General features: G+C 43.7%; 46 protein-coding genes, 1 other RNA gene and 3 pseudogenes (1 of these 50 only partly in view). 43 read left to right on the top strand and 7 right to left on the bottom strand.

Features of this window, described 5'->3' with window-relative positions:
• A protein-coding gene (locus EAI95_RS06780) for a small multi-drug export protein (RefSeq protein WP_023027359.1) crosses the window boundary here: on the bottom strand, positions 1 to 86 show its beginning. It extends 385 nt beyond the left edge of the window; only the first 86 of its 471 coding nucleotides appear in the window; it begins with the start codon at positions 84 to 86; its stop codon lies off the left edge, out of view.
• Between the two features lie 352 nt (positions 87 to 438).
• Between EAI95_RS06780 and EAI95_RS06775 the strand changes: the two genes are divergently transcribed.
• From EAI95_RS06775 to EAI95_RS06710, 14 genes are all read left to right on the top strand, one after another.
• Positions 439 to 7,311: an Ig-like domain-containing protein gene (locus tag EAI95_RS06775; RefSeq protein ID WP_129822559.1), complete on the top strand. Its 6,873-nt coding sequence runs from the start codon at positions 439 to 441 to the stop codon at positions 7,309 to 7,311.
• 106 nt (positions 7,312 to 7,417) lie between these two features.
• A complete protein-coding gene (locus tag EAI95_RS06770) occupies positions 7,418 to 11,107 on the top strand; it encodes an alpha-L-fucosidase (protein ID WP_129822558.1) in 3,690 nt (1,229 codons plus the stop codon).
• Positions 11,108 to 11,336: 229 nt separating this feature from the next.
• Positions 11,337 to 11,795, top strand: coding sequence for a CtsR family transcriptional regulator (locus tag EAI95_RS06765; RefSeq protein ID WP_129822557.1), 459 nt, complete (start codon positions 11,337 to 11,339; stop codon positions 11,793 to 11,795).
• Between the two features lie 7 nt (positions 11,796 to 11,802).
• Positions 11,803 to 14,232, top strand: coding sequence for an ATP-dependent Clp protease ATP-binding subunit (locus tag EAI95_RS06760; RefSeq protein WP_129822556.1), 2,430 nt, complete (start codon positions 11,803 to 11,805; stop codon positions 14,230 to 14,232).
• Between the two features lie 11 nt (positions 14,233 to 14,243).
• Positions 14,244 to 14,732: an ECF transporter S component gene (locus EAI95_RS06755; protein WP_023027354.1), complete on the top strand. Its 489-nt coding sequence runs from the start codon at positions 14,244 to 14,246 to the stop codon at positions 14,730 to 14,732.
• Positions 14,713 to 15,117: a DUF4430 domain-containing protein gene (locus EAI95_RS06750; protein WP_129822555.1), complete on the top strand. Its 405-nt coding sequence runs from the start codon at positions 14,713 to 14,715 to the stop codon at positions 15,115 to 15,117. Before EAI95_RS06755 ends, EAI95_RS06750 begins: the two co-directional genes overlap by 20 nt.
• A gap of 161 nt (positions 15,118 to 15,278) precedes the next feature.
• Entirely contained in the window at positions 15,279 to 16,013 is a 735-nt protein-coding gene (locus EAI95_RS06745; RefSeq protein WP_129822554.1) for a hypothetical protein, read from the top strand.
• Between the two features lie 202 nt (positions 16,014 to 16,215).
• Positions 16,216 to 17,274 (top strand): AAA family ATPase, encoded by a 1,059-nt coding sequence (locus EAI95_RS06740; protein WP_048690743.1) that lies wholly within the window; start codon positions 16,216 to 16,218, stop codon positions 17,272 to 17,274.
• 12 nt (positions 17,275 to 17,286) lie between these two features.
• A complete protein-coding gene (pnuC, locus tag EAI95_RS06735; protein WP_129822553.1) occupies positions 17,287 to 18,069 on the top strand; it encodes a nicotinamide riboside transporter PnuC in 783 nt (260 codons plus the stop codon).
• Positions 18,070 to 18,846: an NUDIX domain-containing protein gene (locus EAI95_RS06730; RefSeq protein ID WP_129822552.1), complete on the top strand. Its 777-nt coding sequence runs from the start codon at positions 18,070 to 18,072 to the stop codon at positions 18,844 to 18,846.
• A 159-nt stretch (positions 18,847 to 19,005) separates the two neighbouring features.
• Positions 19,006 to 19,200: a helix-turn-helix transcriptional regulator gene (locus EAI95_RS06725; protein WP_129822551.1), complete on the top strand. Its 195-nt coding sequence runs from the start codon at positions 19,006 to 19,008 to the stop codon at positions 19,198 to 19,200.
• 17 nt (positions 19,201 to 19,217) lie between these two features.
• Positions 19,218 to 19,760, top strand: a complete 543-nt coding sequence (locus tag EAI95_RS06720) for a DUF3278 domain-containing protein (RefSeq protein ID WP_129822550.1) — start codon at positions 19,218 to 19,220, stop codon at positions 19,758 to 19,760.
• Positions 19,761 to 19,770: 10 nt separating this feature from the next.
• Positions 19,771 to 20,097: a hypothetical protein gene (locus tag EAI95_RS06715; protein ID WP_129822549.1), complete on the top strand. Its 327-nt coding sequence runs from the start codon at positions 19,771 to 19,773 to the stop codon at positions 20,095 to 20,097.
• Between the two features lie 26 nt (positions 20,098 to 20,123).
• A complete protein-coding gene (locus EAI95_RS06710) occupies positions 20,124 to 20,663 on the top strand; it encodes a DUF3278 domain-containing protein (protein ID WP_129822548.1) in 540 nt (179 codons plus the stop codon).
• 73 nt (positions 20,664 to 20,736) lie between these two features.
• Here the strand turns inward: EAI95_RS06710 and EAI95_RS06705 are convergent.
• The 3 genes and pseudogenes from EAI95_RS06705 to hslO all read right to left on the bottom strand — a co-directional run.
• Positions 20,737 to 20,873 (bottom strand): annotated as a pseudogene (locus EAI95_RS06705) (C4-dicarboxylate ABC transporter); the annotation flags it as partial.
• A 141-nt stretch (positions 20,874 to 21,014) separates the two neighbouring features.
• Positions 21,015 to 21,992 carry a tRNA dihydrouridine synthase DusB gene (gene dusB / locus EAI95_RS06695; RefSeq protein ID WP_049471951.1) on the bottom strand — a complete coding sequence of 326 codons (978 nt, stop codon included), beginning with the start codon at positions 21,990 to 21,992 and terminating at the stop codon, positions 21,015 to 21,017.
• Positions 21,979 to 22,851, bottom strand: coding sequence for an Hsp33 family molecular chaperone HslO (gene hslO, locus EAI95_RS06690; RefSeq protein ID WP_277752546.1), 873 nt, complete (start codon positions 22,849 to 22,851; stop codon positions 21,979 to 21,981). The genes dusB and hslO overlap by 14 nt, the downstream gene beginning before the upstream one ends.
• Positions 22,852 to 22,962: 111 nt before the next feature.
• Between hslO and EAI95_RS06685 the strand changes: the two are divergent.
• Positions 22,963 to 23,148: pseudogene (locus EAI95_RS06685) on the top strand (ADP-ribosylglycohydrolase family protein); the annotation flags it as partial.
• A 195-nt stretch (positions 23,149 to 23,343) separates the two neighbouring features.
• Here EAI95_RS06685 and gshAB read toward each other — a convergent pair.
• Complete coding sequence (gshAB, locus tag EAI95_RS06680; protein ID WP_129822545.1) at positions 23,344 to 25,599, bottom strand: bifunctional glutamate--cysteine ligase GshA/glutathione synthetase GshB; 2,256 nt, start codon at positions 25,597 to 25,599, stop codon at positions 23,344 to 23,346.
• A gap of 296 nt (positions 25,600 to 25,895) precedes the next feature.
• Here gshAB and EAI95_RS06675 point away from each other — a divergent pair, with 296 nt between their 5' ends.
• The 22 genes and pseudogenes from EAI95_RS06675 to EAI95_RS06570 all read left to right on the top strand — a co-directional run bounded on the left by EAI95_RS06675 (position 25,896) and on the right by EAI95_RS06570 (position 47,049).
• The gene (locus EAI95_RS06675) at positions 25,896 to 27,188 is read left to right on the top strand and encodes an adenylosuccinate synthase (protein WP_129822544.1); all 1,293 of its coding nucleotides are present in this window, start codon (positions 25,896 to 25,898) and stop codon (positions 27,186 to 27,188) included.
• Between the two features lie 221 nt (positions 27,189 to 27,409).
• Complete coding sequence (tadA, locus tag EAI95_RS06670; protein WP_129822543.1) at positions 27,410 to 27,922, top strand: tRNA adenosine(34) deaminase TadA; 513 nt, start codon at positions 27,410 to 27,412, stop codon at positions 27,920 to 27,922.
• A 39-nt stretch (positions 27,923 to 27,961) separates the two neighbouring features.
• Positions 27,962 to 28,056: signal recognition particle sRNA small type (gene ffs, locus EAI95_RS06665), an RNA gene on the top strand.
• Between the two features lie 320 nt (positions 28,057 to 28,376).
• The gene (locus tag EAI95_RS06660) at positions 28,377 to 29,726 is read left to right on the top strand and encodes a glucose-6-phosphate isomerase (RefSeq protein WP_008808173.1); all 1,350 of its coding nucleotides are present in this window, start codon (positions 28,377 to 28,379) and stop codon (positions 29,724 to 29,726) included.
• Positions 29,727 to 29,912: 186 nt separating this feature from the next.
• Positions 29,913 to 30,713 (top strand): SDR family oxidoreductase, encoded by an 801-nt coding sequence (locus tag EAI95_RS06655; RefSeq protein ID WP_001000837.1) that lies wholly within the window; start codon positions 29,913 to 29,915, stop codon positions 30,711 to 30,713.
• A 62-nt stretch (positions 30,714 to 30,775) separates the two neighbouring features.
• Complete coding sequence (locus tag EAI95_RS06650; RefSeq protein ID WP_080639548.1) at positions 30,776 to 32,602, top strand: PRD domain-containing protein; 1,827 nt, start codon at positions 30,776 to 30,778, stop codon at positions 32,600 to 32,602.
• Positions 32,602 to 33,099, top strand: coding sequence for a transcriptional regulator GutM (locus tag EAI95_RS06645; RefSeq protein WP_033585448.1), 498 nt, complete (start codon positions 32,602 to 32,604; stop codon positions 33,097 to 33,099). Before EAI95_RS06650 ends, EAI95_RS06645 begins: the two co-directional genes overlap by 1 nt.
• A complete protein-coding gene (locus tag EAI95_RS06640; RefSeq protein ID WP_001015684.1) occupies positions 33,096 to 33,641 on the top strand; it encodes a PTS glucitol/sorbitol transporter subunit IIC in 546 nt (181 codons plus the stop codon). The genes EAI95_RS06645 and EAI95_RS06640 overlap by 4 nt, the downstream gene beginning before the upstream one ends.
• A gap of 13 nt (positions 33,642 to 33,654) precedes the next feature.
• Positions 33,655 to 34,635 carry a PTS glucitol/sorbitol transporter subunit IIB gene (locus tag EAI95_RS06635; RefSeq protein ID WP_038804194.1) on the top strand — a complete coding sequence of 327 codons (981 nt, stop codon included), beginning with the start codon at positions 33,655 to 33,657 and terminating at the stop codon, positions 34,633 to 34,635.
• A 98-nt stretch (positions 34,636 to 34,733) separates the two neighbouring features.
• A complete protein-coding gene (locus EAI95_RS06630) occupies positions 34,734 to 35,105 on the top strand; it encodes a PTS glucitol/sorbitol transporter subunit IIA (protein ID WP_008808177.1) in 372 nt (123 codons plus the stop codon).
• Positions 35,106 to 35,301: 196 nt separating this feature from the next.
• A pseudogene (gene pgi / locus EAI95_RS06625) lies at positions 35,302 to 35,778 on the top strand (glucose-6-phosphate isomerase); the annotation flags it as partial.
• Positions 35,779 to 35,960: 182 nt separating this feature from the next.
• Entirely contained in the window at positions 35,961 to 37,103 is a 1,143-nt protein-coding gene (locus EAI95_RS06620; RefSeq protein WP_129822542.1) for a hypothetical protein, read from the top strand.
• Between the two features lie 21 nt (positions 37,104 to 37,124).
• Complete coding sequence (locus EAI95_RS06615; protein WP_129269856.1) at positions 37,125 to 37,919, top strand: hypothetical protein; 795 nt, start codon at positions 37,125 to 37,127, stop codon at positions 37,917 to 37,919.
• A 299-nt stretch (positions 37,920 to 38,218) separates the two neighbouring features.
• Positions 38,219 to 38,860 carry a hypothetical protein gene (locus EAI95_RS06610; RefSeq protein WP_233436512.1) on the top strand — a complete coding sequence of 214 codons (642 nt, stop codon included), beginning with the start codon at positions 38,219 to 38,221 and terminating at the stop codon, positions 38,858 to 38,860.
• A gap of 10 nt (positions 38,861 to 38,870) precedes the next feature.
• Positions 38,871 to 39,617 (top strand): hypothetical protein, encoded by a 747-nt coding sequence (locus tag EAI95_RS06605; RefSeq protein ID WP_129822541.1) that lies wholly within the window; start codon positions 38,871 to 38,873, stop codon positions 39,615 to 39,617.
• Between the two features lie 260 nt (positions 39,618 to 39,877).
• Positions 39,878 to 40,546: a hypothetical protein gene (locus tag EAI95_RS06600; RefSeq protein ID WP_129822540.1), complete on the top strand. Its 669-nt coding sequence runs from the start codon at positions 39,878 to 39,880 to the stop codon at positions 40,544 to 40,546.
• A gap of 69 nt (positions 40,547 to 40,615) precedes the next feature.
• On the top strand, positions 40,616 to 41,530 hold the full coding sequence (locus EAI95_RS06595) for a hypothetical protein (RefSeq protein ID WP_129822539.1): 915 nt from the start codon (positions 40,616 to 40,618) through the stop codon (positions 41,528 to 41,530).
• A 209-nt stretch (positions 41,531 to 41,739) separates the two neighbouring features.
• Positions 41,740 to 42,438: a 2,3,4,5-tetrahydropyridine-2,6-dicarboxylate N-acetyltransferase gene (dapD, locus tag EAI95_RS06590; RefSeq protein ID WP_006595464.1), complete on the top strand. Its 699-nt coding sequence runs from the start codon at positions 41,740 to 41,742 to the stop codon at positions 42,436 to 42,438.
• 63 nt (positions 42,439 to 42,501) lie between these two features.
• On the top strand, positions 42,502 to 43,635 hold the full coding sequence (locus tag EAI95_RS06585; RefSeq protein WP_129822538.1) for an N-acetyldiaminopimelate deacetylase: 1,134 nt from the start codon (positions 42,502 to 42,504) through the stop codon (positions 43,633 to 43,635).
• Positions 43,636 to 43,647: 12 nt separating this feature from the next.
• The gene (locus EAI95_RS06580; protein ID WP_129822537.1) at positions 43,648 to 44,187 is read left to right on the top strand and encodes a 5-formyltetrahydrofolate cyclo-ligase; all 540 of its coding nucleotides are present in this window, start codon (positions 43,648 to 43,650) and stop codon (positions 44,185 to 44,187) included.
• Positions 44,171 to 44,857, top strand: coding sequence for a rhomboid family intramembrane serine protease (locus tag EAI95_RS06575; RefSeq protein WP_129822536.1), 687 nt, complete (start codon positions 44,171 to 44,173; stop codon positions 44,855 to 44,857). The genes EAI95_RS06580 and EAI95_RS06575 overlap by 17 nt, the downstream gene beginning before the upstream one ends.
• Positions 44,858 to 45,084: 227 nt before the next feature.
• Positions 45,085 to 47,049 (top strand): C69 family dipeptidase, encoded by a 1,965-nt coding sequence (locus EAI95_RS06570; protein WP_123159616.1) that lies wholly within the window; start codon positions 45,085 to 45,087, stop codon positions 47,047 to 47,049.
• A gap of 225 nt (positions 47,050 to 47,274) precedes the next feature.
• On the opposite strand, the gene galU is transcribed toward EAI95_RS06570, so the two are convergent.
• Together galU and EAI95_RS06560 are read right to left on the bottom strand one after the other, a co-directional pair.
• On the bottom strand, positions 47,275 to 48,183 hold the full coding sequence (gene galU, locus EAI95_RS06565) for a UTP--glucose-1-phosphate uridylyltransferase GalU (RefSeq protein ID WP_123159615.1): 909 nt from the start codon (positions 48,181 to 48,183) through the stop codon (positions 47,275 to 47,277).
• Between the two features lie 61 nt (positions 48,184 to 48,244).
• Entirely contained in the window at positions 48,245 to 49,261 is a 1,017-nt protein-coding gene (locus EAI95_RS06560; RefSeq protein ID WP_117744778.1) for an NAD(P)H-dependent glycerol-3-phosphate dehydrogenase, read from the bottom strand.
• 274 nt (positions 49,262 to 49,535) lie between these two features.
• Between EAI95_RS06560 and EAI95_RS06555 the strand changes: the two genes are divergently transcribed.
• The 6 genes from EAI95_RS06555 (at position 49,536) to EAI95_RS06530 (ending at position 57,656) form a co-directional block, all read left to right on the top strand.
• Positions 49,536 to 53,456 carry an FctA domain-containing protein gene (locus EAI95_RS06555; protein WP_173018612.1) on the top strand — a complete coding sequence of 1,307 codons (3,921 nt, stop codon included), beginning with the start codon at positions 49,536 to 49,538 and terminating at the stop codon, positions 53,454 to 53,456.
• 156 nt (positions 53,457 to 53,612) lie between these two features.
• Positions 53,613 to 54,302 carry a gamma-glutamyl-gamma-aminobutyrate hydrolase family protein gene (locus EAI95_RS06550; protein ID WP_048716619.1) on the top strand — a complete coding sequence of 230 codons (690 nt, stop codon included), beginning with the start codon at positions 53,613 to 53,615 and terminating at the stop codon, positions 54,300 to 54,302.
• A 237-nt stretch (positions 54,303 to 54,539) separates the two neighbouring features.
• Positions 54,540 to 54,986: a dUTP diphosphatase gene (locus EAI95_RS06545; RefSeq protein ID WP_042361437.1), complete on the top strand. Its 447-nt coding sequence runs from the start codon at positions 54,540 to 54,542 to the stop codon at positions 54,984 to 54,986.
• Position 54,987: 1 nt separating this feature from the next.
• A complete protein-coding gene (locus tag EAI95_RS06540; RefSeq protein WP_238662896.1) occupies positions 54,988 to 55,503 on the top strand; it encodes a histidine phosphatase family protein in 516 nt (171 codons plus the stop codon).
• A 13-nt stretch (positions 55,504 to 55,516) separates the two neighbouring features.
• Complete coding sequence (gene radA / locus EAI95_RS06535; RefSeq protein WP_129822533.1) at positions 55,517 to 56,878, top strand: DNA repair protein RadA; 1,362 nt, start codon at positions 55,517 to 55,519, stop codon at positions 56,876 to 56,878.
• Positions 56,879 to 56,960: 82 nt separating this feature from the next.
• Entirely contained in the window at positions 56,961 to 57,656 is a 696-nt protein-coding gene (locus EAI95_RS06530) for a TIGR00266 family protein (RefSeq protein WP_023027329.1), read from the top strand.
• The last annotated feature ends 15 nt before the right edge of the window (positions 57,657 to 57,671 follow it).

The raw sequence follows: 57,671 nt of genomic DNA, 5'->3' as shown, positions 1-57,671 counted from the left end.
ATTCCGGTAGAGATAGCGTAGGGAACAGCTCCACGAAGCTCCACCAGAGGAATCATGGAGATCAAAAAAGTAATAATGTAGTTCATGTGGTATCCTTTCAATTCATCCTTTTCATTCTACCTTATCTCCGCTGGAATGACAACTATTTCAAACAGGAGAAATAGAGGGGGATCGTTAATACTGAATGATGGATGTCATCCCTATCTTCTTGATCCATTTCTCGTATCTGAAAGAGCTTTAGTATCCCTACATTCCTATTTTATGCTTATAAGAATCTGTTCGACAAAGTATAGTTCTTTTAGTACAAACTATATATTCTTTGCATGTTCTCTTGTTAAAGGCTCAACTTTTGGTATAGTTAAAATGTAGAGTTTCTTTATTTGCAAAAGCATTTTAGAAAGCGCTTACAATTGTAAAAATCCCAAGAGGAGGTTAAATATGGGAAAGTCTTTTTTTGAAAAGCGCAGTGTATTTAGTATTCGAAAGCTTGCGGTTGGAGCTTGCTCTGTATTAATCGGTGTATCTTTTTTTGGAGCTCCGTCTGTTTTAGCTGAAGAAGAAGGAAGAGCTGTAACGGAAGAGGAGACGACAGCCACAACAGAAAGGTCAGAGCAACCGAATGGAGAGGTTGGGACAAGTGATAAAGTTTCAACAACCATAGAGGCTCCTGCTGTGATTACTCCTGAAAGAAATGAGAGAGAAATAGAACAGCCACAGGTAGAACCTCAAACAAGTGAACGTTCTGTTGGGGCTACTGAAGAGGCTACGAAGGACCAAAAACAAGTAGCGGAGGACATGGTGCAAGATCGCGAACGAGACTTTAACAAGGACTGGTATTTCAAATTAAATGCAGCTCCTGGTGCAGAAGGTCGCCAGGTGGATGTTAAAAACTGGAAAAAATTAGATTTGCCTCACGATTGGTCGATCTTCTTTGACTTCGACCACAACTCTCCGGCTCAAAATGAAGGCGGACAATTAAACGGTGGGGATGCTTGGTATCGCAAGACCTTCCGTTTGGACGACAAGGACCTCGATAAGAAGGTGCGCTTGGAATTTGGTGGAGTTTACATGGATTCCAAAGTCTATGTAAACGGGCAATTGGTTGGTCATTATCCAAATGGTTACAATGCCTTTTCTTATGATATTACCCCTTATTTAAATGCGGATGGAAGCGAAAACACCATCGCAGTTCATGTGGTCAACCAACAACCAAGTAGTCGTTGGTATTCAGGAAGTGGGATCTATCGGGATGTCAAACTCAGTGTGACAGACAAGGTTCATGTGGCCAAGTATGGGACCACCATCACTAGTCCAAAATTAGAAGAACAAAAGAATGGGGCAGTCGATACTCTAGTGAAGAGTCGTATTGTCAACCAAGATGATCAAGCCCATAGTATTTATGCGGAATACGAAATCGTTGATCAAAATGGTCAAGTGGTCAGTGAAAAGGTGCGTAGTGAAGTGCAATCCGTTTTGGCTGGTCAAGAGCTCAACCTGTCTCATACCCTTCATGTTGAAAAACCGACCCTCTGGGATGTCAAAACCAATAACCCAGCCCTCTATACTCTCTATACTAGGGTCTATCGCGATTCGCAGTTGGTCGATGTGCAAAAGGAACGTTTTGGCTACCGTTATCTGAACTGGACGCCAGAAGGTGGCTTCTTCCTCAATGGAGTGGCTACGAAATTCCACGGTGTTTCCCTTCACCATGACCACGGGGCACTTGGAGCCGAGGAAAATTACAAGGCTGAATATCGCCGTCTCAAACAGATGAAGGACATGGGAGTCAATGCTATCCGGACGACCCACAACCCTGCGAGTGAACAAACTCTGCAAATTGCAGCGGAATTGGGCTTGATGGTCCAAGAAGAAGCTTTTGATACCTGGTATGGTGGCAAGAAACAATACGATTACGGCCGTTTCTTCGAAAAGGATGCGACCCATCCAGAAGCTCGTAAAGGGGATAAGTGGTCTGACTATGACCTTCGGACCATGGTAGAGCGGGGCAAGAACAATCCTTCTATTGTGATGTGGTCCATCGGTAACGAAGTCGGTGAAGCAGATGGATCTGATAAGTCTGTCGCAACTGTTCGTCGTCTCGTCAAGACCATCAAGGAAGTGGATGCAACCCGCTATGTCACCATGGGGGCTGATAAATTCCGCTTTGGCGATGGTTCAGGAGGCCATGAAAAGATAGCAGCAGAGCTCGATGCGGTTGGATTTAACTATTCAGAGGCCAACTATGAAAGCCTACGAGCTAAACATCCGAATTGGCTCATTTACGGTTCTGAAACTTCTTCTGCAACGCGAACACGGGGCTCTTACTATCATCCTGAAAGAGAATGGGTAGGAAGCAACCAAGAAGATCGCCATTATGAACAATCAGACTACGGCAATGACCGGGTTGGTTGGGGTCGGACAGCGACAGCCTCTTGGACCTTTGACCGCGATCATGCCGGCTATGCAGGTCAATTTATCTGGACAGGTACAGACTATATCGGTGAGCCAACACCATGGCACAACCAAAATGATACACCTGTGAAAAGTTCTTATTTCGGTATCGTGGATACTACAGGACTTCCAAAGAATGATTTTTATCTTTACCAAAGTCAATGGTTGTCAGCTGAGAAACATCCAATGGTCCATCTCTTGCCACATTGGAACTGGGACAATCCAGAATTGGCCAATCGTGTCATGGATGAAGAAGGACGGATTCCTGTCCGTACCTTCTCCAATGCTCATAGTGTGGAATTGATTGTCAATGGGGAATCACAAGGGGTGAAGACCTTTACTAAGAAAACCACAGCTGATGGCCGTACCTATCAGGAAGGGGCAAATCCGGATGAACTCTATCTAGAGTGGTTGGTTTCTTATGTACCAGGTAAAGTGGAAGCCATTGCTCGCAACGAAGCAGGGGAAGTAATTGCCCGCGATCAGATCGAAACAGCTGGGAAGCCAGCAGGTGTTCGTCTGCTAAAAGAAGAGCACGCCATTGCGGCAGACGGTAAAGATTTAACTTATATTACCTATGAAATCGTTGATGAAGCAGGCCGTGTCGTGCCAACTGCCAATAATTTGGTGCATTTCCATCTGCATGGACAAGGCCAAATTGTCGGCGTCGACAACGGGGAACAAGCCAGCCGTGAACGCTACAAAGCACAGGAAGATGGCTCATGGCAACGTCGGGCCTTTAACGGCAAAGGGGTGGTCATTGTCAAATCAACTGAGCAAGCAGGATCCTTTACTCTTTATGCTGATTCAGACCGCTTGCAATCAGACCAAGTCAGTCTCTTTACAGGTAAGAAGGACCAGGAAGAACGCTCTATCTTGGGAGTAGAACCGGTTCGGACACAAGTTTACTTAGGTGAAGTACCTGAGCTTCCAAGTCGCGTATCTGTCGTCTATAACGATGGCACGGCTCAAGAAGAAGCCGTTGAATGGGATGCGGCAGACTTTAGTCGTGCTGGGCAAGTTCGTGTGACAGGTCGTGTTCAAGGACGGACGGTAGAGGCTCTGGTTGATGTAATCGGCGTGGAACAAGTCCTTCCGGTCATCAAACAAATCCCGCAGGGAGCGGATCTAGCAACTGTGGATAAGGCTGTGCAATTGGTCTTTACAGATGGTCGAACAGCTAGTTATGACGTTGATCAATGGACCTTGGAAGCCGGTCAAGAGGAGCAATTGTCTACACCAGGTGCTCGCTTGAAGGCGACAGGATTATTAACCAATGGGGAAACAGTCCAAGCGACACTAGTGGTTGCAGGTGGAACAGTCAGCAAGGCTAAGAAGCCAACAGTGCAACTAGATGGAGTAGCGCTTCCAAAATTTGGTAGTGGCAACCATACGATTTTCCGTCCGCTAGCTTATGGTCAAGAGCCTGGTCAGGTCACAGCGAGTGCAGAAAATGCCCAAGTGACGGTCCTACAAGCCAATCGAGAAAATGGTTTGAAAGCTCAAATTTTTGTCACTGCTAAGGATACGGGAGCTGTACAGACCTATGCTGTGCAATTCCAGGAAGAAAGTCCACAGATCCAGCGTTTAGAATTGCGTCTGCCAGAAGGCCAAGAGCTCAAGGAAGACCAAACAGTCACGCTTGATGTCCTAGCTCATTACCAAGATGGCAGTGTGGCTAGTCTCCAAGCGGATCAAATCGATGTGGTAACAGCAGCCGGTAGTCAAGGAAAAGCAGTCGCAAGCAAGAAAGGTTTGGAACTACGGGAAGCAGGATTGGTTCATTTACAAGCTAGCTTCCAAGGACAAACAGGAGAAGTAACCTTTACCATCACGCCAAATCCAGAAGAAAAGACAGTTGTTAAGGTACGTCCTGTACGGATCAGCACCGATCGAAACGTTTTGCCAGCTCTTCCAGAGACAGTGTTGGTTGAGTATGACAAGGGATTCCCGAAAGAAAAACGCGTGACCTGGGATGCCGTAACAGCAGATCAAGTCAAGGATTACCATAGCTTTACTGTCACAGGTCAGGTAGATGGTGTGGAAAAAGAAGCCCAAGCCCAAGTCACAGTTGAAGGCATTATTGCTGTAGAAGAAGTCAGCACCACAACTCCACTCGGTGAAAAACCAGCACTTCCAGAAAGCGTGCGAACTTATCACTCCAATGGTAAGACCTATGCTGCCAAGGTAGCCTGGGATACGGTAGATCCGCAACTCTTGGCCCAAGAAGGAGAAGTTGTTGTCTCCGGTCGTGTAGAAGGAACCAACCTTCCAACCCGTCTCCATATTCGTGTTTCCGCAAACACAGTCAAAGGGGCCAATGTAGCAGAACAATGGACAGGCTCAGTCTTGCCACTCGCTTTTGCAAGTGATTCAAACGATGCGGATCCAGTTGCTAAGGTCAATGACAAGGTCATCTCCTTTACCGATGCTCCAGCCAACCGTTGGACCAACTGGGGCCGTGACAATGCGGAAGATTCTGTTGGTATCTTGTTTGGGGATTCTGGTATCTTGACCAAGCGTGCAGTGGATAACCTCCATGTTGGTTTCCACGAAGACCACGGCGTTGGGGCTCCGAGTGAATATGTGATCGAGTACTATGCGGGTGAGCAAATCCCAACAGTACCAAGCAATCCAAATCGCGTCAAAGACGAAACAGATCATCCATTTAACAACCCAGCTAACTGGAAAGAAGTCAGCAACCTCACTGTTCAAGAACCGGTAGCAGCTGGCAAGATGAATCATTTTAGTTTTGATAAAGTCGACACTTATGCGGTTCGGATCCGCATGAAGACACCAGAAGGCAAACGTGGAAGCTCTATTTCAGAGATTCAGGTATTTGCCAATAAGGTTGCGGCAGAAGAAAAGAGCCAAGTGACCATTCGTGTCAATGGTGAGGTTTTGCCAGGGGTCAACCCAAGTGTGACAGATTACTACATCGATGCGCGTGATCGGGCTTATCCACAAGTGGAAGCCACAGCTAGCCATCACGGCCTTGCAACGGTTGTGCCAAGCGTCCATGAAGGTGAGCCAATCCGTGTCATCCACAAAGCGGAAGATGGTACCATCTTACAAGAATACCGCCTCCATCTCACAAGCGATGCAGAAAAACTGAAACAATCTGCTCCAGTAGCAGTGGAAGCGGGTCGCCGTTTTGTCAAAGTCGGTCAAAATCTAGTTTTACCATCTACAGTAGGCGTCTACTTCAAAGGGGATACAGGCTATGATCGCAAAGAACTGACGGTAGACTGGCAATCTGTACCAGCTGATGCCCTTTCTCATGAAGGCAGCTTCACGCTAGAAGGAAAAGTCCTTGGCTATGATCTGACAGCTCATCTGACCGTCCGGGTGTCAGAAAAGACGGGAGAAATCCTCTCTGTGAACCGTGACTACAATGCAGAGGATACCAGAGCCTTTGCCAGTGAAACCAATGATCTCGATCCAAACCAAATCGACTATATCGATTACATCAATGATGGTGGCTACAACGAGTATTATCGTTGGACCAACTGGAAGAGAGAACCAGATCAAACAGAAGTGTTTGCCGGTCTCATCTTCAAGAAAAATGGTCAAGTAACAGAGCGTTTAGTCAATAAAGTAGCGGTCGACTTCTTTGCAGATCAGGAAACAGGCCTGCCAACCAAGACGGTTCTTGAACGTTATATTGGTCCAGACTTTGATGTTCCAGATGATTATGGCAATCTGAAAAACCTTCCAGAACATCCATTTAACCAAGCCTCTAACTGGGAAGAGATTCCTTATAGCTTGGATTATGCCTTTGAGCCTGGTTATATCTCTAACCTCAGCTTCAACGAAACCAGAACCAAAGCCATCCGTTTAAGAATGGTCCGTGACGAAAATCTTAAAGGAATTGGAATCATTGAATTGAGCGCCTATGCCCCAACAGAAGAGGCCCAGGCAACAACTGACGTTACGATCCAAGTGAATGGCAAAGACCTAGAAGGTTTTAAACCAGATGTGACAGATTATCATCTAGAGTATGAGGGAGAACGTCCAATCGTTTCAGCACTTGGCAAGAATGGCACAGCTGTTACGGTCATCGATGCTAAAAGTGCCAATGCTCCGGTTCTTATCAAGGTTGTCTCAGAAGATGGCAAGCTCGAAAAAGTATATCAACTTTCTCTATCCGTAAAAGCACCTACAGGCTCAGCCATTCCTGAAGAAGGGGTTAAGAATCTGGTCCATACCAAACCAGAGTTGGTGATTGAGCCAGAAGAGATGGACTTTGAACGCCTAGAACGTCCAAATGTAGATCTTCCAAAAGGTGAGAAACGTGTGGTTCAAGAAGGTCAAAAAGGCCGCAAATTGCGCTTGGTGGAAGTTTCTCAAGAAAATGGTGTGGAAAGCCGGAAGGAACTGGATGCCTTTGTAGAGCTAGATCCAGTGGCAGAAATCACAGAGGTGGGCACGAAAGAAGTACTTCCAGACACTCCACAACCAGAGCCACAACCAGAGCCACAGCCAGAACCTCATCCAGAACCTCAGCCACAACCAGAGCCACAACCGCAACCACAGCCAGAGCCGCAACCACGGCCAGAGCCACAACCGCTTCCGAACCCAGAACATCCTCATGGCTCAGAAGGACCAGTAGCTACCCCAACTCCTCAAGCATCTCTTGAGGTCAAAGCAGTGCGTCAGGAAGGGACAGATGCAGCAGGGAAGGAAGTCGAGAAAGGACCTCAAACTCCAGCGGTTTCGCCTGCTCCAGTTTCCGAAGGGACTTTACCGAATACGGGAACAGAAGAAAGCGTCGCAAGCCTCGTTGCAGGTCTTCTAGCAGCAGGACTTGCCGGTGCTGTGCTGGATGACAAGAAAAAAAGAGCCGATAAGGCCAAGTAAAAAAGCTGGATAAACCAGCAAACATACGGTGAAAAGATCACAGGTAACAGAAAGAGGATGGGGAAAGTCTCCACCCTCTTTACCTGATGACATAAAGGAATGGAATATGGGAAAAAGATTATTTGATAAGAGAAATCGATTTGGCATCCGCAAACTTTCAGTAGGGGTTTGCTCTGTAGTCGTAGCGACTTGTTTTTTAGGAGTCACTACCAGTTATGCAGAGGAACAAGCTGAGAGAAGTGAGACTCGTGAAGAACGAGTCAACACAAGTGATGTCGAGCATCAAGGGGAGGAGGAAAAAGCTGTGAAAGAGCACCAAGAAGAATCAGAACATTCCTCACCCGTAACGAGTGAGAAAGAAAACCGAGCAGTCAGCCAAGGGACAGAAGCAGCCCAACCAGCCACTTCTCTAGATGAGGAGCCTGAGATTGCGGATTACGGACCGCTTCCAAGCAAGGCCCAAATGCAATACCATCGCGAAGAACTGGCAGCCTTCATCCACTTTGGGATGAACACCTACTACGATCGTGAGTGGGGAGATGGGCAAGAAGACCCTTATTATTTCTATCCAGAGCATCTGGATACTGATCAGTGGATCAAAACCCTGAAAGACGCTGGCTTCAAACGGACCATCATGGTCGTCAAGCACCACGATGGTTTCCTCTTGTATCCTTCTAAATACACTGACCATACCATTGCCAAAAGTGGTTGGAAGGAAGGAAAAGGCGATATCCTAGCCGAAGTTTCGGCTTCTGCTAGCAAGTATGACATGGATATGGGGGTCTACCTCTCCCCTTGGGATGCTCACAGCCCGCTCTACCATGTGGATACAGAGGACCAATACAACGAATACTATCTCAACCAGCTCAAAGAAATCCTTGAAAATCCTAAATATGGAAACAAAGGCAAATTTGTTGAGGTCTGGATGGATGGAGCGCGTGGCGATGGGGCTCAAAAAGTAACCTATACCTTCGATAAGTGGTTTGACGCCATCCGTAAAGCCCAAGGGGATATTGCTATCTTCTCAGCTGAGCCCACCAATGTTCGCTGGATCGGAAATGAAAAGGGAATCGCTGGAGATCCAGTTTGGCAAAAGGTCAATCCAGATAAGATCCGCAACAATCCATCCAACAGCTACCTCAATCACGGGGATCCGGAAGGGAAGCAATACTCAGTGGGAGAAGCCGATGTCTCTATTCGCTCCGGCTGGTTCTACCATGACAATCAAGAGCCTAAGTCCTTGCGCGAATTGATGGACATTTACTTCAAATCGGTCGGCCGTGGAACTCCACTCTTGCTCAATATTCCACCCAACCAAGACGGAAAATTTGCGGATGCCGATGTGGCCCGTTTGAAAGAATTCCGTCAGACCTTGGACCAACTCTACAGTGTGAACTATGCGGCAGGAGCTTTAGTAGAAGCTGACTCGACACGACGCAATCCTCTCTACAAGGCCAGCCATTTGACAGATGGTGATGAAAAGACCAGTTGGGCACCTGCAGATGATGCCAAGACCGGCTCTTTTGTTCTCGATCTTGGAAAAGAACAGCATTTTGATGTGGTAGAGCTTAAAGAAACCATCGAGAAAGGCCAACGGATTTCTGGCTTCACCATTGATGTGGCTGTGAATGGCCAATGGGTTCCATATGGGGCTGGCTCAACTGTAGGATACCGCCGATTGATCAAAGGGCAACCAGTTGATAGTCGCTATATCCGGGTGTCCATCACCGATGCCCAAGCTACTCCAATCTTGAACGGAGTCTCTGTCTATAAGACGCCAGCCAGCATTGAAGAAACGGATGGCTATCCGCTTGGTTTGGCCTATCATTCTGACCGGACTGCTGACCGTGCCAATAGCCAATGGAATGAAGAGGGAGAAGGCGTTCGAGGCACTTCTATGTGGACCAAGGAAAAGGGAGCTTCCGTGACCTATCAGTTTGAAGGCACCAAAGCCTATGTGGTCGCAACTGTGGACCCTGGTCATGGGGAAATGGATGTCTATGTCGATGGCCAAAAACTAGCGACCGTCAATACCCAAAGCCCAAGCCGCAAACGCAGCCAAAAGGTCTATGAAACACCGGACTTGGCAGCAGGATCCCATACCTTGACCTTGGTCAATAGCAAGGGAGATGCGATCGCAACGGAAGGGATTTATTCCCTCAATAACCAAGAAAAGGGTCTCTTTGAGTTTGCTCAGCCAACCCTAGCTGTTAAGAAAGGCGACCCAGCGCAAGTCGTCGTCAAGAGAAAAGGTGGCTCTAAAGGAAGTACCAGTCTCAAATTGATCACAGAACCAGGAACAGGGGTTCATGGTAAGGTCTACAAAGATACCAACGTCACCCTTGAGTTCGCAGATGGCGAGACAGAAAAAACAGTCCAAGTTCCAACCCTTGATTTTGCAGGGAAAGCGACCGACGTCTATGACTTTAAGGTAAAATTGCTCCATCCGGATCAAGGAAGCTTGGTCGGCTTTATTCCAGAACTGACAGTCCAAGTAATGAACGAGGACCTGCTTCCAGAAAATCGCAAAGAAGTAGATGACCAAGATCCGAAACTGCACTATAGCCAAGGTTGGCACCATGAGACGGACAACAAAGACTTCTCAAATGGCACAGAATCTTGGTCAAGTTTCAACCAAGTAACTGATGAAGAAGGAAAGAAACACATTGATGTGACCATCACCTTTAAGGGGACTGGTGTTGAAGTTCGAGGAGTGGTTGATCCAAGCCATGGTCTCTACAGCGTCACTCTAGACGGAAAAGAAATCGCCTTTGAAGAAGGTCGGGGCCATGATTATGAGATCGAAGGCGATCATTATTTCAGTGGCTACGGAGACCAACGCAAGCTCGACCAGAGTTTGGTCAATCTACAAGGTCTAGCAAAAGGCTACCACCAGCTACGCCTGCATCTGGATCCGGCTCTCAATGATCCTCAGTCATCCAGAGCCATCCAGGTAGACCGGTTTGTCCTATCAGGAAAAGATAGTCAACTGCTCAGTCAAGAAGAGCTGCAACAGATTATCAAAGAAGGAGTTGAAAAGATCAAGGCTACTTCTCTCGATCGCTTGAAAGCAGACCTCAAACCGACGGTTCAAGGACAATTGACGGAATTGACTCAGTTGTTGGATCAAGAGCGACCAGATTTGGTTGCTGCAGCTAATCAAGTCGAAGCCCTTGAAACCATCTTAGGAGATGTTCACAATTATGAACCGCTGACGCAGACACGCCCAGACGAAGGTGTTCGGGATTTGGTTCTTGAAAAGCCAGAACTTCTCATCGAAGCAGAAGAAATTCCATTTGAGAGTCAAACACGTGAGAACAAGGACTTGGCCAAGGGCGAAAGCCGGATCCTTCAATCTGGGAAGGTCGGACGCCGGCTGAAATTGATCGAGGTTCGACAAGAAGAAGGCAAAGAAATTCGGACAGAAGTCGATGCCTTTGTCGAAGTGGAGGCCCAGGACCAGATCACAGAAGTCGGAACGAAGGAAGCAGAAGAAGCTCCTATGATTCCGGATGTGCCGCTACCAACAAAACCAAGTGAAGACTCACAAGAAACGAAACCGCTCCTTCCTCCAGAAGACAAAAAAGAAAGTGGAATTGCTCCAATTTTGAAACCGACAGCTTCGAAAGAGACTCCTCTTTCTCCTGTGGTAGAAGCAGTAACTCCGGACCCTGTGCAGTCCCAAGAAAAACTGCCACAGACAGGATCAGAGAAGGCAAGTTTCTTAGCTTGGATCGGACTACTCGGCTTAGGCTTCCTAGGCGGAAGAGTGAAATACGCTCGTCGGAAATCCTAATGCCCCTTCTATAAGAGGTTAGCAATCGCTAGCCTCTTTTTTGTTCCTTCTAACTACCAGTAAGGGGTCTTCAGATTCCATCTCGACGTAGTCTTTGCTTTATTTACAGGCGTAAAAATTGTATAATAGTCAGATAAGGTCAATAATGACATCATGGATGATGAGACCATTTTTGATCCTCTGAAAAGCAGAGAGCTTATCTAGAATGAAAAGGTTAGAAAGGAGCATCATGGCAAGTAAAAATACATCAGATAGCATTGAGGCCTATATCAAGTCGCTACTGGCCCAAGCAGGAATCGCAGAGCTCAAGAGAAGCGAATTAGCGGATGTTTTCCAAGTTGTTCCTAGTCAAATCAATTATGTGATCAAGACCCGCTTCACCGAAAGTCGAGGCTATATCGTAGAGAGCAAGCGTGGAGGCGGAGGGTACATCCGGATTGGCAAGGTCCAATTTTCAGACCAACACCAGATGCTAGAAGAGCTTGGCGCAAGCATCGGAGAACAAATCAGTCAGACTGTTTTTAGTGATATTCTCCAGATGCTATTTGAAGAAAAACTCCTTACAAAGAGAGAGGCAGAGCTTTTGTCAGTGATGACAACAGACGAGGTTCTGGGAAGTGAAGCCCATCGCTTACGAGCCAATATCCTACGAAAAATTATCCAACAAGTCGATAGAAAGGGAATGTAATCTCCTTATGAACTATTCAAAAGCCCTATTAGAAACGATTGAAGCCGCTCAAATCTTGGCGGGTCATTTTGAGTCTCAAACGCTAGATACCTGGCATATCCTAGTAGCCCTAGCAAATAACCCTTATAGTGTAGCTGGCTCTGTCTTAAGTGACTATCCCATGCAGATTGATGATTTTCAAGATGCGGCGGAGCACATTACGGGTCAAGTCTATCAACGGGATGGCCGCTATGAGGTATTTCCATTTTCTTTCCGTGTCGAAGAAATCATGAAACGTTCCCAAGAGATTGCCCAGGCAGTCCATGCCAAAAGTCTTGGAACAGAGCATGTCCTCTTGGCGCTTCTTTTAGAACGGGGAACCTTGGCTTCTCAAGTATTGGAGTATGTCGGCTTCCGCTATGATGATCAGGAAGAGGGCATTAAAATCGTCGAGCTTCGGAAGAGCTTGGAACAACGAGCAGGTTGGGACAAGGAATCTGTCAAGGCTATTCGTTCGCTCTATCGGGCCCAGCAACCAAACCGTCAAACCATGGGAAATATGATGGGCATGCCAGCCTCTACCAGCGGTGGTTTGGAAGACTACACCCGAGATTTGACAGAAATGGCTCGCAATGGCAGTTTGGAACCGGTGATTGGCCGGGGTCAAGAAATCTCGCGGATGATTCAGATTTTGAGTCGCAAAACGAAAAATAATCCGGTCCTTGTAGGTGATGCCGGTGTCGGAAAGACCGCTCTAGCCTTGGGCTTGGCTCAACGGATTGCCAGCGGAGATGTCCCGACGGAACTGGCTAAAATGCGGGTCCTAGAATTGGACTTGATGAATGTTGTCGCAGGGACGCGGTTCCGTGGAGATTTTGAAGAGCGGATGAACAACATCATCAATGATATTGAAGAAGATGGGCATGTCATCCTCTTCATTGATGAGCTCCATACCATTATGGGATCTGGCTCTGGGATTGACTCCACCTTGGATGCGGCCAATATCTTGAAGCCAGCCTTGGCTCGCGGGACCCTACGGACCGTAGGAGCCACTACGCAAGAAGAATACCAAAAACACATTGAAAAAGATGCCGCTCTTTCACGCCGCTTTGCTAAGGTCTTGATTGAGCAACCCTCTGTTGCAGATAGCATCGCGATTTTGCAAGGGCTCAAGAAGACCTATGAACGTCACCACCGTGTCCATATTACGGATGAGGCCATCGAGACAGCTGTTGTCTATGCCAATCGTTATTTGACCAGTCGCCTCTTGCCTGACTCCGCCATTGACCTTTTGGATGAAGCGGCAGCGACGGTGCAAAACAAGGGGCCTCAAGCCGGGCTTCAGTCCGATTTGACAGCTGCCGATCAAGCCTTGCTCAAGGGGCAGTGGAAAAAAGTTGCTCAGTTGCTAAAAGAAGACGCTAGTCCAAAAGGCTACCAGCTAGAAGTCAAGGAAGAGGATATCCTGAAGACACTCAGTCAATTGTCAGGCATTCCTGTGGAGAAACTAACCCAAACAGCGGCTAAGAAATACCTTGAATTGGAAGCAGAACTTCATAAGCGCGTGATTGGTCAAGATCAGGCTGTCTCAAGTATCAGCCGAGCGATTCGTCGCAATCAGTCGGGAATTCGGTCTCACAAGCGACCAATTGGTTCCTTCCTCTTCCTCGGTCCGACTGGGGTCGGGAAGACTGAGCTGGCGAAGGCGCTGGCTGAAGTCCTCTTTGATGACGAGTCCGCTTTGATCCGCTTTGATATGAGTGAATACATGGAGAAATTTGCAGCCAGTCGTCTCAACGGTGCCCCTCCAGGCTATGTCGGTTATGAAGAAGGGGGCGAGTTGACGGAAAAAGTCCGCAACAAACCATATTCAGTCCTCTTGTTTGATGAGGTGGAAAAAGCCCATCCAGATATCTTTAACGTTCTCTTGCAAGTCTTGGATGACGGTGTCTTGACCGACAGCAAGGGACGCAAGGTAGATTTCTCCAATACCATTATTATCATGACCTCAAACTTGGGAGCTACCGCTTTACGAGATGATAAGACGGTTGGCTTTGGAGCTAAGGATATTCGCTTTGACCAAGCCAATATGGAGAAACGCATCTTTGAAGAGTTGAAGAAGACCTATCGACCAGAGTTTATCAACCGGATTGATGAGAAGGTTGTCTTCCATAGCTTGACCAGTGATCAAATGCATGAGATTGTCAAGATTATGGTGAAACCGCTGGTTCAAACTCTAGCAGAGAAGGGCATTGCTCTGAAATTCCAAGCGTCTGCTCTTAAATGGCTGGCGACTCACGGATATGATCCAGAAATGGGAGCACGTCCTTTGCGCCGGACCATCCAGACCCAGGTGGAAGACTACTTGGCAGAGATCCTCTTGAGAGGAGAAGTGGCTGAAGGGCAAACCCTCAAGGTAGGTGTCAAGTCTGGTCAGCTTAACTTCACGATTGACTAGGAGGATATGCAGTGCCTCTCAAACGCTTGACCCGAATCACCCTCTTAGCAGCCCTCTGTGTGGTACTGAGACAAGCCTTTGCCTTCTTGCCCAATGTCCAACCCATTAGTGCCATTTTCTTTTTACTGGTGCTATTTGAAGACTGGCAATTTGCCTGTTTGGTGATGGCGGTCACCATGTTTACCTCGGCTTTTCTCTTGGGGATGAGCCCAGTGGTGCTCGCTCAGATACTGGCCTTTGGCCTCCTCTTGACTCTTTGGCGGGGGCTTTACCGCCATCTGTCTTTGCAAGTTCAGACTCTAGTGGTCGGCACCTTATCCTTTCTCTACGGGGTGCTGATTGACAGTCTTTATGCTGTTCTCTACCACATGCCTTGGTGGACCTATGCTCTGGTGAATGGCTTTAGCTTTAACTTGGCTCACGCCCTTTCCACCGCCTGTTTTTACCCTCTACTTTATGTAGTATTTAGGAGATTGTATCATGAAAAAAACACTTTATAGTTTCTTTGCTGTCCTAGCAGCTCTTGTATTGGTCAGTTGCGGACAAAGCACATCATCGACTACGGAAAGCTCAGCTTCTAGCTCACAAGTAGCGAAAGAAAAACAAATTACCATTACGGTCAGTATCGCCCCTGAAGGGAAAGAAGCTCATAGCAAGACCTTGAAAGTTGCTGAAAAAGCCAACCTGATGGAAGTCCTGAAAGCTAACTACAAGATTGAGGAAAAGAGTGGCCTCATCACCTCGATCGATGGCGTAGCCCAGGACGAAAGCAAGGGACTTTATTGGATGTACAAGATTAATGGAGAGATGGCACCAAAAGGGGCAGCAGAAACGGCTGTCCAAGATGGAGATACCATCGAATTTTATCAAGAAGTTTATCAATAAGAAAAAGAGTGAATGGTTGGAGTAGGGCTCCATTTGTTCACTCTTTTTTGAAACTAGTTTCTATTTTTTATAAGACTTGCAAATCCTCTTGACTTCCCTATAGATAAATGTTACAATTATGTTACAAAATGTAACAAATGTTACAAAAGAGAGGTATTGCCATGAAAATGAAAGGAACCTTCTTTAGTCTATTTACCCTTGCTCTAACAGCTACTCTTCTCTTAAGCGGATGTGGATCAGAAAAGAAAAAGGAAACCAGTCCATCTTCAACTAGTAAAATTGCGCAAGTGAAACAAAGCTCTACTAGTAAAAAAGAAGAGAAAAAGACCGCAAGCAAAACCACACAAAGCACAGAAGTTGCACAATCTCCTGCAATCGCTTCGAGCGAAACACAAGCGAGCCAAGAAAATCCATCAACTCCAGTGACACCAAGAGTTCCAGAAGCCAGTCAAGGCCTGGTTCCAACTCCTTCCAAAGAAACAAAACCAGCAGTGAACTCAGCACCTGAAAAACCAAAACTACCTAGCTTGGAAGAAGGTCGCACGACTGCCAAAGAACAAGCCTCTAAGACAGAGAACCCACGCTATAAAGGTGTATTAGCTTATGCCTCAGGGGATTATTCTGGAGCAATAGGTAGTTGGACCGACGGTCGCGATACAGGCGTAAGCATCGGACAAGGTGGACAAGTAACCATTCAAACTCCTGGTGGCGATGCAGTTGGCTATACAATTGGAAGCTATGAATACAACTTGGATCAAGGTCATTACCATGCTGGCTTGATTTCCACCCAAGATGGATCTGCAGCTAGCCTGGATATAGTTGTCGGTCAAGATGGTCAAGTGGCAAGTGTTCAAGTGACAGAAAATGGCCATGCGCATGCCTTGGTTCGGGAATAATGGCTCGCCACTGAGAAAATTTAAAAAATGATTGAAATCAAAGATTCAATTCTGTATAATAACATACAGAGTTGAATCTTTTTAATTTTTGTTTTATAAAAATATATTTTTTTATAAAAAGATATTGACAGATTGAAATTATAGTTTATAATAAAATCATAAGCAAAACATGTTTTGACATTATGATAAAGGAGCCAGTTAGATGAAAGAAAAAGTGGCAGTAGTATTTGGAACGTTTGCCCCCCTTCATCAAGGTCATATTGATTTAATTCAACGGGCAAAACGCCAATGCGACCGCGTTTGTGTGATTGTCTCTGGTTACAAAGGTGACCGAGGAGAAGAAGTTGGCCTTCCTTTGCAAAAACGTTTTCGCTATATTCGAGAAGGTTTTTCAAATGATGAACTCACCCAAATTTATAAATTAGACGAGACAGAACTTCCTCGCTATCCCTTAGGATGGGAGCCTTGGTTGAAAACAGCCTTAGAAACCATTCAATATGATGCTGAGAGAGAAGAGCTCATCTTCTATGTTGGGGAAAAAACGTATCAAGAGGAACTTGAAGCGAGAGGCTTTCAAGCGCACTTACAGGAGCGTCAGTTTGGCATCTCAGGAACCCTTATCCGGGAAAATCCCAGCAAGTATTGGAAATATATTGCGCAACCCTTCCGTCGTCAGTTTACCAAAAAGGTCCTCATTATGGGGAGTGCTAGTAACGGGAAGACGACCTTGGCAAAAGATTTGGCCCGCTTCTATGATGCGCCAGTGAGTTTGGAGTATGCTCGCGAGTACCAGATCAGAAATAATGTACGGGATGATGAGCTGACCCCCAAGGACTATTATTATCTCCTACTCGGACAATACGATCAAACCTCAAAATTAATCGATAGTAGTGCCAATCGTGGACTGGTCATTGCGGATACCAACTCTCTGGTGACCAAGGGCTATTACGACTACTATATGGAAGTAGAAGGCCAAGAGACCAGTATGACGGATACCTTTGATAACTTATTCGTTAGTATCCTCGCTAAGGAAAAATGGGATCTGATCTTATTTGTCCAACCCATTGGATCCTATGTCAATGATGGTTTCCGTGATATGACCATGGCAGATGATGAAATTCGCAACAGTTTTTCAAATCACCTGGATCACCTCCGCCACCAATACCTCGCAGATATCCCTACAGCCTATCTCGGACAAGACTACTTGGGGAATTATGAAGAAGCGAAGCGTGTCATCGATACGATTTATCAAGCTGATTAAAGGAGAAACAGAATGAAACGACTACAAGAAAAAATTCAGACATTTGGGGAGCATTTAAAAAATGTCCATAGAGAAGCTGGCAAACGTGGCTTCGTAGGGATTATGAAACTCCTTTGGAAAGACCTATTTGCAGGTCGCACTCTGACACAATGGCTGTATCTGATTGCTTTATCTAGCGTGCCCTTTGTCCTAGAGTTTACCAATCAGGAAGCAAGTCACGATTGGTTAGGGCTCTTTGCCTCCTGGACAGGAATCGTTTGTGTGATACTAGTAGCAGAAGGTCGGGCTAGTAACTATCTCTTTGGAGCAGTAAACTCAGCGATTTACCTCATCCTAGCCTTGAACAAAAACTTTTATGGAGAAGTTCTGACAACCCTGTACTTCTTCGTGATGCAACCAATCGGCCTCTATGTCTGGTTGTCAAATCGGATCAATGACCAAGGAGGAGCAGAAGAGTCTCACTTTGAGGCCAAGAAATTAACCTTGATGGAATGGATCAAGTATTTGGTTCTAACAGCTCTGATTTGGATCGGGATGGGCTATGCCTATAAAAGCATCCACAGCGCACGACCTTTCCGTGATAGTGTGACAGATGCGACCAATGGAGTCGGGCAACTTCTCATGACCGGTCTCTATCGCGAACAGTGGATTTTCTGGATTGCGACCAACCTCTTCAGTATCTACCTCTGGTGGGGAGAAAGCATCCATATTCAGGGAATGTATTGGGTCTACACCCTTAATAGTTTGGTTGGTTGGTACCAATGGAGCAAAGCTGTGAAAAAGGAGGGGGCTTAAATGATAGCAACAAGCATTCCGGAAGGGATGAATGAAAAGGAATACTACGAGACAGTCGTCAGCGAGGAAGAATTCCTCCGTTGGTATAAGGAGCAGGATCATCCCACCTATGAAAATCCAAGTGTAACTACCGATATGGTGGCCTACTGCTTTGTGGAGGGGCGTTTGAAGCTCTTGGTGATTCGCCGGAAAACCCACCCTTGTCAACATCGGGTGGCCTTGGTTGGAGGATTCTTGCAAAAGCATGAAGATGCTATCCAGGCTTGTATCCGTGAAGTCCAGGAAGAAGTTGGACTAGAATTGACCCCTCAAAAGGTCGAGCAACTAATGACAGTTTCTACTCCTGGTCGGGACCCTCGGGGTTGGGTCATTACCATTGCTCACTTGGTTTATTTGCCAGCTGAAGCAGTAGATATGGTCCGAGCTGGAGATGATGCTAAAGAGGTCCTTTTCCTCGATGTGGACTTCAAACATGGGGAATGTTCCCTAGATGGGCGTGTCTTGACGGCTGAAGATTTTGCCTTTGACCACTATGAGATTGTCCAAGAATCCATCAAGCGGATCCAAGGGCGCTTGGCCTGGAATCCAACCTTCCTCCATCTCCTAGAAGAGCCTTTCACCGTATACGAAGCAACCGAGTTGGTGAATCTGATCCATCCAGATAAAGAAATTTTGACCAATAATTTCCTTGTGACCTACGGTTCCTATGTCGAAGAGGTAGGAGTCAAGCGGGTACCTAAGAAAAAACCACGCAAGACCTATCGCTGGAAAGAGTAGGTCGAGCGAGAGCTGTTCTACTAGCCTTCAGTTACTTTTAGTAGCCGAGGGCTTTTTTTAGCAAGAAATATTAAAAAATGTCAAAAATAGTTGACATTTAATTTTTAGAATACTATACTATAGTCAAATATACACGACATTAATTTAATAGGAGGAAACATGAACCGTGTGAAAGAATTTCGCAAGGAATTGGGGATGTCTCAACTCGAACTTGCTAAGGATATCGGTGTCTCGAGGCAAACTATCAACATGATTGAAAACGACAAGTACAATCCGACCCTGGAACTCTGTCTCAATCTCGCTCGTACCCTCCAAACGGACCTCAACAATCTTTTTTGGGAAGATGATTTTTAACAAAAAGGAAAAAGAAAATGAAACAAGAAACTTTTACTGAAAAACTGATTAAACGCACATATGGCATTTCTGGACCACTTGATGAACACAAACGATGCGAGGCAGATCGCATTGGAAATAAAGTCTTTATGGTCCTCTTTTACCTGATGATATTTGGCAATCTCATTCCTTTTGTCCTTGCTTATAAATATCCTCAAATTGTCGCTATTGGCTATCCTCTTGTGGTGTTTTGCATTGCGATGCTGTCTGCTTTCTATGTGGTCTCCCAAACCAAGAAAACGGGCATCACAGCCATTGATCCCGAAATGTTGAGCCAAAAAGAAAGCAAACAGTTACGCTATCCTGGCATCAAAGCTGGTCTGCTCTATGGAGTTTTTATGTTCTTTGGAATACCTCTTCTCAATGTATTAACGGATAATAGCAAAAACTATCTTACCTCTCTTTTCAATCTAGGTCATTTTATATCAATCCTTTTCGCAGCCTTCTTTTTCGGCTTGGTGATGCAAATTAGTGTCTCATTTCGCATTCGAAAAGCCAAGGAAGATCAAGACGACTATTAGGAGGTAACTTATGAAATCATTAGTAACCCTGCTTACCTATCATCTTTTGTTTGCTTCCCTACTCACTTTCATCATCATTTCAGGAAACTTGCCGCTCTATGATATAGTCCTCATTCTAGTCTTTCTTCCAGCACTCAATAAAGGATTGGCTTATCTAAAGATAGATTCCCAAAAAACGCGCATACTCAACTTAGCACTATGCTTTATGATTATATCCTTGCCACAACTGACGGTTATTTTAAGTGATTGGAAATATTATTTACTATTCACTATCGCTACCCTTTCTTCTATCACTTATCTTTATTATCTCTATCAATTCGTAAAAGAAACAAAGTAACATCATTCATTTAGGAGAAATTATCCATGCAAAAAGAAGACTTAACAACTCGCTTACTTCGAAATTTCTTTCATATCCAAGGTCCCTTTGATGAATGCCGACAAGAGGTTATCTATAAGGCTTGCGCCCGTTCCATGGTCCAAATCTTTTACTCTTCCTTCTTTCTCTTCCTGTTCTATATTTTGTTCGGACGCTTTATAGAAATTGTTCGATCGGTTATGCCCTACCTCTATTTCGGACTCATTTTGTTCATGAGTATAAAAGCCCAAAGAGCTGTCAAAGAGCTTCATCTTGAAAAGGATGATAAATCAGAAATCATCTACAAAACCTACAGCAAACACCAAATAAAAGTTCGTAGTTGGTTGGTATTTATAATTATTGAGATTGGCTTATTTGCCCTGCTACTCTTTCATAAACTATTCGTTCAGCAGATGCCCCTTTCAACATTCCTGGAAAAAATCATCCAAACAGAGATAATGATCCCCTTACTGGTCTTTGGTCTTAGTATTGGAGCCATCTTTGGGACTATGACTTATTGTTTTTTATCCGAACATGAAGATCAGTAGGAGAAAGCAGAACAAATTGATTGTATACGTTATCGGTAGAACCCATCTGGCACTTGTGAACGCTAGGAGTTGATTAGTTCCTTAAATACCGTAATACATAGACAAGAATTGTTAAACAAATGATAGTTTTGAGCCAAACGAGGAGGTTTAAGACCGGAAACTGCAGATTGCCTTGGCCATTTTCAATGAAGTAGTTGTCATGATCATTGGAAGTTTTTCCATATTCTCTAAGTTCATAGATCTGAACCTTATCCTTATCTGTCAATTTCATAATAAAAACACCCCTAAAGCTAGATTTTTTGAGTCTAACTTTGGGGGTGTAGTTCATATAAGGTCCTATTTTTATGCTTCTTATGCTTTTAATTGTAAGAGTTCTTCAATCTCAGCCAGAGTGCTAGCTTGCGAGATGGCTCCGCGTAGTTTGGCTGCGCCTGAGGTACCACGGAGGTAGTGAGGGGCAAGTCCACGGAATTCGCGAACGGCAATGTGCTCACCCTTGAGATCAATCAAGCGTTTCAGATGCTCATAAGCAATCTTCATCTTGTCTTCGAAGGTTAAATCAGGCAGGATTTCTCCTGTTTCAAAGTAATGATTGATTTGATTGAAGAGGTAAGGATTGCCCATAGCGGCACGGCCGATCATGACCGCATCGGCACCGACTTCTTCGATCCGTTGTTTGGCGTCTTGCACCGTCCGGATATCTCCGTTGGCGATAAATGGAATCTTGGTCAGTGCTTGTGCAACCTTGTGAAGGGTCTCAAGATCCGCATGACCCGTATACATTTGCTCCCGGGTCCGTCCGTGCATGGCAAGGGCGGAGACACCTGCAGCTTCAGCTGCGAGGGCATTCTCAACTGCTAGAGAAGGGTCAGACCAACCTGTCCGCATTTTAACAGTGAGGGGGATATCAAGGACGGATTGAACCTTGTTAATGATAGAGTAGATCTTGTCTGGGTCCTTGAGCCACATGGCACCCGCCTCGTTCTTGACGATTTTATTAACTGGGCAGCCCATGTTGATATCGACGATATCGGTCTTGGTATTTTCTTGGATAAATTCAGCTGCGCGTGCCAGGCTGTCCTCATCGCTACCAAAGAGCTGAATCGATACAGGATTTTCACCTTCATCAATATGGAGCATATGCAGGGTCTTTTCGTTATTGTATTGGATTCCTTTATCAGAGACCATTTCCATGACTACAAGCCCTGCCCCGAGTTCTTTAGCAATCGTGCGGAAGGCTGAGTTGGTCACACCGGCCATAGGTGCAAGGACCGTCCGGTTTGGGATCTCGACATTCCCAATCATAAAAGGTGTATTAAGATTTGTCACGAATGAGTTCCTCCAAGTCGTTTTTATCAAAGTGATAAGCCGTCTGACAGAATTGGCAAGCGATTTCCGCGCCATGGTCCTCGTCCTTCATTTCTTGAAGGTCTTTGGCTGGCAAGCTAGCCAAGGCATCCATGAAGCGTTCCTTGCTACAGTCACATTGGAAGCGGATCTCTTCTTCAGAGAGACGTTTGTAGTGATCTTCGCCATAGATGGCAGTAAGAAGGGCTTCAATATGGTCGTCAGAGGCTAAAAGGGTAGAAATGGCCGGCATTTCTTGGATACGTTTTTCAAAGCGGGCAATTTCTTCTTCCTTGGCATTTGGCAAGACCTGCACCAAGAAACCACCGGCAACCTTGACCTTGTCTTCTTCATCAAGAAGGACATTGAGCCCCACTGCAGATGGAGTTTGTTGGCTTTCAGTCAAGTAATAAGCTAGGTCTTCACCGATTTCTCCAGTGACGAGAGGTGTCATGGAATGATAAGGATTGCCTGTGCCGTAGTCGGTAATCACTAGGAATTCCCCGTTTCCGACAAATGGTCCGACCACGACTTCACCGGTCGCTGTTTTCTTGATATCCACACCAGGATTTTGCACGTAGCCTTTGACGTTTCCTTGAGTATCTGCCACAGTGATGATAGCACCAAGTGAGCTAGTACCGAGGATTTTCACCGTTATCTTGGTGTTTCCCTTTTCATTGGCGGCGAGAATTTGACTTGCGATCAGGGTCCGACCGAGGGCCACAGTTGAGCTTGCTTGTGTCTGATGGTATTCTTGGGCTGCTCGCACGGTCTCTGTACTGTCTAGTACAAAGGCACGGAAGGAGCCACTTTCTGAGATAGTTTTAATAATTTTGTCCATAGCTTCTATTTTAGCATAAAATAGAAAAACAAGCGCGGGCCTGCGCTTGTTTTTGGGGATTAGGAAGAATTTTAAGACCAAAAATAGTATAATAAAACAAAGGAGGCTAGCATGAACCAATCTTTGAAAACGGCAGTCTATGGTTTGGCGGTAGCTGATGCATTAGGGGTTCCGTATGAATTTTTAACCCGAGGCAGTTTTAAAGCGGTTGAGATGGTGGGCTATGGAAGCCAACAGTAACTGGCTGGAACTTGTTCAGATGATACTAGCCTTGTATTCGCGACCTATGATTCTTTTTAGGAAAAAGGGAAGATTTCCTCTGCTATATGCAGGAGAGGTTTGAAATTTGCTTGTTAGAGGATGATTTTACAGCAAATGACTTGCTATTTTAAACTTGTAGGAGGACCATGCTTAATCTTTTTAGGTTATCATCTAAAACTCTACCTCGGTTACAAAACAAAAACGCAGAGACATCTTCTGCGTTTTCTTACTTTATAGGTCCATTTCTGGGAAAAGTTTAGCTAGTATTTTCGGAGTAATGCTTTGTCCCGGCCCCTCAGCACAATAGGTGTGCATATACATAGAAGGATTGAAGTTGAGCTCGATGCAGGTACAGTTGGGATTTTCCTTTGTGGAAATAGCAGAGCTGTCAGGGATGATGAGATCAACGCCACAGGCCCAGGCTCCCATAGCCTTTGCCATGTCCGCAGCGAGTTCCCTATAAGATGGGTGCATGCTGTCTGTGACATCAATCGAGTCTCCGCCAGTAGAAATGTTGGAATTGCGCCGCAAGTCAACCTTGACTCCAGCAGGCAGGATATCATCTGCTCCATAGCCTTGCTGGTCCAGCATGAGCAGTTCAATGTCCCCCAGTTCAATGATTTCAAGCGGTGAACGATGATCTCGGCCCCGCAGAGGATTGTCATTTTTGATGGCAATCAATTCTCTCACGGTATGCTGACCGTCTCCGACGACATTGGCCGCCACTCGCAAGAGGACTGCTTGGCATTGTCCGTCTAAGACAAAGAAACGGTACTCCGTTCCAGCGATAAATTCCTCCACTAAGACGGCGACATCTTCTGAAAAAGCAATCTCCAGAGCCTTGTGATAAGCTTCCAGGCTAGCTGGCTCTTGGAAGATAGAGATGCCCAGTCCGAAGTTGGTTGACTTGGGTTTGACAACAATTTCTCGGTTCTTAATCAAAGGGTAGTAGGCCAGTCCCTCTTCAAGAGAAGAAAATTCTGCTCCAGCCGGAACGGGAAAGTCAGCTGCTGCCAAAATCTTTTTGGTGACTGTTTTATTGGCCATGGCCAAAGGGATGACATAGTTATCCTTGGAGGTCATATTGCCGTTCTTGACATATTCTACATGACTACCATGCCAAAGCTTGAGAAATTGGTCCTTTTCATCTAAAATTTCAACATTCAGCCCCTTTTGAATAGCATCAAAGAGCAGCATCTGGGTGGACAGTTCCATATTTTCGTAGCCTTTGAGGGCATAAGGAGCAGTCCAGGCATAGCGGTGGTATTCTTCTGCTTTTTCTAGACCAAAAGCTGTTAAGGAATCTTGCTGGATATGGGGCAGGAGCTGTCCTGACAGTGTCAGCTGAGGATGTAAGAGAGCCTCTCTCATCTGGTCCAGCAAAGTTTGATAGTAAGTTGGCAGTTCAAAATGCTGGATGAGCCCTTCCATGGCTTGGAGAATGGCTGAGCTGTCTGCCTCATCTGGCAGGGCAGTCAGCGGGTGGCTACAAGCAATTTTCTGGTTCAAATCATGAGCATCTTTTAATACTGCATCAACATTTTCTACATCATCTAGCCAGAGCAGGCCCAGTAAAAAGAGATGGACAGTATCTAAGGTCTCTTGGCTAATGCCCAAATGGTCAAAAGGATTGAGATCGAAGCAGCGGAATTCCAGATAGGTGATACCCTGCTCCAGATAGGCGCGATTGTGCTTCTGTCCACGGAAGCGAACGGCTGAGTAAAATTCTTTTTCAGCACTGAGCTCGCCAGACTGAACGTAGTTGTCAATATCGGTTACATATTGCTCCAAAGAAGTGTAGGACACCTGAATATTCTCGTCATTGACATAGCCATAGTTGCTGTTGCGAAAAGAGCGGATAGGCTGCGGGTATTCCTGACTGTAGAAGCCGGCTTCTGCCAGAGGAGCAGCACCGTAGAGATAGGTTAAGAGCCATCGGAAACGCAGAAAGTTTCGAGCCAGTTTGAGATAGAGGTCATTTTTAAAGTCCTTGAGTAAATGATAGGAGCTGACTTGAAAGAGAGCAGCGACCAGATCTTTCCCTAGCTCCATGTTGTAGTGGATACCAGAGATGGCCTGTAGTTTTTTGCCATATTTTTTCGCTAAACCCTCTCGGTAGTGGCGTTCGTATTCGTTTTCCAGACGGGCGATGATAATATCTTCTTCAGTCAGCTGCGGTGGCATGGACAGAGGCCACAGGCATTCACTCTGGTCAATTGAGCGGCCTGCCACATCGCTGATAGCTCCCAGTAAGCGCCGCGCTTCCTTAGTAGAGTGAGCAATAGGTGTAATTAGTTCCAGTTGTTGTTCGCTGAAGTCTGTTTGGATGGTCGGGTGGAAATTGCGGGAACCAAGCTGACTCGGATGAGCAGTTTGAGCTAAGTGTCCATCAGTTGTCACTCGCAGATTTTCCCTCTCCAGACCAAAGGTCGCTTTGAGAATAGGGCTTGATGTATCCAGTTTCTGCAGTAATTGATTAATCGTCATCGTTTCACCGTCCTATGGTAGTTATTTTAGTCTATTACAAACGGAAAAAGAAAGCAAATTTCCGCTACGATTTTACAAAAATTCCGAACTTTTATTTTAAATTAAGTACTAAAATTCAGAAAATACATATTTTGTAAAAATGTAATTCGTCTACATAAGAGAAAAAACAAATGAAATGATGAACCCTCCTTGAAAAATTGTCAAATTTTTCATATAATGAGGTATAAAACATAATCGCAGGTGAGATTCCTGCCTGCTTTTCAAGAAAGGACGAGCTATATAGCTCAGACAAAGATATGACATCAGTAGTTGTTGTAGGAACCCAGTGGGGAGATGAAGGAAAAGGGAAGATTACAGACTTCCTATCAGCCAATGCAGAAGTCATTGCTCGCTACCAAGGTGGGGACAATGCCGGTCACACCATCGTGATTGATGGCAAAAAGTTCAAGTTGCACTTGATTCCTTCTGGTATCTTCTTCCCTGAAAAGATCTCTGTGATTGGAAATGGGGTGGTTGTCAACCCGAAATCATTGGTCAAAGAGTTGGCTTATCTCCATGAAGAAGGGGTATCAACAGACAGCCTTCGCATTTCTGACCGTGCCCATGTCATCCTTCCTTACCACATCGAATTGGACCGTCTCCAAGAAGAGTCAAAAGGGGACAACAAAATCGGAACGACCATCAAAGGGATTGGACCAGCTTACATGGACAAGGCTGCGCGTGTGGGAATCCGGATTGCGGATCTTTTGGACCGTGACGTCTTTGCGGAACGCCTTCGCATCAACTTGGAAGAAAAGAACCGTCAATTTACCAAACTCTATGAAGCAGAGGCTCTTTCCTTTGACGATATCTTCGAAGAATACTATGAATATGGTCAACAAATCAAGCAATATGTAACCGATACTTCTGTTATCTTGAACGATGCTTTGGATAACGGCAAGCGCGTGCTCTTTGAAGGAGCACAAGGGGTTATGTTGGATATCGACCAAGGAACTTATCCATTTGTAACCTCTTCAAACCCTGTTGCAGGTGGGGTGACCATCGGATCAGGTGTCGGTCCAAGCAAGATCGATAAGGTTGTCGGTGTATGTAAAGCCTATACCAGCCGTGTTGGAGATGGCCCATTCCCTACGGAGCTCTTTGATGAAGTGGGTGATCGGATCCGTGAAGTCGGCCATGAGTATGGGACAACAACCGGTCGTCCACGTCGTGTCGGTTGGTTTGACTCAGTTGTCATGCGCCATAGCCGTCGTGTGTCAGGAATTACCAACCTCAGCTTGAACTCCATCGACGTTCTGTCAGGTTTGGATACAGTGAAGATCTGTGTGGCTTACGACTTGGATGGAGAACGCATTGACCACTACCCAGCAAGCTTGGAGCAACTCAAACGTTGCAAACCAATCTATGAAGAATTACCAGGTTGGTCAGAAGACATCACCGGTGTCCGTCACTTGGATGAGCTTCCAGAAAATGCCCGCAATTATGTTCGCCGGATCGGTGAGTTGGTTGGTGTGCGCATTTCAACCTTCTCAGTCGGACCAGATCGTGACCAAACCAATATCCTGGAAAGTGTCTGGTCAAGTAAATAATTCAATAAAAGTTGGGAGTCTCTCTCAACTTTTTTGAGTCTTAAGAATACTTTAAGCCCTGTGGTCTATACTAAGACCATAAACAAAGACCTCCCAACTTTGTTTAGAATCCAAACTTTTTTTTCATAATATCTCCCTATAAGAAGGTCACCCATTGGTGGCTTTTTTTCTGGCTTCATCATATAATAGAACAAGAACATAAAAAGTAAGTGAGTGTACAAGTGAGAGACTATACCCTAGAAGAGAAAGAAGCTTTTATGCGAGAGGCTTTAAAAGAGGCAGAGATCGCCTTGGCCCATGAGGAAATTCCTATTGGCTGTGTCATTGTCAAAGACGGCGAGATCATTGGACGTGGGCACAACGCGCGAGAAGAATTGCAGCGAGCGGTCATGCATGCGGAAATCATGGCGATCGAGGAGGCCAATCAGCGTGAAAATAGCTGGCGCCTGCTGGATACGACGCTTTTTGTCACGATTGAGCCCTGTGTCATGTGTAGTGGTGCCATTGGTCTAGCTCGGATTCCCCAGGTGATTTACGGGGCGACCAATCAGAAGTTCGGTGGAGCAGGTAGTCTCTACGACATTTTGGCAGATGAACGCCTCAATCACCGAGTCGAAGTAGAAACAGGAATCTTGGAAGCAGAATGTGCAGCCATCATGCAGACCTTCTTCCGCCAAGGTCGAGAACGAAAAAAACAAGCCAAACTCGCAGCCAAGGCCGAAACACAAGAATAAAAACCGGACCTTTGCAAAATCCACAAATTATGATATAATACCTATCGGAGCAACAGTTCTGCGTGAAGCGGGTCAGGGGAGGAATCCAGCAGCCCTAAGCGAAGTGAACTGTGTGCTCTTTTTCTATTGTTCTTGATGAATCGAGCCTGCAAGGCGTAGATGAATATTGGAGCAGCGAATCTAGTTTGAACGGACCTGAAATGAATTCAGCTGACATCCAATCTTAAGAAGCATATTTGTTTTCTTGTCAATCAAAATTGTTCTTCTCAATAGGCCTAAATAGGCCTAAAATTTGTTGACTTACGCAAACGATTGCTCTCGGTTATGTCCTAAGGTTAGCTTATTTAGAAAAATAGTATAGAATACAAATGTAAACGTTTTAAAATAGCGAAAGCACTTGCTTATTTTTTCTTAAAGCGTTATCATAAAAGAAAAGAACAATTGGAGGATAAACATGTCACATATTAAATTTGACTACTCAAAGGTGTTAGATAAATTTGTAGCACCACATGAACTAGATTATATGCAGCCTCAAGTGACTGCTGCAGATTCTGCTCTGCGAAATGGTACAGGTCCTGGGGCAGAAATGACTGGCTGGTTGAACTTGCCTGAAGAATATGACAAAGATGAATTTGCTCGTATTCAAAAGGCTGCTGCTAAAATCCAATCTGATAGTGAGGTATTGATCGTAATCGGTATTGGTGGTTCCTATTTAGGAGCTCGTGCAGCTATTGATTTCTTGAATAATTCTTTTGTAAATCTACAAAGCAAGGAAGAACGCAAGGCACCTCAAATCCTCTATGCTGGAAATTCTATTTCTTCAAGCTATTTGGCTGATTTGGTAGACTATGTATCAGACAAAGATTTCTCTGTCAACGTTATTTCTAAGTCAGGAACGACTACAGAGCCTGCTATTGCTTTCCGTGTCTTCAAAGAACTCTTGGTTAAGAAGTATGGTCAGGAAGAAGCAAATAAACGGATTTATGCAACTACAGACCGCGCTAAAGGTGCAGTTAAGGTTGAAGCAGATGCTAATGGCTGGGATACTTTTGTAGTGCCTGATAGTGTAGGTGGTCGTTTTACAGTATTGACAGCAGTGGGACTCTTGCCAATCGCAGCTGCAGGGGCTGATATCAGCAAGTTAATGGAAGGAGCAAATGCTGCTCGCAAGGCTTATGCTTCTGATAAGTTGGCTGAAAATGAAGCATATCAATATGCAGTTGTACGCAATATCTTGTACCGTAAAGGTTATCTGACAGAAGTTTTAGCTAACTATGAACCATCTCTACAATACTTCTCTGAGTGGTGGAAGCAACTGGCTGGTGAGTCAGAAGGGAAAGACCAAAAAGGGATTTACCCAACTTCAGCCAACTTCTCAACAGACTTGCACTCTCTGGGACAATTTATCCAGGAAGGTACCCGTATCCTCTTTGAAACAGTTGTACGTGTAGATAAACCTCGCAAAAATGTGCTGATTCCTGAATTGGCAGAAGACTTGGACGGTCTTGGCTACTTGCAAGGAAAAGATGTTGACTTTGTCAATAAAAAAGCTACAGATGGAGTGCTGTTAGCACACACTGATGGTGGAGTTCCAAATATGTTTGTGACACTGCCTGAGCAAGATGAGTTCACTTTGGGCTACACTATTTACTTCTTTGAGTTGGCTATTGCTCTTTCTGGCTACCTGAATGGTATCAATCCATTTGACCAGCCTGGAGTTGAGGCTTATAAGAAAAACATGTTTGCCCTTCTTGGAAAACCAGGCTTTGAAGAGCTGGGTGCTGAGTTGAATGCACGCCTTTGATTCTTATATGCCTTGAGTTCATTTAGAGTATAAAAAGAGATCCACAAGTTCATTTCTTGTGGATTTTTTAGTACAAGCCTCTTAATTAGTTTATTATTTTTTTGAACTGTGTAAAAAAGAGTGTCTTAATTCATTTATGAAAGCGCTGTATAATTGCCTTGTAAATAAAATTTGAGAGGTATCAAAATGAATGATTGGTTAAACATAAAAGGCAAAACAGTTCTTGTGACTGGCGCGTCATCTGGGATCGGTAAGGCAATCGTTGAAGAATTGCTGGAATTAGGTGTCAACGTAGCGAATTTCGATCTTAGCGACAACGATTTGCGTCATCCAAATCTATTATTTGTAAAAGTTGATGTAACTTCTCGCTCTGAAGTAGAAGAGGGTGTTGCCAAAATAGTTGAAAGATTTGGCAATATTGATGCAGTGGTCAATAATGCAGGGATTAATATCCCTAGATTATTAATCGATGCAGAAAATCCTAAAGGTCCTTACGAATTGGACGATGAGACGTTCGAAAAAGTAACGATGATTAATCAAAAAGGTTTGTATCTGGTTAGTCAGGCAGTGGGACGTATTTTAGTGAAAAATGGAAAAGGTGTAATTGTGAACATGGCTTCAGAAGCAGGCTTGGAAGGTTCTGAAGGACAAAGTGCCTATGCTGCCACAAAAGCAGCAGTCTATAGTTACACTCGTTCATGGGCAAAAGAGCTGGGTAAGCATGGTGTACGTGTGGTTGGAATTGCTCCAGGAATTATGGAAGCTACGGGACTTCGAACTCTTTCTTATGAGGAAGCTCTTGCTTATACCCGTGGAAAGACGGTAGAAGATATTCGAGCTGGTTATGCTTCAACTTCAACAACTCCTTTGGGACGAAGTGGTAAACTACGGGAAGTAGCTGACCTTGTAGCATTCTATATTTCAGACCGTTCTAGCTATATAACTGGAGTCACTACAAATATTGCCGGAGGGAAAACTCGCGGTTAAAAAAATGAAGGTGAGGAAGAGAGTTGACCATAGTAAATCGATGGTATAATATTTTAGAAAAAATGGTCTCACAGCCAACTTATTCCTTGGTAGATATGCGCTCAGAGCTGGATATTAGTATGCAAACCTTGCAAAAGAGTATCCAACAATTAAATGATGTTTTGGCTCCGAGTATCCAGATTATCTCACAAGATGATCAGTTAATGTTAGAGGTGTATGACTATACTGAGTTGGAAAGGATTTTATCTGGTAGTTTAAAACGGGAGAGTGACTTCAATTCTTCCAGTAAAAGAATTGCCTATTTACTAAAACGTTTAATTGAGTCAACCTCCCCTCTTCTTATTGACGACTTGGCTGAGGAAGCAGGTGTTAGTAGAAGTACCCTTAATAAGGATTTAAAACAAGTAAAATCTTTGGCAGAGAGTTACTCTATCACTATTTCAGGAAAGCCCAACCGTGGGCTGGAGGTCTTGGGGTCCGAGCTGAATTTGCGCTTGCTCTATATTCACCAAGTGGCCCCTTACTTTGAAGGAAAGACACTCACCGAGGCAACATCTTCTTTTCTGGAGACGCTACTCCAGGAGTATAAAATCCCGAAAGAAACAAAGGAACTCCTTCGAAAGACAATTTCAATTATGGTGGAGCGTATTCATGCATCTAGGGTGTTGAGTTGCCCTATTCCTTACTATAGGAATGATTTAACAGAGACACCTTTGGTTGAAAAATTAATCTATCATATTGAGATGACTTATAAGATTTCCCTCAGTCAGTTTGAGATAGACTTTTTGTGTTTTCCGTTTAATATCCGTTTTATTGACACTTTAAGCAAGCCGTCTTATCAATCTGAACAGCTTGCAAACATTTTTCAAGGGATTGTCAAGAAAGTCAAAGAAACAATGTTGGTTAACTTTGATGATGAAGAATTATTTGAAGAAATCAAGTCTCATCTAGGCTCCTTAATCAATCGACTGATTTTCCATGTGCAAGCTAATGATATATTCCATGGCGAGGTTCAAACTCAATATCCTTTTGCTTTTGAAATGGCGAAAATTGCTGGAGAAGAACTATCTGCAATTTTTGGTTCTGAATTGGAATTATCTGAAATCGGATATCTGGCTTTGTATTTTGAAATGATTTTAAGAAAGCAAAACTCTGTTGTAAATGGTTCTCGCAAGCAGATAGCTGTAGTTTGCACAACAGGAAGAGGAACTGCTGCGATGATTATTCAGCAACTCAGACGAATTCTTGGAAATGATGTAGACATTACTCAGTATTCTGAAGAGGATTTTAATCTGGATTTGAATCAGGACTATTTCGCGATTTTTACGACAGTTCCTCTAAAATATAAAGATTCTAAATCTCCAGTCATTCAAGTTAATCATCTTTTTGATGATCAATGGCTGCAGGAAGAATGGCAGAGGGCCAATGCTTTTCATCAAAAAAATCTAGAAACAGTCAGCTTACGTTTTCTTCGTTTGACTCCCCAAAAAACCTATCAGCAATACTTGCTAAATATGGTTGCAGAGTTAGAGAAACTTCAGATGATTGATGAAGGTTTTAGAAATCGGATAATTGATAGGGATAAAAAACAATCAACCATTTTTGGTGGAGGAATTGCCTTCCCCCATACAATTAACCAGGGTTATGCAAAGACTATTTTAATGTTTGGAAAGCTAGAAGAGCCTTATCAAAAAGGAGATGATTGGATTGAATTTATCTTTCTAGTCGCCATTCCCTCAGAAATTGAAAGCAAAATGGAGAGTGAATTGCTGGAATTGTATGACGACATTTTTCGAATTGCAGGAGAGCCTTCTCTAAAAGAAGCATTGAGGGCTGTAGAAACAGAGACAGAGTTTCTATCATTTTCTAAGAGCAAAGGAGTATTTTAATGAATTCGCTAATAATTTTCGCTGTATTTGTCATGGCAGCTTATATATTTCAAATGTTCCTCGGCTGGCAGCAACTCAAAGACTTCAATAAGACCTATACGATGCTCCGAAAACTGGGGCGCGTAGCGATTGGCAGGAAGTCCGGAAGAATCAAATCCGGTACGATTGTCATGTTCGCGGTTGATGAAAACGGTCGGGTTCTTAAAGCTAGCAAAATGCAAGGAGTCACAATCTTAGCACGTTTTCAAAATATGGACGATTATGTTGGAGAAGACATCCATTATTTTGACAAGTATAATCCTCTTGTGAGAAAAGAAAATAAGTTGATGCAATCAGCCATAGAAGATGCTAGAAAAGTCTATCTTTGGAATGAGGCAGGTATTGAGAAAGAGACAAGTTCATCTGATTCTTTTCTGGGATTCGGCTTTTATGCGAATTACTTACAATTATCTATTAAACAGTTATTTAAAAAAAATAAGAAAGGGAGTTCCTTATGAATCACATTACAAATTTTGCAGAGAGTTTTATGAAACTCTTCCAATTAGGTGGAGAAACCTTTATTAGCTGGATGACAAATATTGTACCGCTTGTCTTAATGCTATTGATTGCAATGAATACCCTTATCGCTTTCTTGGGAGAAGAGAAGGTCAATTCCCTGGCTAAGATTTCTGCCAAAAATCCTGTTAGCCGGTATATGATTTTACCTTTCATTTCTGCCTTTATGCTGGGGAATCCGATGGCAATCAGTATGGGACGTTTCTTACCAGAATATTATAAACCTAGTTTTGTAGCAGCTCAGATGCAGTTCTGCCACACTTCAAATGGTGTATTTCCGCATATCAATCCTGGGGAATTGTTTGTATGGATGGGAATTGCAACAGGAATTCAAACTTTAGGTTTAAGTCAAATGGACTTAGCCATTCGTTACATGCTTGTTGGGCTTGTCATGAACTTTGTAGGCGGTTGGGTGACCGATTTTACAACTGCTTATGTAGCAAAACAGCAAGGTGTTACCTTGAGTAAAACATTTGATTTATAGAAAGAGTGAAATTATGTCATATAAGAGTATAAAAGTTGTTAAAGGAAATGGCGGTTTCGGAGGACCTTTGGTCATTACACCTAGTGAAGCTAAGCATAAATTCATCTATATCACTGGCGGAGGAGAAAAGCCAGATATTGTAGATAAAATTGCTGATTTGACCGGTATGGAAGCTGTTAATGGGTTTAAAACTTCTATCCCAGATGAGGAAATTGCTTTAGCAATCGTGGATTGTGGCGGTACTCTTCGCTGTGGTATTTATCCTAAAAAGGGGATCCCTACAATAAATATTGTCGCTACAGGGAAAAGTGGGCCTCTAGCTCAATATATAACCGAGGAAATCTATGTGTCAGCAGTTGGCCTTAATCAAATTTCTGCTGCTAATGAAGACGAAAAAGCGACAACTGTGGTAACAGAAAAGCCAACTTACGATACTAGTAAAAAAATTACAGAGCAAAAAGCTGAAACAAGTATTGTAGCAAGAATTGGGATGGGCGCTGGGAAGGTCGTTGCGACTTTCAACCAGGCTGCTCGTGAAGCCATCCAAACAATGCTCAACACGATCATTCCTTTCATGGCCTTTGTTTCCTTGCTGATTGGGGTTATTCAAGGTTCAGGTGTTGGAAATTGGCTGGCAAAATTAATGGTTCCCCTAGCTGGGAACATCTGGGGACTCATTTTGATTGGCTTTATCTGTTCCTTGCCATTCCTATCTCCTTTGTTAGGCCCCGGAGCTGTTATCAGTCAGATTATTGGAACCTTAATTGGAGTTGAAATCGGCAAAGGGACTATTCCGCCCCAAATGGCTCTGCCAGCTATATTTGCTATCAACACTCAAAACGGTTGTGATTTCATTCCTGTAGCACTCGGTCTATCTGAAGCCAAGGCTGAAACAGTTGAGGTTGGTGTCCCTTCTGTGCTTTATTCACGCTTTCTCAATGGTGTTCCGCGGGTGCTAGTAGCTTGGATAGCTAGTATTGGCCTTTATCAGTAAACTTTTGATAGATGCACGTAAACATAGCAACTATTATGTTAAACTTATCTATAAGCATAAGTTTATGACAGATTTGAGAAAGGATGAATAGGAATTAGATGAAGAAAATTTTTGAAGCTAAAGTAATTCAAGTGGGGCCTGAAGCTCAGAATATGATTCAAGATGCCAATATGCTCATTTTGTTTGGAGAAGAAGCTCCGGAAGACTTAGCAGAGTATTGTTTTAAAATCGATAACAAAAATCTTCTAGGTGCAATACTAGAAGGTGGAAAGCTGGTGGTAGATAGTCAGGAATATTCGATTACTGCCGTAGGAAATGTAGTAGAAAAAAATTTAACTGGACTGGGCCATATCACGATTTCTTTTGATGGTTCAAAAGAGGGCAGCCTGCCGGGCACTCTCCATGTTGCAGCAGACCAAGCAGTAGTAATTGAAAAGGACTCTACCATTCAGATTTTCGAAACTGCTTGACCATAACAAAATTTAAAATCAAGCAATTTAGAAAAATAAAAGTCTAAAAAATTGATTCAGAGCTTGGACAAAAAGTCCAGGCTTCTGGGTCTAAATTAGAAAAAATAGATGACGCAGTGGTTGATTGGCAAGTCAATCAAACTAGCCAGTCAGTGCAAGGGAATTCCCAGCAGATGGATCCACAAGGGGTGCCTGAACAGAAGGAAAAGACCAAAAAGGTATTTACCCAACTTCAGCTAACTTCTCAACAGACTTGCACTCATTGGGTCAATTTATCCAAGAAGGAACTCGTATCATGTTTGAAACAGTTGTCCGTGTGGACAAACCACGTAAGAATGTGATCATCCCTACTTTGGAAGAAGACCTTGACGGACTTGGCTACCTCCAAGGAAAAGACGTTGATTTCGTTAACAAAAAAGCGACTGACGGTGTTCTTCTTGCCCACACAGATGGTGACGTACCAAACATGTACGTGACTCTTCCTGAGCAAGATGCCTTCACTCTTGGTTACACTATCTACTTCTTCGAATTGGCCATCGCCCTTTCAGGTTACTTAAACGCGATCAACCCATTTGACCAACCAGGTGTTGAAGCTTACAAACGTAACATGTTTGCCCTTCTTGGTAAACCAGGATTTGAAGAATTGAGCAAAGAACTCAACGCTCGTCTATAATAGACAACAAAACGATCTCGCAAGAGGTCGTTTTTTAATCGCTTTCAATATCTCAGAATGAGGTGGAAAAATAGACTGTTTTATGATATAGTAGAACTACTATATTTATACTTTGCACGTCAAACTATGGTCACGAAAAGTGGGGAGAATGACGGGCGCAGGTTGTTAGTAAAGGAGAGATTATGACAACAGAAGACAAGACACCTTTTGGAACACAAGAGGAGAACGTTTCTCAAGAGCCTTTTGGAACACAAGAGGGACAAACTGTTCAAGAACCTTTTGGAGCGCAAGAAGAACAAACTGTTCAGCAACCTCTTGAAGCTCAAACTGGTCAAACCGTCCAAGAACCTTTTGGAGCACAAAATAGCCAAACAGCTTATGAGCCATTTGGGGCACCAGGAGCGCAAGCCTTTCAACAGGCTTCTCCAGTAGAAGGACCACAAGCTGGAGGACAGGAACAATTTTTCCAAAATCAAGCGCCTCAGGTAGAGAATAATCCGTTCTACCAACAAGGGAACCCTCAAGCCTTCCAATCGCAATGGAATGTTCAACCAAAACCGAAGCGTGGATGGACGAAATTTGTTGTCTTTTCCCTTTTTGCACTCCTTCTTGGTGGATTAATTGGTGGTGGAGCTGGCTATTTCTGGGGAAATTCATCTAAGCCTCAAGCAGATGCTAATCGAACAAAACGTTTAGAACGCGCTAATGAAGAAGCAAAAAAGATAAAGAACAGCTTCATTACAGATAAGAAGGAGGCTGTTTTCACCTGGACTCTTAAAGACCTTGGTTCCTTGAGTTATACCAATAAGGATGGTTATGGTTTGACTGCTGATCAGATTGTTGACACCTATGGATTGGCTTCCAGTGTAGAGTATGATAAGAATAGCCTCACTCTTTATTGGGATCGCGCAAAGAATGCTGAACATCAGAATGTTTATTTCCGATTTGAAAAAGTTGATGGAAATTATTATTTGAAAACTGTAGAAGCTTATGATTTAGAAGAATTCTATGCAGACGAAGAAGACGATGAAGATGAAGATACTTCTGCAGATCGTGAGTTAAGTACAAAAGAATTCAAAAATCTGAAAACAGGAGATAAGAAAACTGGTAAAGGTGGAACTTCCTTATCAGAAGTTTTGAAAAAGCGTAAATCAAGTGCTGTTCGAATTGGAACAGAAACAAAAGCTACTGCAGATGGAGAAGAGTATGACTCTACTCGTGTTATTGCAACCGTAAACTTTAAGGTCGGTGACGATTATAAGACATTACGCTTCTTAGCACAACCAGACGGGGACTTCTTATACATTGGTCCAGAACGTTTTTAATATAGAGGAGATAGATGAAAGATGAATATGAATCAATCACAGGCACCATTTGGTGTGCCAGAAACTGGTAATCAAAAGAAGCCAGGGAAAGGTCTATTAATCGCTTGTGTTAGTGTTTTTGCAGTCTTAGGAGTCATTGCAGGTCTATTTCTTGGCCGTTCTTTTGGTGCAACAAATGCTAAAAGTAGCGAACCGGCCCTTCACCCAACAGCTGACGCAGGGGAATCAAAACGTGATCAGTCTGGGAAGTATATTAATCCGGAAGAAGCAGAATTTTCTTGGAATATTGATGATTTAGCTGATTTGGAGTTTGGGACATACGAAACTCCAGATTTAGGAACAAGCATTGAAGATGTCGTGGATGCACATGGCAAGGCTTTGAAAGGCACGTTTCGAAGAGATAAAATTGATTTAGAATGGGGCGAGTTAGACGAAGATCAGGATGATACGCTGCCTTCTTATCGTACTGTTCGTGAAATGCGCCTTACGTTTCAGAAGAATGGAGACAATTATTATTTAAAAGACCTCTATTATTCAGGAAATTATAAAGAAGCTGAGGACGATTTTATGACCTCATCTTACTATGATAAACTGAAAGTGGGAGATGCCAAAACTGGTAAGGATGGTGTATCCTACAAGGAAGTGATTAAGGATCATACTATTTCTAGTCTTTCAATGTCTGCAGAAGAGGACTACAAAACTCATGATATTGTGACTACAATGAGAGTATCTTTTAAATCCTCAAGTTCCTCTGAATATAGGTTGACTTTTGTGAGACAATCAGATGGTGATTTCCTCTTATCTGAAAAAGAATGATGATGAAGAAGGGCTCTTCATTCATTCTTTTCGAAAGAGGTAAGGGAGGAAAAATCCATTCACTTAAAACCCTAAAAAGATCTGGAATAGACATTCCAGGTCTTTCTCTATTCTAGCGAGGACTGGCTATTTATGGTATAGTAGGATATGTTGCTAAAGGAAATAGGCGTGAACAGTTGGACGGAAAGGGATACAGATTCGATCACAGAATGGATAATGTAAAGGAAACAATAAGAAAACATCTGAAGGCCCTCCTGGTTTTCATCCAAAAAAGAGGGATTCTTTTAGGGATCCTGGGAATGTTGGGAGTAGGCTATGGGCTTGCTGCTTCTGGGAGGCCACAAGACCAGCTAAATCCAGACCAGCAAGTGACCTTTCGTAAGGAAGAAGCTTATCTGCAGGCTTTCCTGGCGAAATCAGATCGACCAGAAGTTGGGGTGCATTTGGAGGAATTGCTAGAATTTAAAATAGGAGATGGGACTGGTGGGCCAAGCACCAAGGGGACGACACCAGAGACCCTGGTCAAAAAATTAGGGGGAGCCAAGCAAGCTCGGCTTGAGTCAAAAGCTAGAACGCAGCTCCTTCGTCTCAGCTATAGAACGACACAAGATGGTCGAGATAGATACCAATTTGAATTTACCCATATGAAGGATGGCTACTATCTAACAGCTATTCAGGGCTATCAACCAACCTCTAAGCAGAATATAGAAAGTAAACAGCTGAAAAAGGCAGCCTTGACCAGTCTTGCTAGTGGGAAAGAGAAAACTGGCATGAAACTAGAAGACATTTTACAAAAGGTTGGCTTGCCACAATCATTGCTTTTGAATCGTAAGGATGGAAAGACAGTTTTGGTCCTAACCTACCGTGCACAAGAGGGGCTCGTCTTTCTCACTTTGCAAGCCCAAAAAGATGCTCGCTATCATCTAGTCAAGGTCGAATAAGGAGGAGTAAATGGATACAGTCATCAAGAAGTTAACAATTCCTGGTCTCCTGCTGCTAGCGCTCCTCCTAGGGATGGGGTTAGAGGTCCTTAGTCATCCGCCGAAAAATTCTACAGCGATAAGTGAAATAAAGAACTTATCAACTTTTAAAGCGAAAGAATTTCAAGGGGAGCGACTCTTAAAAGAAACGAATGAAAAAAAGGATTCGCCATGGACCTTGGAACAAATTAAGCATTTTTCTCTGTCGATAAAGAACCAAAACGGTAGCCTGAAGCAGACTGGAAGTCGCCTGGAGACCCTTCTGAAGGAGATGGGGCACCCCCAAGAGAAAGTTCTCTTTCAATCTACAGCAAGTAAGCAACCCAGTCTCTCCCTGCTCTATCGATGGGACGATAGGGGAAAGGGAGCCTCCATCCGTTTGCTTTTTAGCAAGGGGGCTGATGGGAGCTATCTGCTAGAAGAGATCGACGCCAGTCTAGCCAATCTAGACCGGGAGGGAAACAAAGCTTTTTCAGAAAAAGTTTACCAGAGCTTAGAACCTGGAGAAAAGATGGATCTGAAAGCACTTCTAGGTAGCTATCAGGGCTTACAATCTTTCGTTCGACACCAGATCGGGCCTGATCAGGAAGGTTTTCAACTGTCCTATCAGGATGAGAAGGGAAAAACTTATTTATTAGAGATTGAAATAATGGATGGTTCTTGCTATTTGTTGCGAAAGAGCCAGGTGGACTCTCAAGGGATTACAAGTCTTACCTGATAGAGGGGAGAAATTGAATGGAAAAAGGTAGAAAGATTCAGAGAGAATGGACTAAGGTCCCAGGTGGAAATAAAATCTCTTCAGAGCTCTCTTCAAAAAGTAATCTGCAGAATGATAGGATGGAACTACCAAGCAGGGTCAAAGAAGCAAAAACAGGGAAGCGAAATGGTGGAGAGAATCTTCAAAAAAGTGTGCTTAAGAAGTCTTACTTAGCTCATTTCTCTATTTTCTTCAAGCTAGTGCTAGGAGGTCTGTTCCTCTTGTTCCTTTTTAACATTGTGTCTCGATATGTGAAATCACCTGCGCATGATTCTCACTCTGTAAAATTAAGCAAGGGGACAGAGGCTCGTTTATCAGATAAGGAATTTAAAAATCTTTTTAATAAAAACTCTCGCTATACAGACCCAAATCATAAAGTTGATATCAATATAGAGGAGGTTGTCGCATACATTAGAAAAATTAATGATGCCAACCTTACTATGAATGATATTTTCAACCAATTAGGAAAAGCAAGAGATGGATATGTGAGTATAGACTCTGATGGTAGTCGAGGAAGTGTATTGACGTATCTCCTTACCGATAATAAAGCAGCACTGGACTTTGATTTTAGTGAAAAGGAGAATCGCCTCCTTCTGCATTCGATTCAGTATTTTACCCTAGAAAGCCAGAGAGAATCAACTGAAAGAACAAGTGATGATTATAGTGCTCTTATTCCTCAGCCAGGTCAAGAGGGGGTGGAGTTGATGGAAGCTATCAAAGAATTGGGAGTACCAGATTGGCTCTATTCCAGTTTTTTACCTGGGACGGAGGCTCAAATTGCTATCTCCTATAAAGCAAGTGATGAGATGCGAGTTACCTTGTATTTTGATCAAGATGGAGATTTTTTCCGTTTGGGAAGTATGACGAAATTAAAGGATAAAAAAGAATAACTAAAGTGAGAAGGAGGAGTCTCATTCCGTTTTCTTCCATCCTGAGAAACGAGAATAAGGGAGAGTGAAATGCAAAAAGGTAGAAAAATTCAACGAGAATGGTCAAAAGTGCCAGGGGGGAATAAAAAAGTACCGGAGGTGTTTTCAGAAGGTCAACCACAAGGAGAGGTATTTGAATCCAAAGATCAATTTGAGGAAGACAAATATTCGAGATCAGATCGAGTATACGCATCCCAAATGGGCCAGTTCAAAGCATCCTGGTTTTCTCGTCGCAGTGGTCTCCTGAAGCTAGGGATAGGTCTTGTCGTCATTGTGTGTCTCTTTTGTGGGGCTCTCCACTATGTAAGATACCTTTCCCATCAAAGAGATTCCTATTCAACCACTAAAAAGACTGAGAAGCTCCCAACAGATTCATCCGTAAAAACTGAATTTACATTTTTTGGAGAAGATTCTCCTTATATTGACAAGGACCACAGAATTGAATTGTCCATAGAGGATTTCATTTCTTTAGTGAGAAAAGCGAATGAACCTAATGTAACGCCAGAGCAGATTGTCGATCAGATTGGGAAAGCGGTCTCTGGTCACCTGTCCTCTAGCTCCGACGGTAGCCAGAGAATCGGATTAGAATATGAGCTCGTCGGGGATACAGGGCGCTTGTCTCTTAATTTTCTGAAAGAACAAGATTCTATGGAACTCAGTAGTGTGACCTATTATACTAGGAAAAGTTTTAGAGGAGAAGTCACGAAAACAAGTAAAGACTATAAGGCTTTGCAAGCTTCATCTGAAGAAGGTCTAGAGTTGACAGAAGCTGTAAAAGAATTAGGAACTCCTGACTTTATGCATAATAATTATGCTATTGGGGGAGTCAAACGAATTACAATCGTCTATACTACAAAAGATAAGATGAGTGTCTTTATGTCTTTTGATGAAACTGGGGGGAGATTCCGTTTGAAAAGTATAAGGAGTGTTGAGGATAAATCATAATCGATAAGATCATCTGAGAATTCCTATTTAGGGGTTGTCAAAAAATTCTGGCCTCTCTACTTGTCTCTATTGGTCCAGAACGTGTTGCTTTGATGAAATCTTTAGATGAGAAAGAATTCTTGCAAATTATGCTATAATAGTAAAATCTAAGAGTTCAAAAGGAGCCTATTTTCCTAGAGGACTGACTACATAGAACAAGAGGTATCGCCATGACTGCACAAAAAATGACTGCACAAGAGATTATCGCCTTTATCGGCAATGCAGAAAAGAAAACCAACGTAAAAGTGACCTTTGAAGGGGAATTGGCAGGAGAGCTTCCAGCATCCGTTGTAAAGCTAGGCAATGTCCTATTTGGAGACTGGAAAGAGATTGAGCCCCTTCTTGCCAACCTAACAGAAAACAAAGACTATATCGTAGAGCAAGATGGTCGCAATTCAGCGGTACCTTTGCTGGACAAGCGTTATTTGAATGCCCGGATTGAACCAGGTGCGATTATTCGAGATCAGGTGACCATTGAAGACAATGCGGTAATCATGATGGGAGCCGTCATCAATATCGGTGCTGAAATCGGTGCGGGGACCATGATCGATATGGGAGCTATTCTTGGTGGCCGTGCAACGGTTGGTAAAAACAGCCATATCGGAGCAGGAGCGGTTCTAGCTGGTGTCATTGAGCCAGCCTCTGCAGAACCAGTTCGTATCGGGGATAACGTCTTGGTGGGAGCCAACGCCGTCGTCATCGAAGGGGTTCAAGTTGGTAATGGCTCCGTCGTAGCGGCGGGTGCGATCGTTACCCAAGATGTGCCTGAAAATGTAGTGGTAGCGGGTGTGCCTGCGCGCGTGATCAAGACGATTGACGAACAGACGCAACAAAAAACAGCGCTTGAGGATGCCTTGCGTAACCTATAATAGAGGAATAAGAAAAGGAAGCTGGGGGATACCTCGGCTTCTTCTCAAAAGAGGAAGATGGATATGACACTTGATTTAGTAAAAATTCGGCGGGACCTGCATCAAATCCCAGAAATTGGACTAGAAGAATTTAAAACACAAGCCTATCTCTTGGAGCGCATCGCAGAAATCACCGAGGGAAAAGAATTCGTCGAGCAGCGGACCTGGCGGACGGGGATCCTGGTTTTTCTGAAAGGATCCAATCCAGAAAAGACCATTGGCTGGCGGACGGATATCGATGGACTGCCCATTATCGAGCAAACTGGCCTTGACTTTGCCTCCCACCACGAAGGTCGGATGCATGCCTGTGGCCATGATGTTCATATGACCTTAGCCTTGGGCTTGTTGGAGCAATTGGTTCAAGAACAGCCTAAGAACAATCTCTTATTCCTCTTTCAACCAGCCGAGGAAAATGAAGCTGGAGGCATGCTTATGTATGAAGATGGGGCCTTTGGAGACTGGCTACCTGATCAATTCTACGGCCTCCATGTCCGTCCGGACTTAAAGGTAGGCGAAATCGCGACCAATCGGGGGACGCTCTTTGCAGGGACCTGTGAAGTGAAGCTGACCTTTAAAGGAAAAGGTGGACACGCCGCCTTTCCTCATGAAGCCAAGGATGCCCTGGTTGCTGCTAGCTATTTTGTCACCCAGGTTCAAACCATTGTCAGCCGCAATGTCGATCCTATCGAGGGAGCTGTTGTGACCTTCGGTTCCATGCATGTGGGGACGACCAATAATGTCATTGCGGAGACGGCCTTTCTGCATGGGACGATTCGGACCCTGACCATGGAAATGAACCTCTTGACCCAGAAGCGACTCGAGACGATTGCCAGAGGGGTTGCAGATGCTTTTGATATGGAGATAGATCTTGAACTTAAGCAAGGGGGCTATTTGCCGGTGGAAAACAATCCGGACTTGGCAGATGAACTGATGACCTTCTTTGATCAAGCAGAAGATGTCACCTTGATTGATATCCTACCCGCCATGACTGGAGAGGATTTTGGTTATCTCTTGTCAAAAGTAGATGGGGTCATGTTCTGGTTGGGAGTGGATAGTCCATTTGCCCTCCATCACCCTCAGATGAGTCCCAAGGAAGAAGCCCTGCACGTTGGGGTCAAAGCCATTAGTCCTTTCTTGAAAATGAAAGCCAACCAATAAAGAGAGACGGAAATGAAAGCAAGTATTCGAAAAAGTATATTGAAGAAGATGAAAGGCTTGGAGCCGGAGAACAAGCGAAAGGCTGATCGAGCCTTGATCCAGCGGTTACGCTCTTTGTCAGCTTACCAAGAAGCAAGCGTTATTGCGACCTATTTGTCCTTCCCGCATGAGGTGGATACGAGTTTTCTGATTGATGCAGCTCAAGAAGATGGTAAACAGGTTGTCATCCCAAAAACCTATCCCAAAGGACGCATGGAATTTGCAGTCTATGACCCGCAGAAATTGAAACCAACAGCCTTTGGTCTCTTGGAACCAGAGGATGGGGCTCAAGCGGTAGATCAGTCGGAGATTGACCTGATCCATGTTCCTGGAGTGGCCTTTCAAAAGGATGGCTACCGTCTGGGTTATGGAGGAGGCTATTACGATCGCTATTTGGCAGATTTCGACGGAGCGACCGTCAGCACTATCTATGCTTGCCAGGAAGTAGACTTTTCACCTGCTCCCCATGATATTCCAGTACAGGAGGTTCTTGTGGATGAATCAACTATTTGATAAGAAATACCCAGTGACCAGTAGCTTGCTCCTATTAACAACCGGCGTTTTTCTAGCCATGTTGCTGGTTCGTGGTTTTGACTATGAATCTGTCCAAACTGTTTATGATTTTGGGGGTGTCTTAGGAGCTGAAATCCAAGTAGACCCGAGCCAGAGCTGGCGGTTGCTTGCTGCCATATTTGTTCATATTGGCTTGCAACATTTTGTTTTGAACATGGTTACCCTCTATTTCCTCGGAAGGATCGCAGAAGATTTATTTGGCTCAAAGGCCTTCTTAGCCCTCTATCTGCTATCTGGCTTGATGGGGAATCTCTTTGTCTTGGTCTTTTCTCCAGAAGTCGTCGCAGCAGGGGCTTCTACCGCTTTGTTCGGTATCTTTGGCGCTATTGCCAGTTTACGTTTTATTGCTCGGAGTCCCTACATTCAGTATCTGAGCCAAAGTTATACTTCCTTGATCCTGATCAATATCCTCTTTAGCTTTATGCCAGGGATTAGTCTAGCAGGTCACTTAGGAGGCTTGGTAGGAGGAGGGATTCTAGCCTTTGTCTTTCCCGTCTATGGGGAGCGAGATAGTGTGAAAAAAAGCTGGCGCTTGGGAGCTCTGTTCCTTTATACAGCTGGGGCCGTTCTTCTTTATGCTTGGGCTTTATTTGCTCATCCCTTTTTATGATTTGTAACGAATTTGTAAATTATCTGAAAACTGAGTGAAGTCTCAGTTTTTTTGTATATAAAATCCCAAAACAAGCAGATACACCCAAAAAGTTGCTCTAAAGGTGAATAAAGACCACATAAGAAAGCGCTTGCAAAAAGGGTTAAAAAGGAGTAAACTAGCAATTGTAAATATCTTTCTTATCCATTCATAAAATGGATAAAATATTAAATAAGAGGAGATTTGCAATGAAAAAATGGTTGATTAAGCTCTCGCTAGTAGCGATGGCTATATTGCTCCTTCCGTTTCAAGCTGTTGAGGCTTGCTGTGGATTTATCATTGGACGTCAGTTGACCAAGGATGGGACCACCCTGTTTGGCCGGACTGAGGACTATCCTTATTATCCAAATGGCGGAAAACACAACAAAAACTATGTTGTTGTTGATGCCAAGAATTATAAGGAAGGGGACCAAATTCAGGACGAATCCAATGGTTTCACCTATCCTCATGCTGCCAGTGAAATGAAATACACAGCTACCTATGACTCCGCTCGTGGAGACGGTAGCAACGGTGCTTTCGGAGAACATGGCTTCAACGAAGCGGGTGTTTCAATGACTGCCACTGTTACAGCAATCCCAAATAAAAAAGTATTAGCAAAAGATCCACTAAAAGAAGATGGACTTCCAGAAGCTGCTATGCTCGATGTGATTTTACCTCGTGCAAAAACAGCTCGTGAAGCAATCGAATTACTTGGAAAAGTTATCGAAGAAAAGGGATCAGCCGAAGGAAATACAGTTGTAGTTGCTGACCAAAACGAAACCTGGTATATGGAAATCCTTTCAGGTCACCAATATGTAGCGGTGAAGGTACCAGAAGATAAATATGCAGTCTTTGCAAATACCTACTACCTTGGTCACGTTGATTTGAATGATAAGGAAAATGTTATCGCTTCAAAAGATGTTGAAAAAGTAGCAAAAGAATCAGGAAGTTACAAGACTGATAAAGATGGCAACTTCCATATTGCTAAGTCTTACGGACCTGAAAAATATGCAGAAGGAGACCGTTCTCGGACTTATGCAGGGATTACAGTACTTGATCCAAATTCAAAAGTGACTTACGAGGATGATGAATACGAACTCTTCCGCTCACCAACTGATCCAAATAAGAAATTTACATTAGAAGATGCCTTTGCTCTCCAACGCAACCGTTTTGAACACTTGAATGGTCGCTTTGTACCGGACGATCAAATCGGTGTCAAGAAACAAGGTGACAATGGTGCAAACGACACAGTTCGCAAAGATCAATACAAATATGCACTAGGTAATGAAAATGTTATTGATGCCCATGTCTATCAAATCAATCCAAAACTACCAAAATCATTTGGTGGTACAGTTTGGCTAGGAATGGGACCATCACGGAACACTCCATATGTCCCATTCTATGGAAATGTGAAAGACACTCATGAAGTCTTTAAACCACAAACAGAAACCTATGATCCAAATTCTTGGTATTGGACTGTTTGGCATATTGACAACATGGCAATCAACAATCAAGATATCTTTGGAAAAACCGTCCAAGAACATTGGAAAGCACTAGAAAAAGGATTTATTGCTGATCAAGAGAAGAAAGATATTGAATATTATTCACTAAAAGATCAACCGGAAGCTGCAAAAGCTGCTGAAGATAAAGTAACGAAAGATGCCCTTGACTTGTCTGATCGCCTTTTCCAACACTTCAAAGATTATGAAAGATTAATGGAAAAACAATTAGAGGCAGCTGGACGCAAGTCAGATCCTTATCGTGCTTCTAAACCAGATAATTATAAAGATCCTGAAGAGTCTAAAGATCCTAAAGAGCCTAAGAAACCAGACACACCAACAGTTTCAGAAAAACCACAAGTTGACGGAAATATTACAAAAATTGAAATTCCTGCTTCTTATTATAGGGCTACCCCTTCTAATAAGGATATCCCAGCAAATGCAGAAGGAAATCCAAACAATCGCTTTGGCTATGCTGCTAACAAGGACAAACAACCATCTGCACCTACCCAAGTAGCAACCCCTGCGAAGCCTGAAGAAACTGTTCAAGCTCCAGCTGAAGCTCCTGTAGCAGGAAACAGTGTAAACAACAATAATCGCTTCGGTTCTAATTTCAATCCAGGTGAAATTGAGACTTACCCAAATACAAATTATTCTTACAATGTTCATCCTTAAAAAATAGATAAACAAGAGAATAAATGAAAGAGGAGGCTGGGACAAAAGTCCTAGCCTCTCAATTATGCGGAGGTGGGACGACGAAATCGAATTCTAACGAATGACCGATTTCTGTCCCACTCTCTTCTTTTTTACAAGAAAAAAGAGATTGACCATTTTGTAGAGTGGCGAACCACTTACACCATATGGTCAGTCTCTTTTGCATCCTTCAGATTCGTATATGGTTTAGTCCGAAGTTTGTTCAGATGTTTCTAATTTTTTTCCAAGATCAATGATGTATTGTTTGAGATCATCTTTAACCTGTGGGTGTTGCAAGGCATAATCAATAGATGTTTTCATAAAACCAAACTTATCCCCTACATCGTAGCGTCTGCCCTTAAATTCACGGGCAAATACTCGTTGGGTCTTGTTTAAGGTATCAATGGCATCCGTTAATTGGATTTCATTTCCAGCGCCTGGTTTTTGGTTTTCCAAAATCTGGAAGATTTCTGGAGTTAGCAAGTAACGACCGATAATGGCAAGGTCACTCGGTGCCTCTTCAGGTGCCGGTTTTTCGACAAAGGTTTCAACGCTATAGAGTCCGTTGATGCCTTCCCCTTGAGGAGCAATGACACCGTAGGCAGAAACTTCTTCATGGGGAACTTTCATGACAGCAATGGTTGAAGCATGTGTCTCATCGTAGTCATTCATCAATTGCTTAGTGAGCGTAGTCGCTGTATCATCTGTAATATCCATGAGGTCATCACCCAGCATCACAACGAAAGGCTCATTCCCAACGAAGGCCTTCGCCTGAAGGACAGCATCTCCAAGGCCGTTCGGATGTTTTTGACGAATGAAGTGGAGGCGCATCCCGGTAGTTTCATCGACCAGTTTCAACAGGTCATTTTTCCCTTTTTCCTTGAGGTTGTACTCAAGTTCAAAGTTTGAGTCGAAGTGGTCTTCGATCGAACGTTTTGATTTACCAGTGACAACGAGAATATCCTCGATGCCAGCCTTAAGGGCTTCCTCAACGATGAATTGGATGGTTGGCTTATCCACGATTGGCAGCATTTCTTTGGCCAGGGCTTTAGTAGCAGGTAGGAAACGAGTTCCAAGTCCAGCCGCAGGAATGACTGCTTTTCTAACTTTTGTCATAATAATTCCTTTCTAACTGAAGAATGATTGGTTGTTGATCTGATTGGGAAGGAAGAATTCCTTAGTTCCACTCATTTTCTTCTTTAAATTCGTTGCTCATCATGAAGTTGATGGCTTCACGAATATCTTGCCCTTCATAAATTACTTGGTATATGGCTTGTGTGATTGGCATGTAGACGTCTAGCTCTTGAGCCAGTTCGTAGGCAGCCTTAGTGGTTGAAATCCCTTCGATGATCATGCCCATGTTGGCTTCGATATCTTCCAGTTTTTCACCGCGACCGAGGGCATCCCCAGCTCGCCAGTTCCGAGAGTGGATGGAAGTCCCTGTCACGATCAGGTCCCCAACTCCGGATAGTCCACTATAGGTTAAGGGGCTGGCACCTAGTTTAACACCTAGACGGGTAATTTCAGCTAGTCCACGTGTGATGATGGCAGCCTTGGCATTGTCCCCAAAGCCGAGTCCATGGAGGGCTCCAGCACCAACAGCGATAATATTTTTCAAAGCTCCAGCTGTCTCTACCCCAATCACATCTGTATTGGTATAGAGGCGGAAGTAGTGGTTACTGAAGAGTTCTTGAACATAACGAGCTGTTTCTAAATCTTTAGAAGCCGCTGTGATCAGAGTGATATCGCGAACGATGGTTTCTTCAGCGTGACTTGGCCCAGACACAACCACAATCTCGCTACGTAGAGAAGCAGGGATTTCCTCTTCTAAGATTTGAGAAATCCGTTTGTGACTATTTGGTTCTAGTCCTTTGGACGCGTGCATGACCTTGACAGGATGGTCCAGAGTCTCAGCGACTTGTTTAGCTACCAAGCGGGTTACCTTAGTCGGAACCACAAAGAGGATGGCATCTACACTGTCCAAGGCTGCTTTCAGATCGGTCGTAGCGGTAATCTGATCACTAATAACGATATCTTTAAAATAGCGCTGATTGGTATGATTGGTGTTAATTTCATCGATCTGTTCTTGGATATTTCCCCAGAGACGGACTTCATGGCCGTTATCATTGAGGACTTGTGAAAGGGCTGTTCCCCATGAACCAGGACCCAATACTGCAACGGTTTGTTTTTCCATTGTATCTTCCATTTCTATATCTATTTTCAAGCAAGTCTAGAAATCTAGGACTTGCATCTTCAAAAACGCTCCAAGAGGGCCTTGAAGAATGATCCTATTCTTCTCTCTATTTTAACATAATATAGGCAAAAAAACTTGTATAACTATCAATTGTTTTGTGAAGACAATTCATTTAGGAAGGAAACTAAATAAAAAATGTTACTTTATAGTTGCATTATTACTAGTTTGTGGTATAATAATTTCACTTATTATTATGAATATAAGGGGAGAAAAAATGAAAAAGTTGGCAATATATCTATTGATGACGCTTTCATTGTTGATGGTAAGCTTTACGCTTTTTTCAAAAATTGTAAATGCAGAAACGTCAAAAAAAGTGGATGTCATCACGGATGTAAAGATTCAAAATGATAAAGGTGAAGCTTTGACAGGACCGGTTGGTCGATACGATAGTTTCCGTCTGAATGCAAAGTTTGCTTTGGAGGGAAAAAATGTTACAGCTGGAGATACCACAGAAGTTAGCGTTGCCTCTCCAATAGATATCAAATCTCAAGATTTTGAGATTAATGACTCAATTACTGGTAAATTGATCGCTAATGCAAAGGTTGACGCTGCGACTGGTAAAATTATCTTGACCTTTACAAAATTTGTGGAAGAAAAAAATGATGTTTCAGGTTCATTTTTCTTCTATGCTCAAGTTAATAAAGTAAAATCTCCAAATGATGGAGAGGTTCCAGTTAAGGTTTCTGTAAATGATAAAGTGAAATTCACAGGAAAAGTTACAAGTGGGACAATCGGTGGAGGTAACCGCTACTCTATCATTAAATCGGGTTGGAGCGAAAAAGGAAACAAAGAGCTTGGCTTCCGAATTTCTGTAAACAGAACGAATGAAGTCATTAATGATGCTGTTGTTACAGATACCTTGAAATCACCAGGTATCACCTACAAGCCAGGAAGTTTCAAGATTAAAAAAGGAACTTGGGAATATAACAATGGTAAATGGGAACTCAAAAACGCAAAAGATGTTACCGCTGACTATACAGTGAATATTAATGGAAATTCATTTTCTATTAATCTAGGTAATATTGCTGCTGATGATCAATTTGCTATTGAATATGAGACAGATGTAAACTATGCTGTTGTTGATGGTGAAAAAATTCTTAACCAAGCTACTATCAAGGGAAGCAATAAGGATGAATACTCATCAAATAGTACAGTGAAAATCCAAATTGCTGGTGGTGAAGGTATTGGTTACGAATTTAGTATTAAAGTTACTAAGGTAGACGAACAAAACAGACCTCTTAAAGGAGCAAAATTCCAAGTTGTTCGACAAGCAACTGGTCAAGTGATTGGTGAATTCGAGTCAGATGCGAACGGTGAATTTACTGTCAAGAACATCCTTCGTGACAAATACATCATCAAAGAAATTCAAGCTCCGGAAGGCTATGGGTTGGCAGAAGATACAATTGTTGAAGCTAGTGAATTTACGACACCAACTAAACCTGTTAGCAAAACAATTGTAAACAAGAAAGAGAAGCCAGCCAAAACTCAAGCTACTATCGAGCTGGATAAAAATCTTACAGGTCGTGACTTGGTAGACGGCGAGTTTAGCTTTGAATTGTACGAAGGTGAAAACAAGCTTCAAACAACGACTAACCAAAGTGGGAAAATTACATTCGAACCGATTGAGTTCACAGCAGAAGGTGAACATACATACACTGTAAAAGAAGTCAAAGGTAATGATGCCACTATTACTTACGATGCCTCTGAAAAACAAGTGACTGTTAAAGTCACTCGTGATGGAGATGCCTTGAAGGCAGAAGTCGTCTATCCAGAAAGCAAAACATTTACCAATGCCTTCACACCAAACGCAACAACTGCAACAATTGAGTTGACGAAAGAGTTGACAGGTCGTGACTTGGTAGACGGTGAGTTTAGCTTTGAATTGTACGAAGGTGCAAACAAGCTTCAAACTGTTACCAACAAATCTGGCAAAGTAACCTTTGATGCTATCTCTTACACAGCAGAAGGTGAACACACTTACACTGTGAAAGAAGTCAAAGGGGATAATGCCACTATTGCTTACGACACAGCCGAAAAACAAGTGACTGTTAAAGTTACTCGTGACGGAGATGCCTTGAAGGCAGAAGTCGTCTATCCAGAAAACAAAACATTTACCAATGCCTTCACACCAAACGCAACAACTGCAACAATTGAGTTGACGAAAGAGTTGACAGGTCGTGACTTGGTAGACGGTGAGTTTAGCTTTGAATTGTACGAAGGTGCAAACAAACTTCAAACTGTTACCAACAAATCTGGCAAAGTAACCTTTGATGCTATCTCTTACACAGCAGAAGGTGAACACACTTATACTGTGAAGGAAGTCAAGGGGAACGTACCAGGTATCACATACGATACAGCCGAAAAACAAGTAACCGTTCAGGTAACTAAAGATGGAGACAACCTAAAAGCAACAGTTGTCTATCCAGAAAGCAAGGTCTTTGCAAATACTTACTCAGCTCCAAGTCCAGCAAAAGCTCAGATTTCAGCCAGCAAGATTTTAGAAGGTCGTGACCTAAAAGATGGCGAATTCAGCTTTAACTTGTTGGATGAAGCTGGAGAAGTTCTTCAAACAAAACAAAATGCAGCAGATGGTTCTGTAGCATTTGACGAAATTTCTTATTCACAAGAAGATGCAGGGAAAACTTTCCACTACACGATTAAGGAAGTAATCCCTCAATCTCAAGAAAAAGGAATGACCTACGACCAAGCAAGCATCGAAGTGACAGTAATAGTTACGAAAGATGATGCAAGCAATACCATCAAGGCTACAGTGGCATATGGTGAGAAGACATCCTTCACCAATACCTTTGTCACAAGTGAAATCCCACCAACGCCACCAGTAGTTGAAAAACCAGAAGCGAAGCTTTATACGATTCAGCTTCACAAGGTGAATGGTGAAGGTCGAGCTCTAGCAGGAGCAGTCTTCGGACTCTTTGAAGCGGATGGTAGCACACCAGTTGCCAACCCTTATGGCGAAGGTCAAGCGACAGCGACATCCGATGCTAATGGTCTTGTAAGCTTTGTAGGCTTTGAGGCTAAGGATTATGTAGTGAAAGAATTGACAGCTCCAGAAGGTTACCAACTTTCAACAGCTTCAATCGCTGTCTCTGCAACAGAATTGAGCGCTGCGTCAGATTTGGTAGTGGATAAAGGTAATGTGGTGAACCAACCGTTTACTGAAATCCCACCAACTCCGCCAGTAGTTGAGAAACCGGAATTGACTCTCTACAGCATTCAATTGCACAAAGTTAACAATGAAGGTCAAGTCTTGGCAGGAGCAGTCTTTGGACTCTTTGAAGCAGATGGTGTGACACCAGTTGCAAATCCATATGGCGAAGGTCAAGCGACAGCGACATCCGATGCCAACGGTCTTGTGACCTTTACAGGACTTGAAGCCAAGGATTATGTAGTGAAAGAAATCACTGCTCCAGAAGGATACCAACTTTCTGAAGAAGCGATTACTGTTTCATCTAGCCAGTTGATTGCATCAACCAATCAAGTACTTGATCAAGGTAAAATTGTCAATAAACCATTCACTGCTATTCCACCAACTCCACCGGTAGTTGAGAAACCAGAATTGAAGCTTTACACCATTCAGCTTCACAAGGTAAATCCATTCTACCAAGATCTAGCAGGAGCAGTCTTCGGACTCTTTGAGGCAGATGGTGTGACACCAGTTGCCAATCCATATGGCGAAGGTCAAGCGACAGCAACATCTGATGCCAATGGTCTTGTAAGATTTGTAGGCTTTGAGGCTAAGGATTATGTGGTGAAAGAATTGACTGCTCCAGCAGGATACCAACTTTCAACTGATTCAATCACTGTTTCTGCGGCGGAATTAACTGCTGCGACAAATTTGGTAGTAGATAAAGGGAATGTTGTCAATCAACTGACTCCTCCACCACCTTCTTATGACAAACCAAGAAAAGAAATTCCATCTAATCCTCCAAAAGGGAAAACTCCACCACCTTCTACTGAAAAGCCAGAAAAAGAAATTCCATCAAATCCTCCAAAAGAGGATAAAAAAGAAGTTCTTCCTTCTACTGGTCAATCAATGAGTGAAGGACTAGTGGCTACAGGACTCGCATTGGCGGTTGCTGGAAGTGCCTTGGTTTACAAAAAACGTGAGAATTAATCTCTAAAACAGGTTTTGTTCTAGCCTCGCTAGACAAGCCTGTTTTTTTGCTTTGGGTGATAAAAAATATTTATCAGGCTCTTAAAAAATACATATTAGACGCTCTAAGGTTGGGATGATAAAATAGGGAATAGAAATATCAAAGGAGGGAAGGCCATGTGTAGAACGATTGTTGGAGTCTCTGCCAATCTATGTGCAGTGGATCCAGATGGAAAAAATATCCATTCGTCTGTATCTTGTAAGTTTGCGGAAACCATTAAGCAAGTAGGTGGCCTTCCTATGGTCATCCCAGTGGGAGACCCATCTTTTGCAAAAGATTATATCGAAACAGTGGACAAGCTTATCCTCAGTGGGGGGCAAAATGTCCATCCTAGCTTTTATGGAGAAGAGATCGCTATCGAGAGTGATGACTACAATCTCGAGCGCGATCAGTTTGAATTGGCCTTGTTAAAAGAAGCAGTCCGTCAAAATAAGCCCGTCCTAGCTATCTGCCGAGGGGTTCAGTTGGTCAATGTTGCCTTCGGTGGGACTCTCCATCAAGAAGTAGAAGGGCACTGGCAGGGGCTTCCTTTTGGGACTTCTCATTCAATTGAGACCAAAAAAGGCAGTGTGGTGGAGCGTCTCTTTGGGCAAGCTAGCCAGATCAATTCTGTTCATCGCCAAAGCATCAAGGACTTGGCGCCTAACTTTCGAGTGACAGCCATTGACCCACGAGATCAGACCATTGAAGCCATCGAAGCAGTGGACGGTCATCGCATCATCGGCTTGCAATGGCATCCAGAGTTTCTTGTCAAAGAAGAAAAAGGCAATCTCGAACTCTTCCGCTATCTTTTACAAGAATTGTAAGCTCTTTAGGTTTTTTTAAGGAGAAAGAGGTAAACTAGTCTCATCAACAAAGACCTCCTAGCTTTGTTTGATACAGTTTACTTTTTTCATATAATCTCCTGCAAAAGTCTCCTCCTTTGAGGGGGCTTTTGTGTGTTTGTCAGGAAAAATACGAATAGTAGTATAGGGGAGACGCTAGGCCAAAGTGATGGTATAATAGAAGAGATGGAAACTATTTAGAATGAAAGAGGAATTATGATGACAAAAATTCGTGGATTTGAACTTGTATCAACCTATACCAATCAAGACTTGCTTCCAAAACGGGAGACAGCCCATGCGGCTGGCTACGATTTAAAGGTAGCAGAACGCACGGTGATTGCGCCAGGAGAGATCGTCCTTGTGCCAACAGGAGTCAAGGCTTATATGCAACCGACAGAGGTTCTCTACCTCTATGACCGTTCCTCTAATCCTCGCAAAAAAGGTCTAGTCTTGATTAACTCTGTTGGTGTCATTGATGGTGACTACTATGGAAACCCTGGAAATGAAGGCCATATCTTTGCTCAGATGAAAAACATTACCGACCAGGAAGTGGTTCTTGAAGTCGGCGAACGTGTGGTTCAGGCTGTCTTTGCACCATTTTTAATTGCAGATGGCGACGAGGCAGACGGAGTTCGTACTGGTGGATTTGGGTCGACAGGGCACTAAGATGAAGATTATCTTTGTGCGTCACGGGGAGCCAGATTATCGCGAGTTAGAGGAACGCTTCTATACTGGATTCGGAATGGATTTGGCACCCTTATCTGAGAAAGGAAGACAACAAGCTCAGGAACTTTGTCAAAATCCTTTGCTTGGCTCAGCTGATATACTGGTGTCTTCTGCAGTGACGCGAGCATTAGAAACGGCTTTTTATGTATCTTGTGCTACTGGTCTACCTTTAAGGGTAGAGCCTTTATTGCACGAATGGCAGGTATACGAAAGTGGTATAGAGAATTTTGAAACAGCTCGGACTCTGTTTCTAGAAAATAATGGGAAGCTCCTTCCGGATAGCCCAATTCAATATGAAACTGCTGAGGATATGAGAGCTCGCTTTATTGAAAGTTTGGCCAAGTACCGAGACTATCAAAAGCTTGTAGTGGTTACCCATCGTATGCTCATGCGTCAATTTGTACCGAATGAAACCATTGATTTTTGCCAAGTGATTGAGTGTGAGATAGAGATTTAGAAAGAGGTTTATCATCGCAAAGAAAAAAACGACATTTATTTGTCAAAATTGTGCCTACAATTCACCCAAATACCTAGGGCGCTGTCCTAACTGTGGTTCTTGGTCTTCCTTTGTGGAGGAAGTCGAAGTTGCAGAAGTTAAGAATGCCCGGGTATCCTTGACGGGTGAAAAGACCAAACCCATGAAATTGGCGGACGTGACCTCTATCAATGTTCACCGGACCAAGACGGAGATGGAGGAATTCAACCGTGTACTCGGTGGAGGAGTGGTCCCAGGGAGTCTCGTTCTCATCGGGGGGGATCCAGGGATTGGGAAATCGACCCTGCTCCTTCAAGTCTCCACCCAACTGTCTCAAGTGGGAACGGTCCTCTATGTCAGTGGAGAGGAGTCGGCCCAGCAGATCAAATTGCGAGCTGAGCGCTTGGGAGATATTGACAGTGAGTTTTACCTCTATGCCGAGACCAATATGCAGAGTGTTCGAGCAGAAGTGGAACGCATCCAGCCCAACTTCCTCATCATTGACTCTATCCAGACCATTATGTCTCCTGAGATTTCAGGAGTGCAGGGGTCTGTTTCTCAGGTGCGTGAGGTGACAGCTGAACTTATGCAGCTGGCTAAGACTAATAACATTGCCATCTTTATCGTCGGGCATGTGACCAAGGAAGGGACCTTGGCAGGACCTCGGATGTTGGAACACATGGTGGATACGGTGCTCTACTTTGAGGGCGAACGCCACCACACCTTCCGGATCCTGAGAGCGGTCAAGAACCGCTTTGGCTCGACCAATGAGATCGGAATCTTTGAGATGCAGTCGGGCGGTTTGGTTGAGGTCCTCAATCCCAGTCAGGTATTTCTGGAAGAACGCTTGGATGGGGCGACTGGCTCTGCCATTGTCGTCACAATGGAAGGCAGCAGACCAATCCTGGCGGAAGTTCAAGCCTTGGTGACACCGACTGTATTTGGAAATGCCAAGCGGACGACAACGGGTCTTGACTTTAATCGGGTCAGCCTCATTATGGCTGTGTTAGAGAAACGTTGCGGGCTCCTTCTCCAAAATCAAGATGCTTATCTCAAGTCAGCTGGTGGTGTCAAACTGGACGAACCAGCCATTGACTTAGCCGTAGCGGTGGCCATTGCTTCTAGCTACAAGGAGCTTCCAACCAATCCTCAAGAGGCCTTTATCGGTGAGATTGGCTTGACTGGTGAGATTCGCCGAGTGACTCGGATTGAGCAACGGATCAACGAAGCGGCGAAACTAGGCTTCACAAAGATTTATGCACCTAAAAATTCTCTCCAAGGGATCGCGATCCCAGATGACATTCAAGTGATAGCAGTCTCCACGGTAGGGGAAGTTCTGAAAAAAGTCTTTTCTTAACCAGATCTTGGAATCGTTTGCAAAAAGGTTTTTCCTGTGCTATACTTTTTCTATACTTACTAAACATAGGGGGGTACTTATTTTGCAATTTTTTACAGATAACAATGTGCAGTTCCCTTTGGTCGAGCTGTCTCTCAATCAAGGTGAAACTGTCTATATTCAACGGGGGAGTATGGTCTACCATACGCCTAATGTGACCCTCAACACCAAATTAAATGCGAGTGGCTCTGGTGTGGGACGCTTTGTGAAAGCAGTTGGACGGTCAATGGTTTCGGGTGAAAGTACCTTTATCACTCAGGTATTTGCCCAGTCTAATAATGCTTACCTAGCATTGGCACCCGACTCACCAGGTCAGGTGGTGCCACTCTACTTGGGCGAAAAGCAGTATCGATTGAACGATGGTGCCTTCCTTGCACTGGATGGTTCAGCTTTCTATACAATGGAAACCCAATCGATTGGTAAGGCTCTCTTTGGTGGTCAGGGTGGATTCTTCGTCATGACGACCCAAGGTCAAGGGACCCTCTTGGTGAATGCCTACGGCTCAATTAAAAAAATTGAGCTAAACAATCAAGAAATCACCATCGATAATGCCCATGTCGTTGCTTGGAGCCAGTCTTTGGATTACAATATCCATTTGGAAAATGGTTTCTGGCAATCCATCGGAACGGGTGAAGGTGTTGTCAATACCTTTAGAGGGACTGGTGAGGTCTATGTTCAAAGTCTCAACCTTCAGACCTTTGCTGGCTTGCTGAATCGTTATTTACCAAGACGATCATAAGATAAGAAAGGAGTG

This window comes from Streptococcus sp. bf_0095, from assembly GCF_004166885.1.
GTDB lineage: Bacteria > Bacillota > Bacilli > Lactobacillales > Streptococcaceae > Streptococcus.
Note: the sequence above shows the minus strand (reverse complement) of the source record. Positions and strands in the feature narration are given on the sequence as shown.

Excerpts from the sequence above, each read along its gene's own strand:
- EAI95_RS06555 (WP_173018612.1), top strand. The coding sequence starts at position 49,536 with ATGAAAAAGTTGGCAATATATCTATTGATGACGCTTTCATTGTTGATG.
- EAI95_RS06560 (WP_117744778.1), bottom strand. The coding sequence starts at position 49,261 with ATGGAAAAACAAACCGTTGCAGTATTGGGTCCTGGTTCATGGGGAACA.
- EAI95_RS06650 (WP_080639548.1), top strand. The coding sequence starts at position 30,776 with ATGGTCTCACAGCCAACTTATTCCTTGGTAGATATGCGCTCAGAGCTG.
- EAI95_RS06620 (WP_129822542.1), top strand. The coding sequence starts at position 35,961 with ATGACAACAGAAGACAAGACACCTTTTGGAACACAAGAGGAGAACGTT.
- EAI95_RS06580 (WP_129822537.1), top strand. The coding sequence starts at position 43,648 with ATGAAAGCAAGTATTCGAAAAAGTATATTGAAGAAGATGAAAGGCTTG.
- EAI95_RS06745 (WP_129822554.1), top strand. The coding sequence starts at position 15,279 with ATGAAAATGAAAGGAACCTTCTTTAGTCTATTTACCCTTGCTCTAACA.
- EAI95_RS06640 (WP_001015684.1), top strand. The coding sequence starts at position 33,096 with ATGAATCACATTACAAATTTTGCAGAGAGTTTTATGAAACTCTTCCAA.
- EAI95_RS06570 (WP_123159616.1), top strand. The coding sequence starts at position 45,085 with ATGAAAAAATGGTTGATTAAGCTCTCGCTAGTAGCGATGGCTATATTG.
- EAI95_RS06770 (WP_129822558.1), top strand. The coding sequence starts at position 7,418 with ATGGGAAAAAGATTATTTGATAAGAGAAATCGATTTGGCATCCGCAAA.
- galU (WP_123159615.1), bottom strand. The coding sequence starts at position 48,183 with ATGACAAAAGTTAGAAAAGCAGTCATTCCTGCGGCTGGACTTGGAACT.
- EAI95_RS06595 (WP_129822539.1), top strand. The coding sequence starts at position 40,616 with ATGCAAAAAGGTAGAAAAATTCAACGAGAATGGTCAAAAGTGCCAGGG.
- EAI95_RS06645 (WP_033585448.1), top strand. The coding sequence starts at position 32,602 with ATGAATTCGCTAATAATTTTCGCTGTATTTGTCATGGCAGCTTATATA.
- EAI95_RS06760 (WP_129822556.1), top strand. The coding sequence starts at position 11,803 with ATGAACTATTCAAAAGCCCTATTAGAAACGATTGAAGCCGCTCAAATC.
- EAI95_RS06720 (WP_129822550.1), top strand. The coding sequence starts at position 19,218 with ATGAAACAAGAAACTTTTACTGAAAAACTGATTAAACGCACATATGGC.
- EAI95_RS06635 (WP_038804194.1), top strand. The coding sequence starts at position 33,655 with ATGTCATATAAGAGTATAAAAGTTGTTAAAGGAAATGGCGGTTTCGGA.
- dapD (WP_006595464.1), top strand. The coding sequence starts at position 41,740 with ATGACTGCACAAAAAATGACTGCACAAGAGATTATCGCCTTTATCGGC.
- EAI95_RS06750 (WP_129822555.1), top strand. The coding sequence starts at position 14,713 with ATGAAAAAAACACTTTATAGTTTCTTTGCTGTCCTAGCAGCTCTTGTA.
- EAI95_RS06575 (WP_129822536.1), top strand. The coding sequence starts at position 44,171 with ATGAATCAACTATTTGATAAGAAATACCCAGTGACCAGTAGCTTGCTC.
- EAI95_RS06715 (WP_129822549.1), top strand. The coding sequence starts at position 19,771 with ATGAAATCATTAGTAACCCTGCTTACCTATCATCTTTTGTTTGCTTCC.
- EAI95_RS06730 (WP_129822552.1), top strand. The coding sequence starts at position 18,070 with ATGATAGCAACAAGCATTCCGGAAGGGATGAATGAAAAGGAATACTAC.
- EAI95_RS06740 (WP_048690743.1), top strand. The coding sequence starts at position 16,216 with ATGAAAGAAAAAGTGGCAGTAGTATTTGGAACGTTTGCCCCCCTTCAT.
- EAI95_RS06540 (WP_238662896.1), top strand. The coding sequence starts at position 54,988 with ATGAAGATTATCTTTGTGCGTCACGGGGAGCCAGATTATCGCGAGTTA.
- EAI95_RS06710 (WP_129822548.1), top strand. The coding sequence starts at position 20,124 with ATGCAAAAAGAAGACTTAACAACTCGCTTACTTCGAAATTTCTTTCAT.
- EAI95_RS06775 (WP_129822559.1), top strand. The coding sequence starts at position 439 with ATGGGAAAGTCTTTTTTTGAAAAGCGCAGTGTATTTAGTATTCGAAAG.
- pnuC (WP_129822553.1), top strand. The coding sequence starts at position 17,287 with ATGAAACGACTACAAGAAAAAATTCAGACATTTGGGGAGCATTTAAAA.
- EAI95_RS06550 (WP_048716619.1), top strand. The coding sequence starts at position 53,613 with ATGTGTAGAACGATTGTTGGAGTCTCTGCCAATCTATGTGCAGTGGAT.
- hslO (WP_277752546.1), bottom strand. The coding sequence starts at position 22,851 with ATGGACAAAATTATTAAAACTATCTCAGAAAGTGGCTCCTTCCGTGCC.
- EAI95_RS06660 (WP_008808173.1), top strand. The coding sequence starts at position 28,377 with ATGTCACATATTAAATTTGACTACTCAAAGGTGTTAGATAAATTTGTA.
- EAI95_RS06655 (WP_001000837.1), top strand. The coding sequence starts at position 29,913 with ATGAATGATTGGTTAAACATAAAAGGCAAAACAGTTCTTGTGACTGGC.
- EAI95_RS06615 (WP_129269856.1), top strand. The coding sequence starts at position 37,125 with ATGAATATGAATCAATCACAGGCACCATTTGGTGTGCCAGAAACTGGT.
- EAI95_RS06545 (WP_042361437.1), top strand. The coding sequence starts at position 54,540 with ATGACAAAAATTCGTGGATTTGAACTTGTATCAACCTATACCAATCAA.
- EAI95_RS06605 (WP_129822541.1), top strand. The coding sequence starts at position 38,871 with ATGGATACAGTCATCAAGAAGTTAACAATTCCTGGTCTCCTGCTGCTA.
- gshAB (WP_129822545.1), bottom strand. The coding sequence starts at position 25,599 with ATGACGATTAATCAATTACTGCAGAAACTGGATACATCAAGCCCTATT.
- EAI95_RS06630 (WP_008808177.1), top strand. The coding sequence starts at position 34,734 with ATGAAGAAAATTTTTGAAGCTAAAGTAATTCAAGTGGGGCCTGAAGCT.
- EAI95_RS06610 (WP_233436512.1), top strand. The coding sequence starts at position 38,219 with ATGTTGGGAGTAGGCTATGGGCTTGCTGCTTCTGGGAGGCCACAAGAC.
- EAI95_RS06585 (WP_129822538.1), top strand. The coding sequence starts at position 42,502 with ATGACACTTGATTTAGTAAAAATTCGGCGGGACCTGCATCAAATCCCA.
- EAI95_RS06725 (WP_129822551.1), top strand. The coding sequence starts at position 19,006 with ATGAACCGTGTGAAAGAATTTCGCAAGGAATTGGGGATGTCTCAACTC.
- EAI95_RS06765 (WP_129822557.1), top strand. The coding sequence starts at position 11,337 with ATGGCAAGTAAAAATACATCAGATAGCATTGAGGCCTATATCAAGTCG.
- EAI95_RS06675 (WP_129822544.1), top strand. The coding sequence starts at position 25,896 with ATGACATCAGTAGTTGTTGTAGGAACCCAGTGGGGAGATGAAGGAAAA.